This is a genomic window from Maritimimonas rapanae (assembly GCF_057837205.1).
Map to the genome: position 1 here is coordinate 1,441,788 of NZ_JBYQFI010000001.1, position 57,671 is coordinate 1,499,458.

Here is a 57,671-nt window from a genome sequence, read left to right on the forward strand (position 1 = left end):
CGATGGTCTTTGTCTCCAGGGATACGTCTCATAGCCCCAATTGGCACACCATTCAAAATTAAAACACGTACATCTCCTTGATCTGCACCTTCGATATATTCTTGTAAAATCACATAATCTGAACCGCCTTCGCTCTTACTAATATAAAAATCTAACAAAGAATTAATATTACCCATTGCTGCCTTTTCTATAAGGATTACTCCAGAACCTCCAAAACCATTTAGTGGTTTTAAGATCATTTTATCTGAAGTGGATTCTTCAATCATTTTAATCAAATAATCTTTATTTTTCGAAACATGAGTAACAGGAATAATTTCATTATCAGGATCTTCAAAAACTGCTGTATAGACTTTATTATTTGCTTCTCGCATTCCCTGTACAGAATTTACTATAAAAACATCATCTTTTACAGAATCTAAAAAATTTAACATTAAAGGGTCTAACGGCGGCTCAGCTCTCATAAAAATTACATCAAATCCTGCCAAAGGCAACATTTCTTCTCTGATACTGGCATTTTTATGAAATGATTTTAATGTGTTCGGTACTTTATCCATTCTATTAATAATAGTAACGAAAGCACAGGTTACACTATTTCTTATTGTTAAATTTGCTGGAGCGCATAAAGCTACACCATGTCCTCTTTTTACACATTCATGAATCAATGCTAACGAGGTATCATTTTCCGGAGATTCTATACTCTCCCACGGATACATTAAAAAACAAATATTCATCTGGTTAATTTTATTTTACTGCTTCATAATTATCATCCCAATCCTTTACATGAGGTTCACCTAATTTATCAATAGATTTTGCCACAACCATAGATACTGTTGCATCGCCAGTAACATTCACCACTGTTCTACACATATCTAAAGGCCTATCTACTGCAAAAATTAAAGCTAAGCCAGCTTCAGGAATTCCAGCATAACCTAATACTCCTACTAGCATTACCATACCAGCTCCTGGCACTGCTGCGCTACCAATAGAGGCTAAGGTAGCAGTAGCAATAATACCTAATTGCGTTCCTAAAGTCAAATCCATGCCGAATGCTTGAGCAATAAATACAGCAGCAACAGCTTGATACAAACTAGTACCATCCATATTAATAGTAGCGCCAATTGGTAATACAAAACTTGATACTTCTTCTTCAACTCCTAAATGTTCTGTCACTCTCTCCATAGTTACTGGTAATGTAGCAGCACTCGAACTGGTTGAAAAGCCTAATAATTGAGCTGGTGATATTCCGTTCATGAAAAATTTAGGTGACTTTTTCGTGTAGGTAGTGACTATAATATTATAGATTACTATCATAACCAATAAACCTAAAACTACCGTAATGGCATACCATCCTAATGCTTTAAATAAATCGACACTTGGTGATTCTACCACTAAAGCGGCTAATAAGGCAAATACTCCATAAGGAGCTGCTAGCATTATTAAGTCAACCATTTTGAGAATGACTTCATTAAAACCATCAAAAAATTGCTTGACTACTTTTCCTTTCTCTTCAGGAATCAATATCAATCCTATACCAAAAAACACAGCAAAAAATATGACTTGCAACATATTTCGATTACTAGTTGATGCAGCAAAAATATTTTCGGGCACTAAGTCTTCTAGTGCTTGCAGTGGTCCACTTTCCTTCTGTTGTTTTGCCGTTTCTTTGTACTTAACTGTATTACCACTATAATTCTCCACCATTTCTATTCTAGTAGTTTCTGTAATAGAATTTCCTGGTTTTATTAAATTTACTAGAAGAAGCCCAGTAGAAACTGCAATAACCGTAGTAACCAAGTAAATTGCAATAGTGCGACCTCCCATTTTAGATAGCTTAGAAATATCGCGTAAGTCTGAAACTCCTTTTATTAAAGCAGCTAAAATGAGTGGTATTGCTATTAATTTTAATGAATTAATAAATATTTTACCAAATGGCTTTATCCAATCTTGTACTATTTCTCTTCCTCCGCTAAAGTTGGTCATAATAAGGCCAACCACAACGCCCAAGGCCATTCCTAAAAGTATTTGCCAATGCAGTGCTAGTTTTTTCATTTAAGTTAGTTTAATTAGAGTAGAAAGGTAAAAAATTAATCACAAAGAAAAAATTAACGTTTTAGTAATATTGACTAATAAAATTTGGCATCATTATTTCTATCTAATGTTTAACAATAAATCGTATATTGTAACTTTAATTTATTAATCACAAAACAAACAAAAATGGAAGGAATTTTAGATCTTCTAGGTAGTGACCTAGGAAAGACAATTATATCTGGTGTTGCTGGTTCTACTGGTCAAGACACTAATAAAACGAGTAGCGTTTTAACGATGGCACTGCCTGTTTTAATGAAAGCAATGCAACGCAATGCATCTAGCTCTCAAGGAGCTGAAGGCTTAATGGGTGCATTAAAGAATAAACATGATGGAAGCATCTTAGATAATTTAGGTGACCTTTTTAGAGGTGGTGTAGAACCAGAAGTAACAAATGATGGTAGTAAAATCTTAGGTCATATTTTAGGAAATAGACAAAGAGGTGTTGAACAAGTTATTGGCCAAAAAGCAGGTCTTGATGCTGGTTCAGTAGCGAATATCTTAAAAGTCGCTGCTCCAATACTAATGGGTGTTTTAGGTAAGCAGACGCGTCAACAAAATGTTAGACAACCTTCTGATCTTGGTGGTTTACTAGGCGGTTTGTTAGGCGGAAATTCAACGCAAAAACAACAAAGTTTCTTAGAAAAAATACTTGATGCTGATGGAGATGGTAGTGTAATAGATGATGTTGCAGGAATGGTTCTTGGTGGAGGAAGTCAAAAGAAAAGTAGTGGCTTAGGTGGTGTGCTAGAAGGATTGTTTGGAAAGAAATAACATAACAATTATATAAAGATAAAAAAGGTTGAGCTAAGCTCAACCTTTTTTATTTGTTTCTTTTTTAGGATGAAATCAAGTTGTACTTTTGTTGCTGAATTTTAGGTATGGAAAAACTAAAAGAGCGTTGGGGTATAGAAAATAATTGGGCTATAGTAGCTATACTATTAGTTTTTGCTATAAATGGATCTTTTGCTGCTTGGGTAGCTAAGCCAGTTACCGAATTCTTCGGTATTTCTAAAGAAGCATTTTCGCCTTGGATATATTATACCATTCGTTTTTTACTAATCTTTCCAATTTATCAGATAACCTTACCTATTGTAGGTTGGTTATTTGGGCAATTTAAATTCTTCTGGAATTTTGAAAAAAAATTCCTAACCCGATTAGGGTTAGGAATTTTATTTAAGAAATAATTTTTTAAACCTGAGCCTCTACTTCTACTATTGTTTCCTTTTTACTTTCGAAAACATAAGTATACAACCACATTAATGTAAACGTTGGTATTATATCTAAAAATGGCATTGCTTCTTCAATAAAAGTAATTGCAGCAGCAATTTTTCCTTTTCTACCTTCGTAAAGCTTTGTCATAAAGTAGGCAGAAAGTGGCGCCCAAACTATATCTAAAAACGGAAATGCAAAAGATGCATAACCAAAAGCATCTAGCACAAGACCAATGGCTAATTTTTTGTATTTGTTATCTGTCATAATTGTTTTTGATTAATATTAATTCTATTGCAATAAAAGTGCCATATTTATGACAAGTCAGAACTAATTAGTTTTAAGAACTCTGTACGTGTCTCCATATTCTTAAATGCACCCCTAAAAGCTGAAGTTGTAGTCACAGAATTTTGCTTTTGTACACCGCGCATCATCATGCACATATGCGATGCTTCTATTACTACCGCTACACCTTGAGGCTCTAACACATTGTTTATTGCATTTACAATTTGATCTGTTAATCGCTCTTGCACTTGTAGTCTCCTCGAATAAATATCAACTACACGCGGTATTTTACTCAACCCTACTATTCTACCATTCGGTATATAAGCTATATGTGCTTTACCAAAAAATGGCAATATATGATGTTCACATAAAGAATATAGTTCAATATCTTTCACAATTACCATTTCAGAATAGTCCTCATCAAACAAAGCAGATTTCAATATCTCTTCAGCATCCATTTCATAGCCAGATGTTAAATATTGCATAGCCTTAGATGCTCTTTCTGGTGTTTTTAATAATCCATCACGAGAAACATCCTCTCCAATACTATCTATAATAGATTCATATTTTTCTTTTATATCGTCGGTCACTTCTATATTATATTCTTCAAACTTTCTGTAAGGCATGTTTTTAATTTAAAAATTAAAGATATAAAAAAGAAGGTTTGCCAAAAAATGAATTTCGACAAACCTTCAAAACCAAAAATCAACCAAATTTTATTGCTTTTTGAGCTTAGCTTTATATTTCTTTACGAACTTTTCTAATTTAGGATTTATCACAGCGCGACAATATCCTTGATTCTTGTTATTATTATAATAATCTTGATGATAATTTTCTGCTACAGAATAATTGTTAATTGGAGTTATTTCTGTAACTATTTTATCATCAAATACATTTTCTTTTTCTAAATCGGCTATCATCTTCTCAGCTTCAGCTTTTTGCTCATCATTATGATAGAAAATAGCCGACCTATATTGTGTGCCTACATCGGCTCCTTGCCTATTTAATGTTGTTGGGTCGTGCGTATTAAAAAATACATCTAATAGCTCACGATAACTTATAATCTTAGGGTCATAACTCAATCTAATTACTTCAGCATGACCAGTATTACCAGTACAAACTTCTTTGTATGATGGGTTTTTTACCTTGCCTCCAGCATACCCAGATTCTACTTTATAAACTCCTTCTAACTGCTCGAAAATGGCTTCGGTACACCAAAAACATCCGTTACCAAAAGTTGCCAATTCTAATCCTTCTTTAGCGATATTATTCATTGATATTTTAGAATTTCTAGTTGTTTCTCTAGCCGATAAATTACACGATAAAAAGCCTAAAATAAAAATGAAAACAATACTTTTTTTTATCACTTATTTTCTCTTTTACTTATAAGACGGCAAATTGACTTTTTAATTACACAATTAAGAAAAGTTTAACATTAATTTCTCGGGATAAGCTTTCGCGGAAATTGGATCAAGCTTTCGGCTCCATTTTTACCTACTGCTGCTACACCAAATAAATAGTTATCAATAACTATATTTTTTAATGTGTAATCGGTTGTTTTACCTACAAATCTGCTGTATTGCCACTGAGGTGAAGTAGTATCTCGCCAATATACTTTGTAGCCTATTAAATTATCGTCATCCACCGCTTCCCATTTCAATCTAGTTGAAGGCTGAACTGCACCACCAATTTGTACATTTTTAGGCTCAGCTGGTGCTGATGCTAATGATGCTAATGTTAATGCATTAACGGTTGTTAATTTAGCTGCGTAATCAAAGTTTACAGATTCTATTACATCACCATATTTAATTCCGTTTTCTGTTCTTATATCTTGATGCTGCTCGTTATAGTTTTCATGTGTTTCCATAATACGAACGCCAGTAAAGCCTTCATCATTAAATGGTCTATGATGTCCTCCTCTACCAAAACGATCTAAACGATAGATCATAATAGCATCTAGATTTGTCATATAATCATCTGTTAATTTATCAATATACCTTGCCAATTGTCTTGAAGGGCCATCAATTTCACCGCCATAATAACGCATACCTCGCTTTTCTCTGTCAGACATTTCCATTGAAATAGCTTCAGAAAAAACCCTGAAGGTACTATTGTCAACCACGCCATCAATTCCTTTAATATTTCCTATCATATCGTTATTTAATACTCCAACAATATCCCAACCTTTTTCTTTAGCAACTTTAGCCATATGTTGACCTCCATACAAACCTTGTTCTTCACCAGACAATCCAACATAAATAATTGAAACAGGAAACTTATATTTACTCAAGACACGTGCAGCTTCAATAGTGCCTGCCATACCAGATGCGTTATCATTTGCTCCAGGCGAATCTGATGTATAATTATTAGGATCTGATACTCTAGAATCTATATCACCAGACATAATTACATATCGATTCGGGTATTTAGCACCTCGCTGAATAGCAAGTACATTAACAACCTCAACATCTTTTACTATTCTGCGATCATTCTTTGGTACTAGATTACGTTGATAACTAACTTCTAAGCAATTATTGCAAGCTTTTGAAATATTATCAAATTCAGATTTTATCCATCGGCGAGCAGCGCCAATTCCTCTAGTTTGAGAAATGGTATCAGACAAAGTATGACGTGTGCCAAAATTTGCTAATTTTCTAATATCCTTCTCAATACGTTCGGCAGAAGGTTCAGTAGCTATTTCTGATAATATCTTAGAAACATCACTTTGAGAAAAAGAAATAAGTGAAACAAGTAGTATTAAAACGGTTAGTATAAATCTCATTGTATAAAAGTTTAATTAGTTAACGTTCAGTAAAATTACTATTATTTAATAGAATAATTATCTTAGACGTGTTAAACAACAATTCATTATGAAAAAAGTTCTACTAATTGCTCTTTTAATTTCGATTACTGGTTTTGCGCAAGATGATGACCAACCCAAATTTTGGGATCATGTTCGATTTGGTGGTGGTTTTGGCTTAGCTTTCGGCTCTAATCAAACAACCATTGCTATTTCACCTAGTGCAATTTATGAGTTTAATGATCAATTTGCTGTAGGCCCAACTCTAAGTTATCTCTACAATAAAAACTTTGATTTGAAGTCAAATGTATTTGGAATTGGAGCTGTTACTCTATACAATCCTTTAGAATTTTTGCAATTATCAGCCGAATTTGAGCATCTTTTTGTTAACCAAAAACTAGTAGGTTTTGATGATATGAATATCGATATTCCTACTCTTTATTTAGGTATTGCTTATAGAACAGGATGGGCAGCTTTTGGTATTAGATATGATGTGCTATATGATGATGAAAAAAGTGTATTTGCTTCTGCCTGGTCACCTATTATTAGAGTATATTTTTAACAAATTACTTTATTGAAAGAAGTGAAGAAATCTTGAATTAATAGATTCTTCTTTTTCACTCAGAGTGACATTACTATTTGAAATGTAATTTCATGCCTTCATGTGAAGCTTTAAAGCCTAGTCTTTCATAAAACTTTAGTACTTCTGGGCGTTTTTTATCTGTAGTTAATTGAATAAGGTGAGCTCCTTCTTCTTTTGCTTTGTTTATTGCCCATTTAAATAGCTCTTCTCCTAATCCTTTTCCTCTTTGATCTTCTCTTACTCTAACTGCTTCTATCTGTGCACGTATGCCTCCTTGATAGGTTAAGTATTGAATAAAACTTAATTGTAACGTACCTGTAATTTCCTTTTTGTCGTTTTCAACTACAATTAATCTTTGATTACTATCCTTATTAATATTTTCAAAAGCTAAATGATATTTTTCTGGTAATGGTGTTTTATAATCTTCTCGAAGTTTTCCTAGTTTATCATTAGCTATCATAGCAACAATATGAGGAACATCTTTTTTAGTTGCTTCTCTAAAAATCATTTAATAAAGATTTTTCAGTTCTACTATTAGTTTTTCCATCATAATATCAGTAAAGTCTAAGTGTGTTGTTATACGAAGTTTGCCTTCACCCATACCTACAATTAAAATACCTTTATCCTTTAATTTCTGAACAAATTCTTGTTCGTCTATAGCATCTTTAATATTAAAAATAATAATGTTAGTTTCAACAGGTTCTACTTTTTTGATGTATGACTGAGCTTCTAAAACATTAGCAATCTGTTTTGCTTTTTTATGATCTTCGACTAAACGTTCTATATGATTGTCTAGAGCATAAATTCCAGCTGCAGCTAAGTAGCCCACTTGACGCATACCTCCTCCTAATCGTTTACGAATACGCAATGCTTCTTTAATATGATCTTTACTACCTAATAAAATAGAGCCTACTGGGCAACCTAATCCTTTTGATAAACAAATGGAGATAGTGTCAAATAACTCACCATATTGTTTTGGTGATTCATTTTTAGCTACCAATGCATTAAATAAACGGGCGCCATCTAGGTGATAACCTAAATCATTTGCATCACATACTTTTCTTATTTTTTTCAGTTCCTCAAAATCCCAACAAGCACCTCCACCCTTGTTGGTAGTGTTCTCAACTGTGACTAATGAGGTAAATGCTTCATAAATATGATCTTTATTTTTTACATGAGCTTCAACTTGAGCTGCATTAAACATACCTCTTTGACCATCAATCAAATTACATGCAACTCCAGAATTTGCTGCTGGTCCACCACTTTCATAATTATATACATGTGCCCATTTATCACAAATAAGTTCATCGCCAGGCTTTGTATGTAACTTAATGGCAGTTTGATTTGCCATCGTGCCAGAAGGAAAAAACAACGCAGATTCCATTCCAAACATTTGGGAAGCTTTTTCTTGTAAGGCATTAACAGTGGGGTCTGCACTAAATACATCATCACCTACTTCTGCTTGCATCATAGCATCTAGCATACCTTTAGTAGGTTTGGTTACAGTATCGCTTATTAAATTTATAATCATGTTTAATGAAAGTTATTCCATTCCTATAGGCGAACCATCAGGGATTTTAGGTGCTTCTGTTTTTTTATATTTTGTTGGGTTTTTTATAAAAGATTCTATATTCTTAACCATAGCCTCATCGTATATATTCTGTAGACCGATTGACTTTTTAGACCCCAAATAGTTTTTTATACTATTTAACTTATTCATAACAATGGCATTTACCTGCTTGTAAGAATTTTGATTAGCTGCTAAATAGAACAATTGATTTAACACTTCTTGATTTACAACATTCTGTAAATTTTGCAAGTACAAATCTTTATGATTCTTTTTAAAAGATGCCTTTACTGTTGCATCTATAACTTCATCTAAACCTAATTGACTATTATCTAAACTTTTATGCTGTACTAATCTTGAAGCTCTTTGTGGATGAAATAAAAGTTCAAGCGTTAATTGTGATGCAGTTTCAACAGCTCCATAAGCATCAAAACCAACTCCATTTTTACTTTTAAATGACTCTCTACTTCTACTATAACCTATCGCCCTTGGTGGAAATAAATCTAGTTTAGATTTTGGAATGGCAATCTCATTTGCATCAATGGTTTTTAACAATGTGCTTAAAGCTTTACGCTCTGTTGCTCCATCTACTCTTTTTACTGGCGTTTGATCACCTCCTTTTACGGCATAACTATAATCTAGGCCTCCAATTAATTTTACTACCGCTTCTGTTTGATATCTATGGAAGAAATATAAAGGCACAAAAACATCTTCTAATACTGAATAAGGCTCGTCTATTTTGATATTATTAATTGAAAATTTTTCAATTGCTGCTTTACGTATATTTAAAACATTATTTAATTCTTCAGTAATATCGGAACCATTATCCCATAAATGTGCATGAGCATTAGCACCTCCTCTAGGGCGTGCGTCTTGATCAGAAATATAGCGTAATCCACTAGCAAAAGCATCATCTAATATCTTTTGCAAGCCAGTATCTTCATTATCTACAAAATCTTGATATGAATAAGCTACGGTTACTTTATCCCATTCACCGATACCAACAGCATAAGCATCCGAAAAGTCAATCTTACCGTCTTTTATTGAGAATTTAGGATGCGGATAATCCATTACTGATGCTCTATTATTAGTACTAGCTGCAAAATTATGTGCAAAACCTATTGTATGACCAACTTCGTGTGCAGACAACTGGCGAATTCTAGCTAAAGCCATTTCTAAAGCGAATTTATCATCAGTTGAACCATTGGCATACGGAGCTTGTAATGCTTGTGCAATCATAAAATCTTGACGGATTCGTAATGAGCCTAAGCTTACATGTCCTTTAATGATCTCACCTGTTCTGGGATCTGAAATACTACCACCATAACTCCATCCTCTAGTTGAACGATGTACCCACTGTATCATATTATATCTTAAGTCTAATGGGTCAGCTCCAGGAGGTAACATCTTCACCTGAAAAGCATCTTTGTAACCAGCAGCTTCAAAAGCCTGATTCCACCAGCGAGCACCATCTAACAAAGCAGATCGTACCGGCTCTGGTGTGCCCGTATCTAAATAGTAAATAATAGGTTTTTTGGCTTCGCTAACTGCAGCAGATGGGTCTTTTTTCTCTAATCTATGACGATAGATAAAACGTTTGGTAATTGATTCGTTTACAGGTGTAGCGTAATCTAAATAAGACATTGGGTAACTACCCGAACGTGCATCATATACTCTAGGTTTATAATTATCATCAGGTAACTCAACAAAAGAATGATGTTGATGTGAAGTTACTGCCGTAGCGTCTGGTGTAACGCTACGAATATTATATCCTTTTGGTTTCCCTGTAAAGGTTAACATCACATCAAATTCTACATTTTTTGGGAAAGCCTTCGTACGATCTAAATTAAACGCACTTCTCGTTTTATCGAGCTTATAGCTGCCTTGCTTATTATTTTCTAAACGATTGGTAACACCATGCGCGTCTCGCATTAAAAAATCTGTGGCATCAACTAAATACTTTCCTTTATGTTGCTGATCTATTTTAAACCCCCACAACACAGATTTGGCAAAAGCCTCTTCTATAGAGCGTCTTTCTTCATTATTATCTGTTAAAGCTCTATAACGTTGGTTAGGTTGAATAAGTAGTAATTTATTCCCTGCTTTTTGAAATTTCACTACTACTCCATCTCCTAATTGCCCTCTATCTAAACCGATATCATTAGAACCTAATCCTTCTGACAGTGAATGCACATATAAAAATTCGGCATCAACTTTATCAACTACCAGAAAAATTTTATCAGAGCTTTCATCATAATAAAAGTTAAAATAGCCTTTGTAGTTGGTTATATTCTTATCATTATCAAAGAATTGGGCAAAAGAAAAATTAAAAGATAAAAAAAGTAAAATGGTAAAAGTTAGTTGTTTCATTGTAGAAAATTTATCGTAAAACTTGATAGCAAAAATGCCTTGCTATTTAGCAATGCTAATGTAATGAGAAATCTATAAACTTAATAGTTAGCAAGTTTTTTGTTGCGCACTAAAAGTTTATTTTTGCTGACAACTATGATTACACAAGAACAGATAAAAGATATTAATGAGCGAGTTGAAAAGCTAAAAGGATATCTAAATATAGATCAGAAGCTTATTGAGATTTCTAATGAAGAGGAAAAATCTGCTGATCCTAACTTTTGGAATGACCCTAAGGAAGCTGAAAAATTGATGCGTTCGCTTCGGTTTAAGAAAAAATGGGTTGAAGATTACAACACTGCGAAGACAGATGGAGAAGAATTATCAATATTATATGATTTCTATAAGGGTGGTGAAGCTACTGAAGAAGAGATCATGGAAGTATATCATAAAACCAGTTCTTTTTTAGAAGAAATGGAGTTTAAAAATATGCTTTCTGAAGAAGGTGATGATCTAAATGCTGTGCTACAAATTACTGCTGGTGCTGGAGGTACAGAAAGCTGTGATTGGGCATCTATGCTAATGCGCATGTATATGATGTGGGGAGAAAAGCATGGAATGAAGATTAAAGAATTAAACTACCAAGAAGGTGATGTAGCTGGCATAAAAACTGTGTCTTTACAGTTTGATGGTGACTATGCATTTGGATGGTTAAAAGGCGAAAACGGCGTGCATAGATTAGTACGTATTTCACCCTTTGATAGTAATGCAAAACGACATACATCTTTTGCTTCGGTATATGTATATCCAGTTGCTGACGACACAATCGAAATAGATATAAATCCTGCTGATATTGAGATTACTACAGCACGTTCTAGCGGTGCTGGCGGGCAAAATGTAAATAAAGTTGAAACAAAGGTACAACTAACGCATAAACCAACTGGAATTCAGATTTCGTGTTCTAATTCACGTTCACAGCACGATAATAGAGCTACTGCTTTGCAGATGTTAAAGTCGCAACTCTATCAAATTGAATTAGAAAAGCGTCAGGAAGCCAGAGCTGATATTGAAGCTAATAAAATGAAAAACGAATGGGGAAGCCAGATTCGTAACTATGTGATGCACCCTTATAAATTGGTTAAAGATGTGCGTACCGCAGAAGAAACTGGTAATGTAGACGCGGTTATGGATGGCGATATAGATGCGTTTTTAAAAGCTTTTTTAATGGTAAATGGGCAGAAAAATTAATTAGAATGGAATTCATAACGAATTACTGGTCACAATTAACAGTTCTAATTGGATTATTAGGCTATATTTTAAAGACCATTTTAGATTATAGATTAAAAGATAAAGAGCAAAAAAGAAAATTTTTTTATGAATTAAAAGCAAACAAAATAATTGATCTTTACTCAAAAATTGTTGAAGTCCAAATGATTATTGAAGAAGAGTTGGAGGTGTAGGACAAGATTTTGAGAAGAATATTTACAAAAAAAGAATAGCATTAGATAAATACTATTGGGAAAGTCGTTTCTATTTCAAAAAAGACACTCAGGAAACTTTTGAGTATTTTCTAAAGTGCTTGCCTTTCTTTGAAAATGAAGAAATGCTGAAAGAAGATCCAGAAATTGAAACTAGATTTAATTACTTTGTAAATTTATTACTTAAAGATTTTAAAAAAGAGATTCTTTAAAGCATGCCAAAAATCAACACAATCATATATGACCTAGGTGGTGTTCTTATTGATTGGAATCCAAAATATGTTTATCGTCAAGTTTTTAATGGTGATGAAACTAAAGTAAATTGGTTTTTAAACAACATATGCACACTTGCATGGAATGAAGAGCATGATGCGGGCCGACTAATTGAAGATGGCAATAAAGTATTGATAGAGCAATATCCTGAACATGAAGCTCTAATTAGAACCTATTATGAACGTTGGCATGAAATGCTAGGCGGTCCTATAAAAGAAGGTGTTGAACTATTTAAAAAATTAAAAGAAAGGAATAACTATAACCTATATGCTTTAACCAATTGGAGTGCAGAAACATTTCCTCTTGCTTTAGAGCGTTATGAATTTTTACAATGGTTTAAAGGTATTGTAGTATCAGGTACAGAAAAAACCAGAAAACCTTTTAAAGATATTTATGAGATCATTTTAGATCGTTATAACTTAACTGCCGCAAATTGTGTTTTTATAGATGATAATTTGAAAAATGTAGAGGCAGCCAGAGCACTTGGTATATACGCAATTCAATTTAAGAACAGTCAGCAACTAACGAATGAACTGAATCATTTGGAGGTTTATTTTTAGAGATTTCTCACATTCGTTCGAAATGACACTCGCATTTAATTTGTCATTTCGAAATGAGAAACAAAGTTTTGATTGAGAAATCTAAATAACTTGATCATTTAAAACTCCCATTTAGGGTTAAAGTCTTAATTAACTTATCCTTTTTCTCCCTTCTCCATTTTTTAATTTCCTTTTCTCTAAGAATAGCTTGATTTGCATCTTCAAAGCCTTCATAATAAATTAAGTAGTAGCAATTATATTTGCCGGCAAATGATTTCCTAAGGTTTTTACTATCAAAGTAATGTTGAGATAATCGTTTTTGAATATCGTTAGTTACACCAATATAAAGTGTGGTTTTATTCTCATTTGTTGTGATATAAACGAAGTAACAATGAAGCATATACTAATGTAAAGATTTCTCGTTATGTACTTCGCACATTCTATCTAAATGACTAAGGATATCAGAATGTCATTTCGAAATGAGAAACGAAGTTTCGATTGAGAAATCTATTCTCAGCCTTAGACTTCTCGCATTCACTCAAACTAACAGTATTAATTTTTCATTTCTTTGTCATTCCGCGCTAGATGCGGAATCCATTATAATTAGATTCTGAATCAAGTTCAGGATGACAAAATCATAATCTATTTTTCAGAATTTTCTAACTCACTTTTAAGAATTCCATATTTAATTTTTAATTTTCTCACCACACCCCAAGCTCTTGCCTTTTTTATATCCTTGCCCATATAAATATCTATTTGGTTTTGCTTACGACGGTGCATCTTGTCTTTTACCAAATAAATACTTTCTAATCCTTCAATTTTGACCGGAGTATTATGTTTTAATCCTAATCGTATCAAATCACGTGAAACTGCTATACATTTCATTCCGGGTTTTAAGGTGTCACCCCAAGCCGCAATGCTTGGATTACCAGAAGTTTGTGCCGGAGTTGAGTTATATGCGGTCGCTTTAACTTCTAGTTCTTTCCAGACATATGGATCTTCCTTTTTACAAGAAAAGAGAAGGATTAACACTAAAAAAATGGAAGTTCTCATTAGTTCAAATCTACCAATTTAAACTTAAATCTATCGTTTGTTGTTTTTTGGGCTAGTCTATTAATAGCGTCATCTGTTAATTGAAATACTCTCGGATAACCCCCAGTAACACCACAATCACGCATCAAAACAATTAATGTACCCGAAGGAGTTAATTGTACCGTACCGGGAAACACAGCAGAAGTTAATATAGAATCAATAGTATTTTGTAATACTTCGTTGAGCTTGTAACCCATTCTACTATTATCTTTTGAAATGCTAAATTCTGTAGCTTCTAGAAAATTCTTTTGGGCTTCATTTAATAGTTCATATTCTGGCCCTTTATAAACCTCTATAGACTTGGTTTCAAAATGTGCTTTATTAATCTTAATTGAAGCAAATGATTGACTATCAATATTTTTAACTTCATTATATAAAATTTCATCATCTTTTTTTAAAAGATATTTTTTAGTGATTTCCTTAAAAAAACTTCTACTACCCAACACATTCTTATTTAAAAATCCTCCTTTTACAGCCAAATATGCTCTTACACCATAATTGGGGTTTCTAAACTTTATAATACTATCTGCTTCTACTTTAACAGGATGGTTACATAAGATTGGATTACCATTTAAATTACAATTTAAATCGGCACCAGTAACACAAATAATGGTATCTTTTAAGAATTGAAATGAACTAGCTCCATAAGTAATTTCTAAAACAGCATCATTCTTATCATTACCTAACATAAGATTAGCAATCTTTGCTGAATAATGATCCATTACACCAGAAATAGATACACCACTATCAGCATAACCAATTCTTCCTAAATCTTGAATTGAACAATACACACCCTGTTTTAGTACTTTAAGCATTTAACGCCTCACTTTCTATTTTATAACGCTTATAGGCTACCATATTAGCAATTTCTTGATGTTCATTCTTTGTAACAGGGAAAAACTGAATTCTATCACCAGCTTTTGCAAAACAAGGTTGTTCATTTTTTCGATCGAAAAATTCAATAGGTGAATTTCCAATAATATTCCAACCGCCAGAACTTTGCTGAGGGTAAATTCCTGTTTGTTCTCCACCAATACCAACTGCACCTTTTTCAACCAATAATCTAGGATTACTTTTTCTAGAAAAATGTAGCCTTTTATCTAGCCCTCCGAGGTATAAAAAACCAGGCAAAAAACCGATAAAAAAAACCGTGTAATTTTGGTTACAGTGTCGAGTAATTATTTTTCTTTTAGCGAGCTTTTTTTTTGTTGAAATCTCACCCAAGTCGATACCGAAAATTTCATCATAACAAACAGGTATTTTCCACAATTTAGATTTTATATTTTTTTGTGTATATTGCTCATCATATAACCTTTTTAGAGGTAAAATCTTATTATAAATATTATCTATAGTGATATCGTAAATAATTGTTAACGAGTTATATGTGTTAATTATTTCAACTATTTCTTTAATGTTATTTTTTAAAATGTGATTTTTAAAATTTAGGATGTCCTGAAGAATATTTTCATCAATTTTTGGTGGCCACTCTATTAAAATTGCACGATTCCCGAAGGGTTTATATGTAAGTTTGAATTGGCTCAAATTATATGATTTTCACACCTCTTTTTTTGAGTTCTTTTGATGCGTATTTTAGCAACTCTATTGCACTCGGATTATCACCATGAAAACAAAAAGTTTCGGCCACTAATTTCACTTCTACTCCATCGATCGTTTTTACTTTATTTCTGATAATCATTTTTAACAAATGATCTACTAGTTTTTCCTTATCTATAATAATAGCATTTTCTAATTTTCGAGACACCAAAGTTAAATCTGTATTATAATTTCTGTCAGCAAAAGCCTCAACTATAATTTTAATTCCTGCTTTTTCTGCTATTTTTTGAATTACAGATTTATAAGGAACATATAAAAAGGCAGCTTTAGCAGTATTTTTTACTGCTCTTATAACAACCTCTGCATGTGTGGAGTTAATTGCAATAAGATTGTATAAAGCTCCATGTGGCTTTACATGATTTAACTGGATTCTCCTCTCCTTACACACATCAACCACTAGCTGAATTTGCTCTTCTAAACTTTGTTGCAGTTCATTTAAAGGCATCTCTAATCGCAATCTACCAAAGTTAGCTTTATCAGGAAATGATGGGTGTGCGCCAATTTTCACATCATGCTCTATTGCTAAATCAACTACTTTACGAACAGTCCTTTTGCTACCTGCATGTCCTCCACAGGCTATTGAACAAGAAGAAATATAGGGCATAAGTTCAGCTTCATTATTTAAGCCCTCGCCCACATCGCAATTAATATCTATAATCTGCATTAGAACAAATTGAATACTTTAAAGATACTTTTTAATCCTAAAAAAATGGCAATGCCTAAAATGATAAAACCAACAATATTTTGTCTTAAATTGTTTTTATGCTTTCCTAAAACAGATTCTTTATTCATGACCCATAATAAGAATCCTGCAATAACTGGCAATAAAATACCATTAGCTACTTGTGCAAATTTGATGACCTCTATAGATTTAAATCCTGTAGAAGAAAATAAAACTCCTAGAATTAAGATTGTCATCCATACTGCTCGAAACTTTTTAGATTTTAAATTTGAAGTCCAACCTAAACATCCATTTGCTACATAAGCAGCTGCTAAAGGCGCTGTAATTGCACTGGTAATACCAGCAGCAAATAATCCTATTGCTAAAAAGTACTTAGCAAAGCTTCCAAATAAAGGCTCTAATCCTTTAGCTAGATCAGCAGCATTAGTTACTTCTGTAGCTTGTATAGCTGTAGCTGAGATAATTATTGACATGGAAACTATCCCGCCAAGGATAATAGCTACAATAGTATCTTTACGCGCAAAATGTAAATCTTCTTCTGTTTTCCATTTCTCTTTTACCAAGGATGCATGCAGAAATAAATTGTAAGGAACTACTGTAGTACCAATTAGCGCTATAATGGTTAAAATACTCTCTTGAGGAAAAGACGGAACAAATAACCCTTTAAGAATTTCAGACACATCTGGCTTCGTTAAAACGGCTGTAATCAAAAAAGCTATACTCATTAAAATTACTAAAAAAACCATCGTTTTTTCGAGCAACTTATAATTACCTATATAAAGTAAGATAAAGGCGATTATACCTATTAGAATACTGATATAATTTATTGAAAACACACCTAACTCTAATATATTATGCCCAAAAATAGTTTCGAGTCCGAGTACACCACCACTTATGTTACCTGCCTCATAAGCTGCATTACCAATAACAATAGCTGAAAGAATTAGTAAAATTGAAAAGCCTTTTAAAAGTGGGTGCTTAATTTCTGATCTGATGATTTCTGAAAGTCCTTTTTGGGAAATGATACCTAACCTTGCAGACATTTCTTGAAGTACTATGGTTGCAATAATTGATAATACCATTGCCCAAAGCAATGCATAACCAAAGTTTACTCCTGCTAACGTACAAACAGTAACTGTGCCAGGACCAATAAATGCTGCAGCAACTAAAGGCCCAGGGCCAATATTTTTAAGGAATTTAAACACAGATTAAAGATACATTAATCTTCACTTCTCGCAACTATTTCAAAACCATACAAAGAAGGTTTTACGAAGTTGTGTTTATCTTTTACTTTTTTTAACTCTAATTTTTCTGAAATTCTAATCAAATAATTTGAAAGCTTGTCTAAAATAGGGTGCTGATCATTAGTGTTTATTTCAATTGTATCACCATTTCGCAATTCAATAATATAGTTATATCTAGGAGTATCTCTAGGGCGTGATGTTTGTTTCCACTTTTCATCAATTGCTAATAGTTGACTTCTATTTAAAATCTTATGGAGTTCAACTCTTTTGTCTCGCTCAAGTTGCCCTTTAAAATTTCCTGTAAATTCTTTAGTGTAAATTCTTCCTTGATAAAACACTTCTCCACCGCGATTAATTTCTAAAGAAAAGGATGGACATGTACCGAAACATGTCGAACCATGGAAGGTGATTTTTTTGTAATCTACATAATCATATTGATTCTCTCTATTATAAAAAGCAAAGCTTTTTCGTTTAAAAAATGGTGAATAATCTAACTTATAATGAATTTCTTGATCTAACTCTAATTTATCATCGATCGGAAAAATAACAAGCTTCTTTTTATCGACATGCTTAATTTTAAATTCCAATTTTTCTTCTTTAAGATCTCCACCACCAACTCTGTATAATTCTTTTAAAGTAAGTTTTTTCTTACCAAAATCGTAATACAATTTGTGTTTCTTGTTAGCTATATTATATATAAGTGTATCTTGTTCAAATCTAAAATAATCCAAATCTTTATTAATCCATTCTATACCAGTAATAAGTACCGAATCTTTTTTTGAAGTCTGACCAAAAACTACTGTAATTAGTAGCAAAGCCAATATATTAATAATCGGTTTCATAAGGAGAGTTATTTGTAAGGGGCAACTAATTTAAGAAATTATAATCAAAAAAGTGTTAAATGTTGATTTGTAAGTTATTAACCTAGCCAGCCTTCGCGATCTAAACTGCGATACTGAATTGCTTCAGAAATATGGTTAGATTCAATATTCTTAGAATTATCTAGATCGGCAATAGTTCTAGCTACTTTTAAAATTCGATCATAAGCTCTAGCTGAAAGATTTAATCGCTCCATTGCAGTTTTAAGTAGTTCTTTAGATTCTACATTTAACTCACAGTACTTTCTAATCTGCTTCACAGACATTTGAGCATTGTAATGTGTATTCTCATTATCTAAAAATCGTTGTGTCTGAATTTCTCTGGCTTTTGTTACTCTTTCTCTTATAGCTTTACTAGATTCACCTTTTTTCTTTTCAGATAATTTTTCAAAAGGAACAGGCTGAACTTCTATATGGATATCAATTCGATCTAATAAAGGACCAGATATTTTACTTAAATAACGTTGCATTTCAGCAGGACTAGAAGTAACATGCCCTTCAGTATCATTAAAATAACCGCTGGGGCTAGGATTCATACTAGCAACTAACATAAACGAAGATGGATAAGTAACTGTAAATTTAGCTCGTGAAATAGTTACTTCGCGGTCTTCTAATGGCTGTCGCATTACTTCTAAGACGGTTCGTTTAAACTCTGGTAGTTCATCTAAAAATAAAACTCCATTATGTGATAAAGATATTTCGCCAGGTTGAGGGTATGCTCCACCACCTACCAATGCAACATCAGAAATTGTATGATGCGGACTACGAAAAGGTCGCTGACTCATCAGTCCCGAATTTTCTTTAATTCTACCAACAACTGAATGAATTTTGGTAGTTTCTAGAGCTTCACTTAATGTCATAGGTGGTAAAATACTCGGCAACCGCTTTGCTAACATGGTTTTACCCGAACCAGGAGGCCCTATTAAAATGATGTTATGACCTCCAGCAGCAGCAATTTCCATACAGCGTTTGATGGATTCTTGCCCTTTAACATCAGAGAAATCAAATTCTGGATTTTCTAAGCTTTCATAAAACTCTTTTCTGGTATCTACTATTGTAGGTTTTAACTCAGAATTTCCTTCAAAAAAATCAATTACTTCCTTTATATTATCAACTCCATAAACATCCAGATCATTTACTATCGCTGCTTCTTTAGCATTTTGTTGCGGAAGAATAAATCCTTTAAAACCTTCTTCTCTAGCTTTTATAGCAATAGGTAAAGCTCCTTTTATTGGTTGCAAACTTCCATCTAACGAAAGTTCACCCATAATCAAATAATCATCAATACCCTTCCCTTTTATTTGTGAAGAAGCTTGCAATATACCAATAGCGATTCCTAAATCATATGCTGAGCCTTCTTTACGTAAATCTGCTGGCGCCATATTTATGGTAATTTTTTTGCCAGGAATCTTATAGCCATTATTCTGAAGTGCAGCTGCAATTCTATAATTACTTTCTTTAATAGCATTATCTGGTAGCCCAACTAAATGGTAGCCTATTCCTTTATCAACATTTACCTCTACTGTAATAGTTGTTGCTTCAACTCCAAATACAGCACTACCATAAACTTTTACAAGCATTTTTTTGATTTTGGTTAAAAATAATAAAATTCAATTTATAGTTTTTAGCTGAATTTTTAATTCCTAAATTTGTGAACCTAGTTAAATTTTATGACGCAAATTTCTACCGAATTTGAAACCAATCTCGCTTTCGCGGAAAAATTAGATGCACAAGATCCCCTTAAAGGATATCGAAATCAATTTCACATACCAAAAGATGCAAATGGAAACGATTGGCTCTATTTTACTGGAAACTCTTTAGGGTTACAACCTAAGATCACTCAACAATATATTCAGCAAGAGTTAGATGACTGGGCTAATTTTGGCGTTGAGGGTCATTTTGAAGCTAAAAATCCTTGGATGCCATATCATGAGTTCTTAACAGAAAGCATGGCAAAAATTGTAGGCGCCAAGCCAATAGAGGTTGTTGTTATGAACACCTTAACAACCAACCTACATCTATTAATGGTTTCATTTTACCAACCAACAAAAAGCAAATACAAAATCGTTATTGAAAGTGACGCTTTCCCATCTGATAGGTATGCTGTAGAGTCGCAATTAAAATTTCATGGTTTTGATCCAAAAGAAGCATTAGTTGAATGGAAACCGAGGACTAATGAAGAATTACTACATCTAGAAGATTTAGAAACTATTTTAGAAGAACAAGGTGATCAGATCGCATTATTACTAATTGGAGGTGTAAATTATTATACTGGACAATATTTTGATCTAAAAAAAATAGCTGAATTGGGCCATGCTAAAGATTGTATAGTAGGTATCGATCTTGCTCACGGAGCAGGAAATATTCAACCTGAATTACATGAAAGTGGAGTAGACTTCGCAGCTTGGTGTACTTATAAATATTTAAACTCAGGACCTGGTAGTTTGGCTGGGTTATTTGTACACGAAAAACATGCTCACAATAAAGAATTACCTCGATTTTCTGGCTGGTGGAATCACAATGCTGAGACACGCTTTAATATGCGTCAACCTTTTGACGTTATGCCTGGTGCCGAGGGTTGGCAATTAAGCAATCCACCAATTTTATCTATGGCAGCAATTAGAGCATCCTTAGATTTATTTAATGAAGTAGGTATGGATGTTTTGCGGGAAAAATCATTGAAATTAACAGGATATTTTGAATTCTTAATCAATCAAATTGATACTGATAGAATTAAAATAATTACACCTACTAATCCAGAAGAGCGAGGTTGTCAGTTATCTATTCAGGTAAAAGATGCTGATAAATCATTACATCAAAAGTTAACAGAAGCCTATATAATTACTGATTGGCGTGAGCCTGATGTGATTCGTTGTGCTCCCGTACCTTTTTATAATTCATTTGCAGATATATACCAAATGGTTGAGCAATTAAAATCTATGCTTTAATGTATATACCTAAGTATTACCATAATGAAAACTTAGCTGAAGTAAAAGACTTCATACAACAAAATAGCTTCGGAATTCTTGTTAGTAATAATAATGGTAAATCGTTAGCAACACATATTCCTTTAGAACTTACAGTAGATAAATCTGGTAAAGATATTCTTCAAGGCCACGTTTCTAAAGGAAATCCTCATTGGAAACATTTTAAAGACAATACAGAAGTTTTATGCATCTTTAATGGTCCTCATAGTTATGTCTCATCTTCTTGGTATGATTTTGAAGAAGTGCCTACATGGAATTATATAGCAGTGCATGTATACGGAACAATTAAAATCATTGAAGGTAAAGCGCTTTATGATTCTTTAAAATACCTTATGGAAAAATATGAGAAATCCTCTAAAAACCCTGTTAAAACAGAAAACCTCTCTAAAAAAACAATGAATCAAATTCGAGGCATTGTTGGTTTCGAAATTAAAATAACCGATATTCAAGCGGCGTATAAATTATCGCAAACCCATAATGATGAAAATCATTCAACTATTATTTCAGAACTTGAAACAAAAGAAAATGCAGGTTCAATAGCAATTGCAGATGAAATGAAAAAACAACGATCTTAATAATGAGTTTAAAAAACGAAAAGATATTAATAATAGGTGCTGGTTTATGCGGATCACTACTCGCTTTACGTTTGGCGCAACGCGGTTATGATGTAGACGTTTATGAAAGCCGTCCAGATTTAAGAACTACAGATATTTCTGCCGGGCGTTCCATTAATTTAGCTTTATCAGATAGAGGTTTTAAAGCATTACGATTAGCAGGAGTTGAAGAGAAAGCACGTGAAATTTGTATTCCTATGATCGGGAGATTAATTCATGATATAGAAGGAAATACATTTCCATCAAATTATTCAGGAAGAAAAGGAGAATATATAAACTCTATTTCAAGAGGTGATCTCAATGGTATGCTTTTAACCGAAGCCGATAAATTCGATAACCTAACTATTCATTTTAATTCTGAATGTACATCGGTTGATTTAGACACCAACACTGCTTTCTTTAAAAATCATAAAACCAAACAAGGCTTTAACATTACTGCTGACGTCATATTTGGCACCGATGGTGCGGGATCTGAACTTCGTAAAAGTTATTATTTAGAGCGAAAATTCTTATTTAGCTATTCTCAGAATTTCTTAACACATGGTTATAAAGAATTAGAAATTCCTGCCTCAGAAGACGGTAAGCATTTAATAAGCAAAGATTATTTACATATTTGGCCTAGAGGTGATTATATGTTAATTGCACTTGCAAACCTTGACGGGAGTTTTACAGTGACTCTCTTTTTAGGGCACGATGAAGGTGAGTATAATTTTAAAGATCTATCCTCTGAAGAAAAAATAAAAGACTTTTTTGAAAAGCAATTTCCAGATGCACTGTCATTGATACCTAATATTGCTCAAGAATTTGCCAATAACCCTACCGGAGCTTTGGGTACTGTTAAATGTTCACCATGGTATTATAAAGGGCAAACATTATTAATGGGTGATGCTGCACATGCGGTTGTTCCTTTTTACGGACAAGGAATGAATGCTTCTTTCGAAGATGTAACTGTTTTAGACAGTTTTATCGAAAAATATGAAGATGATTGGGAAACTATTTTTAAAGAATACCAAAAGGCTCGAAAAGCAGATGCAGATGCTATTGGAGATTTGGCTCAAGAGAATTATTATGAGATGAGAGATCATGTTGCGAATCCTATATTTAAGGAAAAGCGTAAATTAGAAATGATTTTAGAAGAAAATTTTCCTGAAGAATATTTCTCGAAATATTCGATGGTAACTTTTAATGAAGATATTGGTTATCATAAAGCTATGACTAAAGGTAGAGCTCAAGATAAAGCCATATTAAATATGATTGCTGATGACGAAATTGATCTGAGCGATGATCTAAATATATTATTAAAGAAAGTGCAAGAAGAAACAAACGAGCTATTAGAAGAGGATAAAATTGCAGGATTAAAATAACAATGTCATTACGAGGAAGTCAGTCTGAGCTTGTCGAAGACTAACGACAAAGTAATCTCTAAAAAAAACAGATTGCCACAACAAATTAAAAATTTGCTTCGCAATGACGAAATAACAAATTATGAATGATAAAGTAACACCTAGAGGAGCCTACCCACATACCAAACGAGTTGGTGATTTTATATTTGTTTCGGGTACCAGTTCTCGAAGAGCTGATAATACCATTGCGGGAGTATACATTATTGACGAAATGGGTACAAAACGACTAAACATCGAAGTACAAACACGAGAAGTATTGCAAAATATTGAAAAGAATCTTGCAAAAGAAGGTGCTTCATTAAAAGATGTGGTAGATGTAACCTCCTTCTTAGTGAATATGAATGATTTTGCAGGCTATAATAAAGCCTATGCTGAGTTTTTTGATGCTAAAACTGGACCAACAAGAACAACGGTTGCTGTGCACCAATTACCACACCCAGATTTGGTTGTAGAAATTAAAGTAATGGCTTATAAAAAAGCATGAAAATTCAAAACTATATAAACGGTCAATATGTAAATCCAGTTTCAGATGAATGGATTGACAATTATTGTCCGGCCGATGGTGAAATCTATGGGCAAATACCTAACTCATCTAAAGATGATGTAGAGGTAGCCTATATTGCTGCAAAAACTGCTTTCCCTAGTTGGTCTAATACATCTTTAGATGAGCGTAGTAGAATTATGCTTAAAATCTCTGAACTGATCGAAAAAAATCTTGATAGATTAGTCGAAGCAGAAAGCAAAGACAATGGCAAACCTATTTGGTTAGCTAAAGCTGTAGATATACCAAGAGCATCAAGTAATTTTAGATTCTTTGCCAATGCTATTACACAGTTTGCTAGTGAAAGTCATGAAAGTGTTGGGCACGATGCTATAAATTATACACTTCGTCAACCTATTGGTGTTGTAGGCTGTATTTCACCATGGAACCTCCCACTCTATCTCTTTACCTGGAAGATAGCACCAGCAATTGCAGCAGGTAATTGTGTAGTTGCAAAACCAAGTGAGGTGACGCCTATGACAGCTTATTTATTAGGTGAAATTTGCACTGAAGCTGGTTTACCTAACGGTGTTCTGAATATTGTACATGGTTTAGGTGGTTCTACTGGGCAAGCTATTGTTGCACACCCTGATATTAAGGCTATTTCGTTTACAGGCGGAACGGCTACTGGAGCTCATATTGCTAAAGTAGCAGCACCAATGTTCAAAAAATTATCGTTAGAATTGGGTGGTAAAAATCCTAATATCGTTTTTGCCGATTGTGATTATGGAGACATGTTGATAAACACTATAAGATCTTCATTTGGTAATCAAGGGCAAATTTGCTTGTGCGGAAGTAGAATTTTTGTTGAAGAATCTATCTATGAGCAATTCAAAAAAGATTTTGTAGATGTAGTTTCCAAAAATAAAGTTGGTCATCCTGCCGCACCTGATACAAAATTTGGTGCCTTGGTTTCTAAATCGCATTTAGAAAAGGTATTGAATTATGTTGAAATTGCTAAGAAAGAAGGTGGAAAAGTATTATATGGCGGAAATCAATTAACCATAAAAGATTATGAAAATGGTTACTATATGGAACCAACCATTATTGAAATTGATACAGATGAATGTCGTATCAATCAAGAAGAAATTTTTGGCCCAGTTGTAACTGTTATGCCTTTTAAAACTGAAGAAGAAGTATTAGCTATGGCAAATAAAGTAAACTATGGTTTGTCTGCTACTTTATGGACTAGCGATTTAAAGCGTACTATGCGAATGACAAAGCAATTGCAAGTTGGTATTGTATGGGTAAACACTTGGTTAATGCGTGATTTGCGTACACCTTTTGGTGGTGTAAAAGATTCTGGTGTGGGTCGTGAAGGTGGTTTTGAAGCCTTACGTTTCTTTACGGAACCAAAAAATGTGTGCATAAAATACGATTGAATTCATGATAGAAGTTAGCGATTCTATTTACTTTTCTTCTAATACAGAAGATATGGATTTAAATGCAATTTTCTCCTTTGTTAAAAATTCTTATTGGGGTAATTTCCGTACTTTAGAAGAGCAAAAAATAGCCTTAGAAAATTCTATGAATTTTGGTCTATTTCATAATGGTAAACAAATAGCTTACAGTAGGGTTATGACAGATAAAATATTTTTTGCTTACCTGTTAGATGTTTATGTTATTGAAGAATTTCAAGGAAAAGGCTTAGGAAAGTTATTAATGGAAAAAATATTAAATTTTCCATCATTAAAAAATGTCGATAAGTGGATGTTAGCAACAAAAGATGCGCATGGTCTTTATCGACAATTTGGATTTGAAGAAGTTAAAGATCCTTCAAAATTAATGGATAAAATGAGTGAACGTGCTAAAAATATATATGAATAAATGAACCTAGACTTAACTAAAAAAAATGCCTTGGTATGCGGTAGCACACAAGGCATAGGTAAAGCGTCTGCAATTGCATTGGCAGACTTAGGAGCTAATGTTACCCTTGTTGCTCGTAACGAAGAAAAGTTAAAAGCTGTATTAGCAGAATTACCAAACAAATACCAAGATCATAATTATGTGGTTGCTGATTTTACCAATCCAGAAGAGGTTGGCCAAAAAGTAGCAGAGCAACTACAAAGGTTAGGTACATATCATATTTTAGTAAATAACACTGGTGGGCCAGCAGGCGGACCTGTGTTTTCTGCCGATGTTGATGCTTTTGAAAAAGCATTTACGCAACATCTAAAATGTAATCACGTACTAGCTCAAACAGTTGTGCCAAGTATGAAAGAAGCTGATTACGGTAGAATTATTAATATTATATCTACGTCAGTAAAACAGCCTCTAGATGGATTAGGTGTTTCTAATACCATACGTGGCGCTGTAGCTAATTGGAGTAAAACCTTAGCGAATGAATTAGGTGAATTTGGTATTACAGTGAATAATGTTTTGCCTGGAGCTACTTCAACAGAACGTTTAAGCGAAATCATTAAAAATAAGGCTGAAAAAACAGGCAAGTCTGTAGATGATATTTCGAGAGCCATGAAGAATGGAATTCCTGCAAAACGCTTTGCGCAACCTGGTGAAATTGCCAATGCCGTAGCCTTTTTAGCAAGTGAAGCTGCTAGTTATATTAACGGAATTAACGTTCCTGTTGATGGTGGTAGAACAAAATCTTTGTAAATTTATAGCATAACCCGCGTGAGGGATTGAAGCGATATCCTTTTTATTTGTCATTCTGAACCTAGTGAAGAATCTCAAAAACAAATAAAAAGATAGAACGGAAAGTCCGACCTTATTTTGTTAATGGAGATATTTCGACTCCGCTCAATATGACAAAATAAGTGAACGCCCAAAATAAAATAGTATGAGCAAGTTATATCCTCCCATAAATTTTAAAGCTTGGATCGAAGAAAATCGTCATCTACTAAAGCCACCTGTAGGAAATAAAGTAGTTTGGAAAGATGGTGACTTTATTGTGATGGTTGTTGGTGGGCCTAATAGCCGCAAAGATTATCACTATAATGAAACACCAGAATTTTTCTATCAGGTTGAAGGTGATATTACACTAAAAGTAATCGATAAGGGTACACCAAAAGACATTCTTATTAAAGAAGGTGAAATTTTCTTATTGCCACCTAAAGTACCACATTCACCGCAACGAGGTGCAAATACTGTTGGGTTGGTAATTGAATATCCACGGGAAAAAGATGTACAAGATGCTTTATTATGGTTCTGCGAAAATTGTACTACCAAATTATACGAAGAAGATTTTACGCTAGATAATATTGAAACTGATATGCCTAAGATCTTTGATAAATATTATGGTGACATGGAAAAACGCTCTTGCCCTAATTGTAATGCTGTAATGGAGCCTCCGAAAAAAGTGCAATTAGAGCATGATTGAAGCTTCTAGAGAAAGTTTTTATAAACAAGGTTTTATGCAGACCCTTGGTGCTAGATTGGTATCTATAGAAAAAGGTTTAGTAAAACTTGAATGTGATTTTAATGAAAAATTAACGCAACAACATGGTTATTTTCATGCTGGTGTATTGACAAGTTTAGCCGATGTAGCTTGTGGTTATGCTGCACATTCTATGATGCCTGAAGGAGCAAATGTATTGAGTGTAGAGTTTAAAACTAATTTTATTCGCGCAGCAAAGGCAGATAAAATAGTAGCCATTGGTAGAGTTGTAAAAAGTGGTAAAACATTGACTTTTTGTGAAGCTACAGTAACTGATGGTGGTGAAGAAACTATTTTTGCAACGATGCAAGCCACTATGATTTGTATTAAAAAAGAGTAATTGCCATTCCGCACTTGATGCGGAATCCAGAAATAATAAAAATAGATTCCCGTATATGCGGGAATGACAGAATATGAGTAAAAGAAAATTAAGAATTAACGGTCATTCGCACTTATTACCTTATCCTGAGCAAATTCCTGCTTATATGAAGGATAAAGGTATTTTTTGGGTAGATAATGATCGAAAATTTATGTTACAGAAAGATTGGAGTCGCCCAGTAACAGACTCAAGTTTCTTTTTAAATGAAAAGCTCGAATGGATGGATCATTTTAAGATCGATCATGCTGTAGTATTGAATTTATCGCAGTTATATGGTAATGGACTTCGCTTAGAAGAAATGAAGCAAGCATTACGTTTTCAAAATGATTTCAATGCTAAAGTTCAACATGATCATCCAAATAAATTCACCTGTGGTTTTGTGGTACATCCGGGTTTTGTACGTGGTGCCTGTTGGGAAATTGAACGTTGTGTCGAAGTTCTAGATATGCGCTTATTGTGCTTACCAACGCATTATATGGATACCATCGGTACTTGGCGTTGTATTTTTGATGAAGAGAATGAGCCTATTTTTGAAATGGCAAATAAATATAATCTAGCAATAGAAATACATCCCTATGATGGTGAAAAATTTATAAAACTGCAAAATACTTCATGGCGTTTCCATTTGATATGGATGTTAGCACAATGTGCTGATGCTTACCATTTTTTAACCTTAAATGGGTATTATGAAAAGTATCCAAATATGCGTATTTGTTTTGCTCATGGTGGGCAACTAGCTCAGATGAATTTAGGTCGAAGAATACAAGGGTTTGATGGTCGACCAGATCTATTTGAAGGAAAAAGTCACCCAAGAAAAGCTGTTGGACATAAAAATATATTCTTCGATACGTTAGTACACGATACTGGTTCTTTAGACCTATTGGTTAAAAATCAAGGTTCAGATCAAGTTTTAATAGGGTTAGATGATCCATATCCACTAGGTGAAATGGAAAGTGAAAAACAATCTTCATATCCAGGTAAAATATTAGACTTAGCTATAGATCGAAGCATTATTACTGAAACTCAAAAAGAACAAATGTGGGAAGACAATGTGCTACAATGGTTGTTTGGTGATGATAAGAAAAAGAAACAGGAGTTGGTTGATAAAATTATTTCCTAATAATTATGAGATTCAGTCATACCATAGCTGGATTCTTTTTTAACTATATTGGAGGCACTATAAGGTGGTTATTTGGCAGCATATGGAGAAGTTTGTTTAATAAACCCAAGTTTAGGTACAAAGAATATATTTATGGCCCAAAAAATCCAGATTATCATGACGAAATGGGGCACGAATTAAATAATGTAATAATTGCAATTGTTTCTCTAGGGATTATGTTTTCTATAATATTTTAGAAAAAAAAGTCACCGATGCAAATATATCGGTGACTTAGTATAACAAATTTAATTTCTAAAGTGTTCCTCTATTCGCTTGTTCTCGCTCTATCGCTTCAAACAAAGCTTTAAAATTACCAACACCAAAAGACTGAGCTCCTTTACGTTGAATAATTTCAAAGAACATTGTAGGTCTATCTACTACAGGCTTAGTAAAAAGTTGTAATAAATAACCTTCTTCATCTCTATCAATTAAGATTCCATGCTCTTTTAATACCTCAACATCCTCATCGATTTTACCAACACGTTCTAATAAATCATCATAATAGGTTTCGGGTACATATAAAAATTCTACACCTCTATCACGCATAGCTGAAACTGTTTTTACAATATCATTGGTAGCTACGGCTATATGCTGTACTCCTGCTCCATTATAAAAATCTAGATATTCTTCTATTTGTGATTTCTTTTTACCCTTCGCTGGTTCGTTAATTGGGAATTTAATTCTACCATTACCATTACTCATCACCTTACTCATTAAAGCAGTGTAATCTGTGGATATATCGTCATCCGTAAATGAAATAATTTGTGCAAAGCCCATAATTTTAGCATAAAATTCACACCATTCTTGCATTTTGCCCCAACCAACATTACCAACCATATGGTCTATAAACTTTAATCCCACAGGTTCAGGGTTATAATGTGATTCCCATTTTTTATAACCTGGTAAAAAGATGCCACTGTAGTTTTTACGTTCTACAAAAATGTGCACAGTTTCGCCATATGTATAAATACCTGAACGAATTACATAACCATGTTCGTCTTCTTCTTTAGTAGGTTGCATAAAAGGTTTTGCGCCTCTTTTAGTTGTTTCTTCAAATGATTTTGTGGCATCGTCTACCCAAAGTGCAACTACCTTTACACCGTCACCGTGTTCTTCAATATGCCTATTAATTTCACCTCCTTTTTCTAATGGTGTTGTTAGTACTAATCGAATCTTATCTTGTTTTAGAACATATGAAACTCTATCCTTTAATCCGGTTTCTAATCCGGCAAATGCCTCAGATTGAAATCCGAATGCCGTTTTATAGAAATGTGCCGATTGTTTTGCGTTACCTACATACAATTCTACATAGTCTGTTCCGTTTAACGGAAGAAAATCTTCCGCTTCATCAAATATTTTTTTAATACCATACTCGGTATTTTGTAAATCTGTTAAATCTTTTATTCCTGCCATATCTTTTTAATTTAGAATGTCATGTTGAGCGCAGTCGAAACATCTCATGTTTAGATTTCACTTTGCTCAGAATGACATTTTTTTATGGATTCCTGCCTTCGCAGGAATGACAATTTTATAGTTTTTTTAATGATTTTCATCTAACCACGATAAGTGGTAATCCCCTGTGTCAATTTTTATCGCATCTTCTGTAACCATTAAAGGTTTAAAGGTATCTACCATTACCGCTAATTCTTCTGTTTCTGTTTGACCAATACTACGTTCCATAGCTCCTGGATGTGGACCATGAGGGATACCCGCAGGATGTAATGTGATTTGACCAATATCAATATTATTTCTACTCATAAAATCACCATCAACATAATACAACACCTCATCAGAATCTATATTACTATGATTATAAGGTGCCGGTATTGCTTTTGGATGATAATCATACAACCTTGGCACAAAAGAACAAATTACAAACGCATTTGTTTCAAATGTTTGATGTACTGGTGGTGGTTGATGTACTCTACCTGTAATAGGTTCAAAATCGTGAATTGAAAATTTATACGGATAATTATAACCATCCCAACCAACAACGCTAAAAGGATGATAGGCATATACATATTCATGTATCATATCTTCTTTTTTAACCTTTAAGATAAAATCTCCTTTATCTGAATAGGTTTCCAATTCACTTGGCGGATGCATGTCTCGTTCACAAAAAGGTGAATGTTCTAAATGCTGGCCAAACCAATTGCGATAACGCTTTGGTGTATAAATAGGATGTTTAGATTCTACAATAAACAATCGATTATCTTCGGTATCGAAATCTATTTGATAGATCATTCCACGAGGAATTACCAAATAATCACCATATTTAAAATCAATATTACCTAAGAAAGTGCGAAGTTTCCCTGTTCCTTTATGAATAAAGATTACTTCATCAGAATCTGTATTCTTATAAAAATAATCTCTTAATGATTTTTTTGGAGCAGCTAAAATGATCTGGCAATCGTTATTGACTAAAATTGCTTTTCTACTATCTAAAAAGTCGTTTATTGGTGGCACTTTAAATCCGCTAAGACTTAAAGCTTTCATATTTTTTTCAACAGCAATCTTTGGTGCAACACTATACGATTTCAACACTTCTTTAACTTGTGTTGGTCTATGTGTATGATATAGTAATGACGACATTCCGTCAAAACCAATAGTACCAAATAATTCTTCGTAATAATGATTCCCTTCTGGGCTTTTAAAAATAGTGTGCCTCTTTTGGGGTATAGTACCTAATTTATGATATCTAGGCATGTTATTTTATTTTAATGTTATGAATATTAAAGTTTACTAATCGAATAGTAACCTTCATTCAGGATTTCTTTTGATCAAGAATTTAAGAAGTAATAATAATTCTTTGAAAGACGTATTCATCTTTAGTAACATTAATTACCCAAAGATAAACAATAATTTTTAAGATTCTGGAGCTAATTCTACCTCTAGACCATCTAATTTTGGAGTGATTGGAATCTGGCACCCTAAGCGGCTATTATCTTCTACAAAAAAAGCTTCTGCAAGCATTAAATCTTCGTCGGGAGACATTTCAGGTAATTCATGGTCAGATTTTACATAACATTGGCAGGATGCACACATAGCCATACCACCACAAACCCCGATAGTACCTTCTGGTGCTAACTCATAAGAACGAACGACTTCCATTAAATTCATAGCCATATCGGTAGGTGCTAGAATTTCGTGCAATACTCCTTCTCTATCTGTTATTTTTATGGTTATGTCTTGATCCACTATTCAATCTTTTTAACTACAGCTTTAGGTGCTTCTTTTTTAGTTCCATCAAAACCTTCTACACCTCCAACAGTAGTATACTTCATTACATATTTCTTATCAGGATGTATTCTTTTATAAGCACTCTGACACATTAAGGTTGCTTCATGGAAACCACAAAGAATTAATTTCAATTTACCAGGATACGTATTTACATCACCTATAGCATATATACCTTCTATATTTGTCTGATAATCTAATGCATTATTCACTTTAATAGCATTCTTCTCTATTTCTAAACCCCAATCTGCTATTGGACCTAACTTTGGGGATAAACCAAACAACGGAATAAAGTGATCTGTATCTAATACAAAAGGATCTTCATCTGTTTTATGTATTTCAACTCCCTCAACGCTGTTCTTACCCTTAATCGCTTTAACTTCAGCTGGAGTAATTAATTTAATTTTACCAGCATCTTTTAACTCCTGTACTTTATCTACACTATCTAAGGCGCCTCTAAATTCATTGCGCCTATGCACTAGTGTCACTGACTTAGCTACATCCGTTAAGAAAATTGACCAATCTAATGCAGAGTCACCACCACCAGCAATTACTACTCGCTTATCACGATAAAACTCTGGCTCACGAATCATATATTCAACTCCTTTATCTTCAAAATTAGAAATATTAGGAATTGGTGGTTTTCTTGGTTCAAAACTTCCTAAACCACCTGCAATTGCAACTACTTGAGCCTGATGCTTGGTCCCTTTATTAGTGATTACAATAAATGTACCATCCTCTTGCTTTTCAATAGTATCGGCACGTTCTCCAAGCGTAAAACCTGGTTCAAATTGTTTACATTGCTCTAGTAATTTATCGGTAAGATCGCCTGCTAGAATTTCTGGGTATGCTGGGATATCATAAATAGGTTTCTTAGGGTATATCTCTGAGCATTGTCCACCAGCTTGAGGTAGTGCGTCTATTAAATGACATCTTAGCTTTAATAAGCCTGCTTCAAAAACTGTAAAAAGCCCAGTTGGGCCTGCTCCAATAATTAATATGTCGGTTTTAATCATTTAAATAAAATACTACCCAAAAATATCTCGATAGTTCTTTTTAAAATATGATAAAAGTCAGCTGCTTTTATTCTATACTAATTACTTCTTGAATTTGAGGCGCATATTTTTTAATGGTAGCCTCTACACCATTTTTTAAGGTCATTTGATTGACCGAACAACTAATACAAGCTCCTTCTAACTGTACCTTAACCACATCATTATCAACAGAAACTAAGGAAATATTACCGCCATCTGCTTGCAAAAAAGGTCTAATTTCTGTTAAAGCTTTTTCAATATTCTGCTCTAATTCTTTTGCTCCCATTTTCTAATTTTTTACGGCACTACAACCTGCCATTGTTGTTATTTTAACAACTTCGGTTGGTGGTAGATCTTTATTTCTTTGAACCAACTGAGTTATCATATTTTTTGTAATATCTGTAAATGCATCTTCTAAAGGCGTATTTGTTTGTAATGCTACCGGATGACCAACATCACCTGCTTCGCGAATACTTTGTACTAAAGGAATTTCTCCTAAAAAAGTAGTATCCATATCTTCGGCTAAATTCTTAACTCCGTCTTTTCCAAAGATATAATATTTATTATTCGGCAATTCTTCTGGTGTAAAATAACTCATGTTCTCTATCAATCCTAAAACTGGAACCTGAATACTTTCTTGCTCAAACATTGCCACACCTTTTTTAGCATCTGCCAGTGCAATATTCTGCGGAGTGCTTACAATAACCGAACCAGTAATTGGCACGGCTTGTACTATAGATAAATGTATATCACCAGTACCCGGAGGTAGATCTATTAACATAAAGTCTAATTCTCCCCAGTCTGCATCAAAGATCATTTGATTCAATGCTTTTGAAGCCATAGCTCCGCGCCAAATAACAGCTTGGTTGGGCTGTGTAAAAAAGCCTAAAGACAATAATTTTACACCGTAATTTTCAATAGGTTTCATTTTTGAACGCCCATCTACCGTAACTGCTTTAGGTTTTTCATCAGCTACATCATACATAATCGGCATTGAAGGTCCATAAACGTCAGCATCTAAAATACCTACTTTAAAGCCCATTTTTGCTAAGGTAATCCCTAAATTTGCGGTAATGGTAGATTTACCAACGCCTCCTTTACCAGATGCAACAGCTATAATATTCTTTACCCCATCAATCTTTTTACCACGAATTAAGTTTTGAACTGGTTTTTTAGGTGCATTTACCTTTACGTTTACTTTTACCTCAGCTTTTTGATATACATGCTGATGAATAGCTTTCATAATTTCTACCTCTACCTTCTTCTTAGCTTGTAATGTTGGGTTTGAAATTATTATATCTACAATAACTTCATTACCAAAAGTAACTACATTACTTACCGCTTTACTTTCTACTAAACTTTTACCTTCACCAGGAGCAGTAATAGTATCTAAAGCTTTATATATTTCTTGTTTGTCTAACTTCACAGTTTATATTCATTCTAAATTACAAAGATAGCCTTTCTAGTTTACACTAAAAAAGAAATGAATAGCAATAATTTATGGCAAAATAGATAGTGGTTATTTGTAAATTTTTAAAAAATTAGGAAATAATTATAAAAACTAATTTAATATAAAGGTTTCTGTCATTTCCCAATTTGCTCGAACATCTAATTCTGTAGGGAAATACACTACTTTTTCTGGTTGAATTTTTAACAGGAAGTTGCCGGTATCCCATTTATCATTTTTATTATCATCGTAAATGAGTCTTATTTTATATTTGGCAGGTTGAAGGTTTATAAATTCAAATTCTTGAGCACTCTCGGCATATACTTCTTCAACTATTTCATCTTTAGATTTTAATAATTGAACTATAATTGGGTAACGATCTACATTTTGCAGACTAAGATAAACACTTCCATAATCTGAAGGTTTCTTGGTAGAAAAATTAAAGCTGAGCGTATCATTCTCGCTGCCATAAAAGTCAGTAATTGCTTTCGGTAACAATTGTAATTTGTACTTGTCGTCTTGCTTTTTTTCGAAATTCAGCAAAACTTCATTAGACAATTTTTTAAATTCTAAATTATAAGCTACTTCAGTCGAATCTTTCGCAGTAAAAGAAATTTTTGTTGAATCTATACTTTCTAGTGGAATATTACTTAGCAATTTTAAAGTATCTCTAAGTAGTAATGTACCTCTTGCATTCGTTGTAATTTGCAATGAATCTACTTTTTTAGAACGTCTTCTTACAATAACAGTATCTTTATAAATTCCGTTTGCTACTTCTAAATACAAAGAATCTAATGCAGTATTCTTGTACCAAAAATTAAGAGAATCTTTTCCTTTTTCAGGAACAATAACAGATTTAAAATCAGCTTGATTTGATAAGTCATTTATTCTAATATCTTCAATCAATCCTTCATAACCAAAAAGTAATCTATTTGTACTTTCTTCGCTAGGACGATTCAACCTATAAGGAAGAATTTCTTTAAACAAAAGAACTTGGTGACCAACTGAATCTTGAGGAATTATAATTTCTTTTTCGAGAAAGCCAATTTTATCTTGTTTAGGATTAAAAATATAGTCTTTACTAGCATCTTTTAATGCTATTAATTTGTATTTACCAGCTTTCATATTAGAAATTTCCCAAAGAGTAGAGTCTAAGGTATTGCCTACATACAGCGGTTTTTCTTTATAAATTATAGAATCATTATATGTATCGTTTAATTCGTAAAGCAATACTGAAATATCCCTGTCGGCTTCCTCATTAAAAGCATCTTTAATTGTTCCAGAAACTTTTAGAGAATCTATATAATCTCCTGTTGAAAATACATATTTAAAGTTTCGTAAAGCATTCTCTTCGGTATTATCAACAACGCTTTGTCCAAAATTAAAAGTATATGTGGTGTTTTCTTTTAAGGTATCTAAAATCTGAATTTTAATATACTTACTTGGAGTGCCCAAAGGGGTAATAATTGGCTGATACTTCATCGGCGGTGAAATAACCAATTGTTTATTTAAATCTTTTAACTTGATATACTCATCGAAATAAATTCGTATTTCATCTTCTTTAAAGTTTGTTGTTTCAAAATTAGGCCGTGCGGTTACCATAACTGGTGCAATTGAGTCTTTAGGCCCACCTGTTGGGCGTCCTCTTTTAGCACAGTTAGAAGTAGCTAATACTACTAAAAATAGAATTACAAATACTCTAAAAATCATTTCACAATATTTAGGGCAAATTAACAACTATTTTTTACGATGTAAAAGCCATAGCTGCAATGCTAATTGTTATACCTTTAGACTTCTGCAATTCAATAACGCAAGCTTCTATGGTTGCACCAGTTGTAATGATATCATCCACTAATAAAACATTCTTGTCTTCAAATATTTTGGTATCAGCTAGATAAAATTTTTCTCTTACATTTTTCCAACGGTCTAATCGTTGCTTTTTCGATTGCGTTTCTGAAGTAGAAATAGATTGCAAAATATCTTCTTTAAATTGAGCATTTATACTTTTTGCAATTTCTTGACCAAATTTTGTTACTTGATTGTATCCTCTAGTTTTTAATTTTCTTTTATATAACGGAACTGGTATCACATAATCAATTTTTGGTAATCTTTTGCATTCTTGTAATTCATTCCCTTGCCATTGTCCAAATAATTCTCCTAATTCTTCTCTTCCATTATACTTGATTTGATGAATAAGATTCTGAACTGCACTCTTTTGCTTATAATAAAACAATGCTGTGCCAAATTCGATAAGAATTCTTCCGTAAAAAGCTTTTTCAACAACATTATTTTTAATATCCGAAATTTCTGCAATTGGTAAATCGAACCTACATTTTAAACAAATTAATAATTCATTTTTAACTAACTGTTCCTCACAGCATTTACATATTTCTGGAAAGAATAAGTTTAGTATATCTTTAAAAAAACGCATCTTTGCTTAACTTTTTGAGAAAGTTAATTGTTTTATCTAAACATAAAAAATTTGCAAACCAAAAGAGCCTTTTTTAAGGAAGCTGTTAAGAATTTAAGATCATCTGGTACTATTGTGCCTAGTTCGCGCTTTTTAACAAAAAGGATGTTAGAGGATATTGACTTTTCTAAGACAATAACTGTTGTAGAGTTTGGACCAGGTAATGGTTCTTTAACAAAAGAATTGTTAATAAGTCTATCAAAAGACAGCAAGTTAATTAGTTTCGAAATTAATGATCAATTCCATAGCTATTTATCTAAAATTGATGACAAACGCTTTATTCTTTTAAAGAAATCTGCAGAAAATATACTTACTGAAATTGAAGCTTTAGATATAGAAAAGGTAGATTATATTATCTCTAGCTTACCTTTAACCAACATCCCTAAAAAAGTATCTAAATCGATATTGAAAAACTCACATAACTCTTTAAAAAACAATGGTTTATTTATTCAGTATCAATATTCTTTAACCTATTATAAAAAACTAAAAAAGGTTTTTAAAAATAATGTAGACTTAGAATTTGAAGTACGAAATATTCCTCCTGCATTTATCTATAAATGTAAAAAATAATTCAACATTTCTACTTGCAATTAATCTTTAGAATCTCTTTAGAATTCATTTTTAATTTTGCCACTGTCTAAAGGTGTAACAGCCCTACAAAATATTTGTTATTAACGAATTAAAAAAACTAGAGTTTTAATATACCATTTTGCATAATTTTACGTTAAAAGCAACATAGTTATTTTCAACTCAAAATTAAATCTTTAAACCATGGAAGAAAACAAATCTTCAAACAACAAAAAAATCCTTATTGGTATTTTACTTGCATTATTAGTTGGGCTTGGTGCCTATACTTTAAGAAGTAATAGTAAGCATGAGGAAGCTGAGCAATTCTTAAAAGAAGAAAAAGAGCAAATTTTAGGAAACTTAACTGCTATGGAAGAAAAGTATGATAATGCCATAGCCCAAAACACAACTATTTCTGAAGAGTTGAAAGTTGAAAGAGAAAAAATAGTTGCATTTAGAGATTCAGTTAAGAATTTAAAAAGTACTAACTGGAGATTAATTAGACGTTACAGATCTAAAATTGCTGATCTAGAATCTACTAACGAAAGATTAGTTAACCTTACAGATTCATTAAAATTAGCAAACAACTTATTGGTTGTTGAAAAAGATAGTATCACTGGTAAGTTAATTGAACAGACTAGTTATAATGATACATTAATTGCTCAAAACTTAGATTTAGCTAAGAAAGTTGAGATAGGTGGTGTGTTAAGAGTAAATTCTGTAGGTGCTACTGCTATGCGTTTAAGAAGTAATGGTAAGTATACTGAAACTAACAAAGCTCCTAAAGCAACAGCTGTAAGAGTTTCTTTTAGATTAGAAAAGAATGAAATTGCTACTCCTGGTGAAAAAGAAGCAACTGTTATTATCAATACACCAAGTGGTAAAATTATTAGTCAAAAAGGTACTTTTACATTAAGTACTGGTGAAGAAGTTGGTTATACAGACCAAACTACTGTTGACTACGAAAATGCTGCTAAAGATGTGGTATTATTTGTAGAAAATATTTCTCAAAAATTCGATAAAGGATTGTATCCTATTAAAGTATATGTAGATGGCGTTTTAGTTGGTGCTACTACTTTAGAACTTAAAGATGCATTCTTAGGTTTATAGAAAATTTAAAACCGAAAATAAAACCTTAAAAGGGAAGCGTAATTGCTTCCCTTTTTTATTTGTAATAATCTGAATTTAGCTATTTTTGCGCCATGGCAAAACAAGATGATCAATTCAAAAAAGTAATTTCTCATGCTAAAGAGTATGGGTATATTTTTCAGAGTAGCGAGATTTATGATGGGCTAAGTGCTGTGTATGATTATGCTCAAAATGGTGCTGAGTTAAAGAAGAATATTCGTGATTACTGGTGGAAAGCTATGGTGCATATGAACGAGAATATTGTTGGTATTGATTCTGCCATTTTTATGCATCCAACAATTTGGAAAGCTTCAGGGCACGTAGATGCCTTTAATGATCCTTTAATTGATAATAAAGACTCTAAAAAGCGTTACCGTGCTGATGTTTTAATTGAAGACTATTGTGCTAAAATTGAAGCTAAAATTGATAAAGAAGTTACTAAAGCTAGTAAACGATTTGGTGATTCTTTTGATAAAGAGCAATTCTTAAGTACAAATCCTCGAGTAGTAGGATATCAAGAGAAGATAAAAACTACACTTTCGCGAATGGCAAAATCTTTAGAAAATGAAGACCTAGCCGATGTAAAAGCATTAATAGAAGAACTAGAAATTGCTGATCCTTTAACAGGAAGCAAGAATTGGACCGATGTAAAGCAATTCAATTTAATGTTTGGTACAAAACTTGGGGCTTCTGCAGAGAATGCTACAGATTTATATTTACGCCCAGAAACAGCACAAGGTATTTTTGTCAACTTTTTAAATGTTCAAAAAACGAGTAGACAAAAAATTCCATTTGGTATTGCCCAAACTGGTAAAGCATTTAGAAATGAGATCGTTGCACGTCAGTTTATATTTAGAATGCGCGAGTTTGAACAAATGGAAATGCAATTCTTTATAAAACCTGGTACACAAGCCAAATGGTATGAGTATTGGAAAGAAGCACGTTTAAAATGGCATCTATCTTTAGGATTAGGCAAAGAAAATTATCGCTTCCATGATCATGAAAAATTAGCACATTATGCAGATGCTGCAGCCGATATAGAATTTAAGTTTCCGTTCGGATTTAAAGAATTAGAAGGGATACATTCTAGAACTGACTTCGATCTTAAGCAACACGAAGAATATTCTGGTAAAAAATTACAATATTTTGATCCAGAAGAGAATAAAAGCTATGTGCCTTATGTATTAGAAACATCTATTGGTTTAGATAGAATGTTTTTAGCAGTATTTTCAAATTCTTTACAGGAAGAAGAATTGGAGAACGGTACTACTAGAACTGTTTTAAAATTACCAGCTGTACTTGCTCCTACTAAAGCAGCTGTGCTTCCTTTAGTTAAAAAAGATGGATTACCAGAAATTGCCCGTAAAATTATTGATAATCTTAAATGGGATTTTAATGTGATCTATGATGAAAAAGATGCTGTAGGACGTCGTTATAGAAGACAAGATGCTGCTGGTACACCTTTTTGTATTACAGTAGATCACGATACTCTAGATGATAATTCTGTAACCATACGCCATAGAGATACTATGGAACAACAAAGAGTAAAAATAGAAGACTTAAAAAACATTATTAAACAAGAAGTAGATATACGTTCTTGGTTAATGAAGATGTAATATTATCTATTCGACAAACCATTAACTATTTACTCTTTTAGTTCTTCATTGAGTTACTTAAATCTTTATGTGTTTTAAGATATATCTTTGCTAAAAACCGGGAAGTATTATTTTATTTCTTCACTAACATTTTTATCATTGTATATATACGTTGTCTTGTTTTTCGAGAATGTAATTCATTTTTTGGTATTTGATTTAAGAAAAAAACTTAACAACAATGTAAATGCCACTCCCGTTATTAGGTTTCCAATAAACGAAAACATGCTTTGCGTAGTTGTACTATAATATACTCTCTTTTCCTCAAGTTTATCATTGAGCTTATCAACTGGTACACCTATACTCTCCATTTTTACTTGCAAGGCTTCAATGGTCTCATTAACATAGGTCGGGTAAAGTAATTCGTAAAAAGCTATTGTAAATACAATACTAAATATTGCAGTCGTTAGACTTACAGTTACTCCTTGAAAAACAGCTTCTTTAAAAGACAGTTGTTGCCCCAAGGCACCTTTTCTTTTCTTAATAGTGAAGTATATTCCAATAAGCAAAAATAAGTAAAGCATCAGAAAAAGAATTGTCCCTCCAGTCATTTCTGTTTCTAATACTATAGCTTCGGGACCAAGTAATTTAAACTCAATAAGTGAAAGCATTAGTACAGTCCCTGCAAGTGCGATAACGAATCCGTAAATAATAGGTGTCATTAATTTTGTCATTTCTTTAGTGTTTTAAGTTTCTACAAATTTCAATGACTTCTGAGGTAACACCAATTTTTAAGGGTTGGAAAAAAGGGTGGGTTTATTTTTCTCCAACCTTTTCTAATGCTTGTTCAAAGTAAAATCTTAATTCTTTTCGATTTTTAAGTCCAGTCTTTTTATAAATATTATTGATATGACTTTTTATGGTTGAAATATCAACAAAGAGCTCGTCTGCGATTTCTTGGTTTTTTTTGCCCAAAATGATAAGTTTAAGAACTTGATGTTCCCGGTCAGTAAGCTGATTTTGATAAGCCTCTTCTATTCTATCCAAATTTTTTGTAGAGCCTAAAGACATTCCGAACCAACAAACTAAAAGAATAAAAGGTACTAAAAATAACGAGTTTATATTGTCGATTTCCACTATTCCATAGCTGTTAGAATAGTGGAGTACATTAAAAACTAACACCCCAATTGTTACAAGTGCAATTAAGGAAATCAATATTTTATTATGTTTAATAATGCCTATCATTTTATTTATCTCAGATGATAAGCGAAGTTAGCCGAAAATACGTTAAGAATCAAGACAAATAAAAACCCTAAGCTCTAGACTTAGGGTTTATTAATTTATATAAATAGAAGTTTTAAAATCTATATCCTAAAGAAATACCTCCTCTACCTACTACTTCTATATCGCTATTACCTAATAAATCTCTACCTATGCCTAAATAGATCTCAGCAACAAAACCTCTTTTTGTAACAAACTTACCACCAGCAGAAATACCCAATGCAAAATCTGTATACTTATTAATTTCCACTTGACCAACAGTCGAATTTATTATTATATCTAACTCATCTTCGCCAGAATGTAACATACCAAAAGCTTCTACAAAAAAACCTTTTGCATATTTTCTACTAAAAAAATGACGGTAATATGGTGTAAATGAAAATGTTCTATACTCTTCTAAATCTAAATCATCATCTTGATCTACATTAAAAAGTAAGCTGGCACCTATAGATGATTCTTCATTTAAAATGCGCTCGTAAGTAAAATCTACAAACTTAAAAATTATCAGATTTGTCATATTCACTTTTAACTCATTGTTCGACATATTTTCATATGCCTGCTTTTGTTCATCTTGCTCTTGCGAAAATGCTGTGTAAGAAATAAATAATACTATAACAATTAAAATTGCTTTTCTCATAGGGTTGAAATTTTGAGTTTTACATGGCTAAGATGCAACAAGTATTATGCCGTTGCTTTAAAATTCAATCAAATTTTTGCAATAATAAGCTAAGTTGTGGAATATCAAAGAGAAAAAAATTCTAAATCAATTTTAAATGGAAAGTTTTCTTTCTTCGTATACTTCACCTAAATTATAAATTCTAAAAAGATGCTCTTAATTGTATAGTTCCTGTATGAATTGCTTTAGAAGTAGGTGATTTTCTACCTAAATAACTTAAATTAATATCTAAATACGATGTGATTTTCTTCTGAAAATTTAAACCCCAAGTATAATTGGTACCTGACTGTAATCCTTCTAACATCTGGAATGCCACTGGTGAATTTTGGTTTCCATTAAAATCATTAAAAAATACATTAGCATTTGCGTTTAAAGACAGTTTTTGTTTATTAGCTAAAAACAAATTAGCGCCGATATTTTGGCTTTTTAAGGCTTCCATATCACCAAATTGATTCTGTTTATCTTTAAAATTATAAAAGACTTCGAAACGAGAATTCTTGCTATACACGTAGGATATTTTAGGGTTTAATGTATAGTTCTCTAATAAGAAGTTTCTATTAGCAAAACTATTAGAAGTACTTTCATTTTCAGTTCTAATTCCTTTAATGTCTAAGAGCCAAAACTTGCCAATTTTATGAATAAATTGTAGCTGATGAGATCTTAAGATATTTTCTTGCGTTCCGAATGAAAAAGCTGTTTTATTACGTGTATCTAAATAAGTATAAATAGTGGAGTAATACTGCTTACCTCTATTAAAATACAAACTGTTCTTTAAATTCATTATTAATGATAAAGAATTATCAATATCAAAAGGATTTAAATTAAATGAACTACCATTTCTCTCCTTTTTGCTATCAATTAGCACAAAAGACTGATTAACAAAATGTGATAAGAACTTTTTAAAGCCTTTTTCACTTCTCCATTGCGCTCCATTTAGTGTTAATGCCTGGCTAAATTTATTTTGATGTGTCTTAATAAATTGTGTGGTTGGCAATGCAACACGTACATAAATTGCTTCATCGAGAAATTGAGCAATTTCAAATTCATCTAATTCTTGAATTGCGTTATCGTTGTAGTCTATCCATCTATAAAAACCTTGTCCTGGCTCAACTTCTACATAATTAAATTCTTGTTGTGGTAAAGTACCTGAGTTAGTTTCGTAAACGGTATTTAAAGAAATACCATTATTAAATAATTGTTGGCGGTATATAAGACGAGAATTTAAAGTTTCTTCGTCAGCTGCATTAACATTATCTACAGTTCTATAACTGGCAAAAACATTAAGATCTGCATTTTTAGATTGAATTAATTTAGAACGCAAAAAATAAGTGTTCGTCTTATTAATACGCTGCCATCTGTCTACTCTAACACTATCTGTAGTTCTGTAATTATAACCGAACTCAGCATGTACTTTAGCTGTGTCTCCAACTCCTGCGAAAGCTTCGTATTCGACAAACTTATGATTAAAAACAGAAGGAATATTAGTAATCGAAGTTCTTCTATCATTATCTTCTGTATTAAACTTTGCCCCTACCCAACTCTTTTTAAGATGTTGTTTTATAGATGAATACCACCTTAAAAATTGTGTTTCAGTTATATTATTATCATTGCTTAAGAAGCTACCTTTTGCATCTACTTGTGTTTTGTTAAGGTTTAGATTACTTGAAAAATTATGTTTTGTACCATTAAAATTTTCGCTAAAGCGGAGGTTTTCAAATGTATAGTTTACAAATCCTATTGAATCTTTTTGATAAGACAAACCACCAGTAATAAATTGTTGATTACCAAGCGGATTTATTAAATCCCAATCACGATTAAATTCAATAGTTCTGAATCGTTCTATAGTCCTAAAATCTTGATTAATAAACTCTGCAGTTGCATTTGTTATTAGTTTCCAAGGTTTATTAATAAGTAATTGGTTCCATTGTAATTTGCCTGCAAAACCAGTATTATCACTGTCATCTATAGAAGAAAACAAATTTTTATCATTATTGCTGTAAGCAAGTTCAGTAATGATTTGAGTTTTCTCTGAAGGATTATATTCCGCATTAAGCGTTGCAATCTGTAACTTATCTGGTGCAATTAATTGTACAACAGGCTCATAATCACCTTGTAAAACCCCATTTATTGGTGCAATATATTCATAAATTCGACCTGTAGCTACTGTGCTTTGAATTCGATAATTTCCTTGGCTTGCTCCCACAAAACTAAAACGAACACTAAACAACTCATCGTTTTCATTGTTTGAAAACACTAAGATTTCAACACCGTTGTCGAGTTCTTTTTTATACAGAATAGTATTTTCAGAGAATGCTTGTGGAATAGCAGAAGGTACGACCATTTGAGAGAGATCATCACCCGCATCTGCTAAAATCTGACGCTGAATATCTGTAAGTTCCTGTTGATTGGTTTGATTTTTAGCATCATTCTCATTGTAAAAATTAAATCCTAGCTTGAATTTATCAGACTCATATTGAGCACCATTATATGTAACAAAACGTGTATAATTGCGATCAGCAAATTGATATTCAACAATAATTCGCATGTTAGCATTTATAGGAAAAGTGGGGTTAAAAGTAAGCTCGGCAGTATTATAATTAATTATATAATCATAATTTTCACCTCTACGTAATGGTGTGCCATTAACATATACCGTTTCACTCCCAGAAATTAGTAGTAATAATTGTTCAGAATTGTTGCCTGTTATTCTATATGGCCCCTGATTTGCTTCTTGCGCTACTATAGAGTTACGCGCAAATTGCCCTCTTACAATGGCTCCTGAACCATGGATTGTGGTTTTACTATCATTTTGATTTAATGTAGCATTTACCTCTATACCTGCCACTTTTTTATTAAACCTAAGAAAATTACTTGTGGTATTTTGTAAATTAACATCACCTGCTTTTACAGACCAATTATTGCTAAATAATTCAATAAATACACGATCGAACTCATTCAACCGTTGCGTATAACCACCTTCTTGTAGAGGAATATTAGTATCAGTTATAGAAGCTCTTAACTGAACTTTATCTGATAAATATCCTGAAATCTGTAGATCTAGATTAGAATTTAAAACAGCATCTTGATTATTACCAATAGTAAATCCTCTAGAAATACTTCCACTTGTATTTAATCCATCAAAAGGTTTAAATAGATTATTCTTCTTTTTAGGTTTTGCACTATATAATCTAGAAGTATTTGTTCGTTTCGGTACAATAATACTTTTGTCAAAAACACTATATGTTTTCGTTAAAAATTCTGGCAATGCATAATACTCAATCGTAATTTTGGGATACTTATTATGGTTTAATATAAGTACAGCTTTTGTAAAATCGATTGAATAATTGGTGCTATCAATCAACACCTTATTACTATTAAAAACTTTAAAGTTATAAGGATTGATACTCACAGAATCAACCTTAATAGTATCATTTACAACTTGTATTGTTTTTACTCTATAGTTTTTAGAGGTATTTTGTGCAAGAGAAGAAAATCCTAGCAATAGAAAAAAAAGACAAATAACTTTCTTCATCAAAATACACAATGTTTTGAAAGTAAAAATAAATTAAAAATTACGTTGAGTAGTGTTCTAGTTCAAAAAGAAAGTTTAGAATAACGATTGTTGAGAAGGTGGATTTTCATGTTCTAATAACCAACGTTTACGCCAAAGACCACCAGCATAGCCTGTTAAAGAGCCATCACTACCAATAATTCGATGACAAGGTACCACTATCCATAGCGGGTTTTTAGCATTAGCATTAGCAACAGCCCTAATGGCTTTTACATCTCCCATTTTTTCAGCTTGCTTCATATAAGATCGCTTTTCGCCATAAGGTATTTGTTGTAATTCATTCCATACACTCTTCTGAAAATCTGTACCCTGAGGATTTAATTTTAAACTAAAAGACGTTCGTTCTTTTTTAAAATATTCATCCAATTGTCTAACACATTCTTGTAAAGGTTCTGGTATTACATCTGTAGTTTCTTGCTCGCCATCTAATACAGAAATTGATGAAATTCCATCTTCATCACCAATAATTCTGGCAATACCAATTGGTGTTTTATAATATGTTACACTATCAAAATCGAAAAACATCTTTAGAATTTTGTGTAGTAATTTCAGCTATTTCTTGAGGAGTTAAATTATAAATATCTACCAATTTATCCAAAACATTAACAATATAACTACTTTCATTTCGCTTTCCGCGGAAAGGTGCAGGTGCTAAATAAGGCGAATCTGTTTCTAAAACAATATTTTCTAGAGGAATTTCATTCAGAAATTTATCGATTCCACCATTTTTAAATGTAACTACTCCACCTATCCCTAATTTCATATTAAAAGATAATGCTCTATGGGCTTGTTCTAAGGTTCCTGTAAAACAGTGAAAAATGCCATGCAATTTTTCATCCTTTTCACCTTCTAGAACTTCAAATATTTCATCGAAAGATTCACGACAATGAATTACTATTGGCAAATCTTTTTCTTTAGCCCAACCTATTTGAGTTTTAAAAGCATCTTGCTGTTGTTTTAAAAAAGATTTATCCCAATACAGATCGATCCCAATTTCTCCTACAGCATAAAAATTTCGTTTATCAAACCATTCTCTAACAAAGTTCAGTTCATCTTTGTAGTTTTCTTTAACAGATGTTGGATGCAGGCCCATCATTAAAAAAACATTTTCTGGATAATTCTTTTCAAGATCGAACATAGCATCTGAATAGGTAGAATCAATTGCTGGAATAAAAAAACGAGAAATACCAGCATCAAAAGCTCTTTGCATCATTTCTGCTCTATCATTATCAAATTGCTCTGAATATAGATGGGTATGCGTATCTGTTAAAATCATAGGCTGTCAAAGATAACTATCTAAATAGATTTTAAAAAGGCTTAGTTATATTTGCATTTCAAAAATGAAAATAGATGAAAATTTATCATAATAGTAGATGTAGTAAAAGTCGCGAAGGTCTTTGCATACTAGAAGAGTCTAATCAAGATTTCGAAATTGTAAATTATTTAGAAATTCCTCCTTCTGTAAATGAATTAAAAGAAATATTAAAAATGCTAGGCCTAAAACCTATTCAATTAATTCGTAAGAATGAAAAAATTTGGAAAGAAAATTTTAAAGGAAAAGAACTGACCGACGATGAAATTCTAAAAGCTATGAGTAATAATCCGAAATTAATTGAAAGACCTATAGTTATTAAAGGTGGTAAAGCTGTTTTAGGAAGACCACCTGAAAATATTAAAGAATTATTATAAAAAACTAGTGGTTTTTAGGTATCAAACTCACCAAAAACCACTATTTTTTTATCCAATGATTAGTGATACTTTTGTTTTTTATACGCCAAATTGTATGAAAAAGTACTTCCTGCTTATTGCTTTTCTTTTTCTTGTAAAGTTTTCATCTTTTGGTCAAAGTACTACGGCTAAAGAGATAATTATTTCAGGTAAGGTAATAGACACAGAAACTAATGAGCCTATTGAGTACGCAACTATAACCATCCATTCTAAGAATGATAGCATTATAGCTGGTACATCTACTAATAAAAATGGAAGGTTTAAACTTAACACAAAGACTGGAAATTATACATTGAAAATTCAATTCTTATCTTTTGAAACTTATAAATTGTCTAAAAATTTTATTGATAATTTTAGTCTTGGCGTAGTAAGTCTTGTACCGGATAATACTCTCAAAGAAGTTGAAATTGTTGCAGAAAAAAGATTATTAAAAACAAAATTCAATAAAAAAATATACAATGCATCTGCAGATATTGCAAATATTGGTGGTAATGCTATAGATGTTTTAAACAATACGCCATCAGTTAGAGTAGATGATGATGGAAATATTTTAGCTAGAAGTGGTAGCGCAACAATACTTGTAGATGGTAAACCTCAATTTGGTTTAGACAATAACTCAGACATATTAAAAGCAATTCCATCAAGTAGTATTGATAGAGTTGAAATTATTACTAGGTCTGCTAAATACAGCGCTGAAGGCAGTGGTGGTGCAATTCTAAATATTATTACCAAAAAAAGACAGGGAATAGGTTTGAATGGTTCTCTAGAAGTCCATACAGGCATCCCCGATAATCATGGTTTTTCAACATTTATTAATGAGGATACGGATAATATGAATCTCTACTCTACAATTAGTTTTAATAATCAAGATCGTAACAAGTTTACAAACATTTACCAACCAACTTTGAGTTTTGATGAAAATAGAATTGATAAAGAAAAACGTAATAGTTTATTGTTTAATCTAGGTAGTGATTTTTACTTAAATGACAAAAACATACTTTCTGCCTCTTTTTTGATTAATGCCAACAATAAAAATTTTAGATCTAACCTTAATGAATCTGATTTTACAAGAAAAGTAAACGACGACGATGATAGCTCAAGAATTGAAGCTTCTATTGGTTACAAAATAGAATTTAATGAAAAAGGTCATAATCTTTCTGTTGACTTTAAGTACGAAAATACAGACTCTGATAATAAGGCTACTATAAATGAAGTAGCAACAATTGGGAATACAGTTTTTCAAAAATCTGATAAAGATCAAAAGTTAGATAATTTTTTAGCGCAATTAGATTATTCATTACCATTTAATGAAAATCAAAATTTAGAGTTAGGTTATAAAGGAACATTTCGCTTTTATGAAAACGACTTTAATGTCTCTCAATTTGATAATGTCATCAATGATTTTGTAACCATTGGTAATCTTGATGACATCATTAATTATGATGAAAAAGTTCATGCTTTTTACGGTATGTATAATGCAACCCATAACAAATTTTCATATTCGATAGGGTTAAGAACCGAAATTTCTGATGTGATTATTGGACAACTAAATTCTGGGGTTCAGTTAACAAAAAATTATACAGATTTATTTCCTTCTGCTACTATTGGCTATGAATTAAATGATAACACTTACTTATCAATAAACTATTCTAGGTCTATAGACCGACCAACTGTTGCTCAGATTAATCCATTTATTAGATATACAGACGAACGCTTTCAAACAGTAGGTAATCAAAATCTGAATCCTTTTTATTCTGATTATTTTGAAGTTCTATTTGATAAAAGCTTTGATAAATTAACATTAACTTCATCATTTTTCTTAAATAACTCGTATGATCATTTTTTATCGGTTATTGAAAATACTGGTCAACAAACATCAGATGGGCAGGATATTTTTAGAAGAATTCCTATAAATAGTGGTGATAAAAATATTTTAGGTATCGACTTAGACCTTACCTATCGATTTTCTAAAAACTTTAGGTTAAATGCGTATGCAAGCCCGTATAGACAAAAAACAACCAATGCAATTGACCCGGCTTATAATTTAACAAACACAACTTGGTATGCTAGTGGTACTGCTTTTGTTACATTTAATAACGGACTAAAAATTAATGCCCAACATGTTTATCAATCACCAATAAAAAATGGTTTAACAGAATTGAGAACTATTAATTTTTCAAATCTAACGGTTAGTAAAGATTTATTTAAAAAGAAAGCTTCATTAACATTCAGAATCAATGATATTTTTAGTTCAAAAAAGTTTAAATATGAGTCTTTAGAAGCTAATACTCTAACTTTAAGAGATGTTCGTTATGAAAATCAGTATCAGTTAACTTTTACTTATAGATTCAACCAAAAAAGAAGAAGTTCTAAAGACAGAAGTAGGGAAATTAGTAAAGATGACTTAGAAGACAAACAAGATAAAAAATTATAAGCAACAAAAAAGGATGGAAAAAACCATCCTTTTTTTTTATATAAACATTAATCTAAAACCTAATTATTCTTCTTTTTAGCTTCGCGCTTTAATTTAAATTCTTCTCTTAAATAACCTATAATCCAATAAGGAATTACAAATGTTAATAAAAATATCATCATCCAAAAACCCATTGTAAAAACGGTAAGAAAAATTAAAAAACCTACAAAATGTTGAAATTCCATAATAAAACTAGAAGCATTTAAATTTAGGTCAAAAATAAAATATATTTTTTACTTTGTATATATATTTTCTTATTTTTTAATTCAACTTATTAATAGTTTTAAACCTTTTTAAAGTTTAGTAGTCTAATAAACTAAAAATGAATTAGAAATGGCGTTTTATAAAAAACTCTTTTTGATAGCTATTCTATCTGTTATATCTATTCCGTTTTCTGTTTCTCAAGAAAATGAAGATTATGACATTCAGTTAAATTCGCTTTCACTCACTCAAGAACAAAAGAGAATTTTAAAAGAGCAATTATTGCTTAAGAGACAAATAAGAGAAAGTATTAAGAATAATCTTTCTGTTGAACAGAAAAGAATTTTAGCTAATAAGAACTTGTCGCAAGCTGACAGGACTAAGATGTTGAGAAAATCTCTATCTACTAAGCAGCTTTCTGATCTCAAAACCAATAGAAATTTATTAAAAATTAAACGTAAGCAGTTTAGAAAAACAATTTCTAGAAAGCAGATGGTTAGATTACAACATTTTATAAGTGACAAAAAAATACGAGATAGAAGAAGATTGGTGCGTAGATTAAGACATTTAATTAGACAAAATTTAGATCAATAAGAACTTTTTACCTACACCTAAATCTATATGAAAAAGTTTTTTTTAATTCTAACCCTTACTACTATTGTATTAAACACCTATGCCCAAACTCAAGAGGAATTAGATGCTGAAGTAGATGCTATTATAGATGAATTAATAGCAGATGAAACAAATATCTTGGACTATATAGATGAATTAAGTAAGCAGCATTTAATTTATATGTCTTTAGAATATAATAATAAAACTTATTTTCTAGGTAGAGATTTAAATATAGATCAGTTTAGCCTTTCTCCCCAAATTTTATATCAACATCATAGTGGTATTTACGCAGGTCTATCTGGTGCCATTTATAATAAATTTAATCCAAAATGGGATTTAACTACTGCATCTCTTGGTTATACAAATGATTTTGGAAAGAATGATAATTTTAGTTGCGACTTAAGCTATAGCAGATATATTTTTACAGATTCTGAGTCTAGAGATTTTGAAAATAGCCTCGATGCCACCTTTAGTATTGAAACTAATGATCAATTATTGGGTGTATCAGCTGGAGTATCGTATTTTTTTGGAGATGAACAGGGTGTTCAAAATAATTTTGAAATTTATAGCGCCATTGATCTATTTAAAATAAGCAAAAAACATCAAGTATCTATAAATCCTCAATTGTCTTTTAGTTTAGGAAATGAAAATATAGACACCTCTAGAATTGATGATTTAGTGTCAGATCTACCGATAATTGATAGAATAGTAAATGAATTTGAAACTTATGCTCTTAGAAATACACAATTATCAATCCCTGTAAATATAGCATTGAATGATTTTCAGTTCGAAATTGGGTATAATTTTAATTTTCCCAATGCGCTTGTGTTTGAAAGAAATTTAGAAAATTCTTCATTTTTAAATATCGGTTTGAGCTATATTTTCAGCTTTAAATAGTCAGAATCCTTTTAACACTTTTTTAACGAAAACTAAATTAAACCAAAGTAATTTCGATCGGTCAAAGTGTTATTAATTTTCTCGACAAAATAATTCTAATGAAAAACAATTTAATTCTGATAATAGCATTGTTATGTTCTTATCAAATAGTTTTATCACAAAGACCTCAAAATCGAAATTTCGAGCCAAAAAAAGTTGAAATAACCGGTAAAGTAATTGACAAAGAAACCAAACAACCTCTCGAATATGCCACAATAGTACTTACTTCTGTAAGAAGCAAAAAAGTAACTGGAGGTTTAACAGACAAAGATGGAAACTTTATAATTGAAGCAAATCAAGGGATGTATGATATTTCTGTAGAATTTATCTCCTTTAAAAGCTATAAACTTGCTAAACAACGAATTTTAAAAAATACCAATCTAGGTACTATCATCTTGGAAGTAGATAGTGAAGCTCTAGACGAGGTTGAAGTTATTGCTGAAAAAACAACGGTAGAAATTAGGCTTGATAAAAAGATATATAATGTTGGTAAAGACTTAACCGTACGTGGTGGTACTGCTAGCGATGTATTGGATAACGTACCTTCTGTTTCTGTAGATGTTGAGGGTAATGTCGCTTTACGTGGGAATGATAATGTTCGTATTCTTATCGACGGAAAACCATCAGGACTTGTAGGTTTAAGCTCAACAGATGCTTTACGCCAATTACCTGCAGACGCTATTGAAAAAGTTGAAGTAATTACATCACCTTCTGCAAGATATGATGCAGAAGGAACAGCAGGAATTTTAAATATCATATTAAGAAGAAGCAAATTACAAGGATTAAATGGTGCAATTACAAGTAACATTGGGTATCCAAAATCAGCAGGTGTTTCAGGTAATTTAAATTACAGAACAGGCGATATAAACATTTTTACTACATCTGGCTATCGCTATAGAGAAGTACCAGGTAATTCGTTTACTTCTACAAACTTTAGAAATAATAACTCTTTTATCGAGGAAGATAGAAGTTTTGATAGGGTTAGGAAAGGTTTAAATGCCAATGTAGGTGTAGAATGGTATATCAATAAAACATCCTCATTAACAGGTTCAGTTTTATTCCGCGAAAGCGATAATGAAAGTAATACTACAAACCTGATTTTTCAGAGAGATGAAAATGGTGCAGAAACTAATTCAATACGTTTAGACCCAGAACTAGAAGATGATAAAACTGTACAATATTCTCTCAACTATGATAAAAAATTTAAAACTGATGGGCACAGCTTTACAGCAGATTTTCAATACGAAGAAAGTGCTGAAGAAGAAAATTCGTTAATAAATCAGGATGGAACTGATGTCGAAAAAGTACGTACAGACGAAAAACAAGATCGTATTTTATTACAAACGGATTACGTATTACCTATTGGTGAAAAAACGCAGTTAGAATTTGGTTATCGTGGTAATTTTAACAGATTAGACACTGATTATAGGGTAGATAGTATCATAAATAATTTACCTGTTCTAAATGCAAATCTCTCAAATAGGCTGCTCTTTAATGAATATACCAATGCTCTTTATTCTCAGTACGGAACTAAATTCAACAAATTTTCGGTGCTTTTTGGTTTACGTTTAGAGTCTACAAGAATTACTATTGACCAAGTTACATCAAATGACAGACAGGTAAAAGAGTACGCATACTTCTTCCCTACTGTAAATTTGGGTTATGAATTGTCAGAAAAAGAAAGTTTAACTTTTGGTTATAATCGTAGAATAAGAAGACCTCGGTCTAGATTTATAAACCCTTTTCCATCTAGATCAAGTGCAACAAGTATTTTTCAAGGCAATCCTAATCTTGACCCTTTTCTTTCTGATGCTATAGATTTAGGGTATTTAAATAGATTTGGTAAAGTGACGCTTAATACTTCTATTTATTATCAACACTCAAGTGATGTATTCTCTTTTGTATCTGAACCAACTGGTGAAACTGTTGAGTTTAATGGACAAGATGTTCCAGTGATACGAAGGACACCTTTAAATTTAGACACCAATGATAGATATGGTTTTGAATTCAATCTAACTTATAGCCCAAATAGAAAGTGGAGAACTAATGCGAGCTTTAACTTATTTCATTCAATTACCAAAGGACAAAATTCTTTAGGTGAAAGTCTAGATGCAGAAAATACAAGTTGGTTTGCACGTGTAAGTAATAAATTAACACTACCTGGTAAAGTTGACTGGCAAACTACAGCTGTATATAGAGGACCAAGTGAAACTGCCCAAAGCAAAAATCAAGGTGTATTCTCTATGAACATGGCATTAAGCAAAGATCTTTTTAAAGAAAAGGCATCAATTGCATTTAATGTGAGTGATCTTTTTAATACCAGAAAACGTATCTCAGAAATTGATGCACCTACTTTCTTTGGAGAAAGTGAATTTCAATGGAGAGAACGTAGTTTTAATCTATCTTTTACATATCGCTTCAATCAAAAGAAAAAACGTCAAAGATCTTCACGTCAAGATTTTGATGAAGGTGGAGAAGAGTTTGGTAGTTAATTCAAAAAAATTAAGTTAATCTTAAGAGAACTTTGTTTGTATAAACTTTAATAGTTCTTATTTTTGCACCCTTGTTTTGAGAAATGAAAAAAGGCGCTAGAGTTCAAAAAAAGTCAAGGTTTAAACTACTACACCAGTATTATTCATATACTGGTTTTTATAGTTTTATAGGCAATAGTTTAAAAAAAGCTATTTTACCTATAGCGGTTATCATTGTAATTATAGTTCTATTCAATGCTTATATTTATAACATTAATGATGGGCTTCAGAAAATTACCGAAATCTATTCAGCAAATGGTATTCTAACTATTTTCTTTTTATCTGAATCTTTCTTAGGACTAATACCACCTGAAATCTTTATTGCATGGTCTAAAAAAACAGATAGCCCTGTTTTATCATTAGCTGTTTTAGCAACACTTTCATATATAGGCGGCATAATATCTTACTATATTGGTAAAGCTATTCTAAAAATAAAATCTGTTAAAGATTATCTTGAAAATAAAATGGCGAAGCATTTAAAGAATACTAAAAGATGGGGTGGCTTTTTAATCCTTAGCGGAGCTTTATTACCCATACCATTTTCTATTACTTGTATAGCTGCTGGCATGATTAAATATCCTCTAAAAGGTGTTATTACTTTTGGATTGTTTCGCTTTGTTCGCTTTGCAGTTTACGCCATAGCAATTTTTCAAATCGTTCAGTAAAATCAACAATCTTTCGCTAGCTATTTTGTAACTTTGTTGTCTACAAAATCAATTCTTTCAGATGGACTACAGAATAGAAAAAGATACTATGGGCGAGGTAAAAGTACCTGCCGATAAATACTGGGGTGCCCAAACCGAAAGATCACGTAATAACTTTAGAATTGGTGCTCCTGCATCAATGCCTTTAGAAGTTGTGTATGGTTTTGCTTATCTCAAAAAAGCAGCAGCATATACAAATTGTGAGTTAGGTATTTTAGCTGAAAATAAACGCGATCTTATTGGTCAGGTTTGTGATGAAATCCTTAACGGGAAACATGATGATCAATTTCCTTTAGTTATTTGGCAAACAGGTTCTGGTACGCAAAGCAATATGAATGTGAATGAGGTTATAGCTAATCGTGCTCACGAAATTGCAGGTAAAAAAATTGGTGAAGGCGAAAAGACTATACAACCCAATGATGATGTAAATAAATCGCAATCATCAAATGACACGTTCCCTACCGGGATGCATATTGCATGTTATAAGATGATTGCAGAGACCACTATTCCTGGGGTTCAAAAGCTAAGAGATACTCTAGATAAAAAAGCAAAAGATTTTAAAGATGTAGTAAAAATTGGTCGTACACATTTAATGGATGCTACTCCATTAACAGTTGGTCAAGAATTCTCTGGTTATGTATCTCAATTAGACCATGGCCTTAAGGCCTTAAAAAACACATTAGCACATTTATCTGAATTAGCCCTAGGCGGAACTGCTGTTGGAACAGGATTAAATACTCCTAAAGGATATGATGTTTTAGTGGCTAAACATATTGCTGAATTTACTGGTCTGCCCTTTGTGACAGCTGAAAATAAATTTGAAGCATTAGCTGCACATGATGCCATTGTAGAATCTCATGGGGCATTAAAGCAATTAGCTGTTTCTTTAAATAAGATAGCCAATGATATTAGAATGATGGCTTCTGGGCCACGTTCAGGTATAGGTGAATTGATTATTCCAGCTAATGAGCCAGGTTCTTCTATTATGCCTGGTAAAGTAAACCCTACTCAGGCTGAAGCCTTAACTATGGTTTGTGCACAAGTAATGGGAAATGATGTTGCTGTAACTGTTGGTGGAACTCAAGGTCATTATGAGTTAAATGTATTTAAACCTATGATGGCAGCTAATCTACTGCAATCTGCAAGATTAATAGGTGATGCTTGTGTGTCTTTTAATAATAATTGTGCTACTGGTATTGAACCAAATCATTCAAAGATTAAAGAATTATTAAACAATTCTTTAATGTTGGTTACCGCTTTAAATACAAAAATTGGGTATTATAAAGCCGCTGAAATTGCTAATACTGCACATCAAAATGGAACTACTTTAAAAGAAGAAGCTATTCGATTAGGTTATGTATCTGCCGAAGAATATGATGAGTGGGTAAAGCCAGAAGACATGACAGGAAGTCTTAAATAATTTTTATTATGACTAGTAATGAAGAATTTATGAGTGAAGCTGTAAAAGCTGCTCTAAAAGGAATGCAAAATAATGAAGGTGGTCCTTTCGGTTGTATTGTAGTAAAAGATGGTGAAATTATTGGTCGTGGTAATAACAAGGTTACTTCAACTAATGACCCTACTGCACATGCTGAAGTAACAGCGATAAGAGATGCTTGTGAAAATTTAGGGGCTTTTCAGTTAGACGATTGCATTATATATACTTCATGTGAACCATGCCCCATGTGTTTAGGCGCTATTTATTGGGCAAGACCTAAAAAAGTATATTATGGTAGTAATCAACAAGACGCTGCTGATATAGGCTTTGATGATGAATTTATCTATAAAGAAATCCCCTTACCTTACGAAAAACGCAGTATTCCTTTTGAGCAATGTGCACGAGACATCGCATTAGAGCCTTTTAAAAAATGGTCAGAAAAAGAAGATAAAATAGAATATTAATATTCTAAATCTAAATTTCCTTGCGCTCTAACAGTTTCTAAATAATCTAGATATTTTTTATATTCTTTTAACTTAGAAACAGTATACTTATCTTTCTTGTAAGGACTAAAATGTTTTTTTCTTCTTTTCTTTTTTTTAGAACGTAGATCTTCGTTCTCAGGGTCGAAATTATTTTCCATGTTTAGCGAGTTTAATTACTAGAATAACGAATCTAGAATTAGTTTTAGTATATAATTATACTCATTGAAAAATAGTTTCTTAAGATTGTTAAAACAAAAAACCAGTAACATTATTAGTTACTGGTTTTAATATTTTATAAGAAGATGTTACTATTTTACAATTTCTAATAGTTCAACTTCAAATATTAGAGCATCAAATGGTCTCACTTTTCCACCTTGATGAGGAAAAGCTCCATAAGCCAAT

At 32.2% G+C, this 57,671-nt stretch carries 62 protein-coding genes (2 of these 62 cut by a window edge); 28 read left to right on the forward strand and 34 right to left on the reverse strand.

Annotated features, from left to right (window positions below):
- Together gshB and AC3IF2_RS06845 are read right to left on the reverse strand one after the other, a co-directional pair.
- On the reverse strand, positions 1-731 hold the 5' portion of the coding sequence (gene gshB / locus AC3IF2_RS06840; protein WP_489166323.1) for a glutathione synthase. 304 nt of this gene lie to the left of the window's left edge; 731 of the gene's 1,035 nt are visible here — the first part of the coding sequence; its start codon is at positions 729-731; its stop codon lies beyond the left edge, outside the window.
- A gap of 10 nt (positions 732-741) precedes the next feature.
- Positions 742-2,049, reverse strand: coding sequence for a dicarboxylate/amino acid:cation symporter (locus AC3IF2_RS06845; RefSeq protein ID WP_489166324.1), 1,308 nt, complete (start codon positions 2,047-2,049; stop codon positions 742-744).
- 165 nt (positions 2,050-2,214) lie between these two features.
- On the opposite strand from AC3IF2_RS06845, the gene AC3IF2_RS06850 reads away from it, so the two are divergent.
- Together AC3IF2_RS06850 and AC3IF2_RS06855 are read left to right on the forward strand one after the other, a co-directional pair.
- Positions 2,215-2,859 (forward strand): DUF937 domain-containing protein, encoded by a 645-nt coding sequence (locus AC3IF2_RS06850; protein ID WP_489166325.1) that lies wholly within the window; start codon positions 2,215-2,217, stop codon positions 2,857-2,859.
- Between the two features lie 107 nt (positions 2,860-2,966).
- The gene (locus AC3IF2_RS06855) at positions 2,967-3,272 is read left to right on the forward strand and encodes a DUF6787 family protein (RefSeq protein ID WP_489166326.1); all 306 of its coding nucleotides are present in this window, start codon (positions 2,967-2,969) and stop codon (positions 3,270-3,272) included.
- A 4-nt stretch (positions 3,273-3,276) separates the two neighbouring features.
- Here the strand turns inward: AC3IF2_RS06855 and AC3IF2_RS06860 are convergent, their stop codons facing one another.
- From AC3IF2_RS06860 to AC3IF2_RS06875, 4 genes are all read right to left on the reverse strand, one after another.
- Entirely contained in the window at positions 3,277-3,564 is a 288-nt protein-coding gene (locus AC3IF2_RS06860) for a hypothetical protein (RefSeq protein ID WP_489166327.1), read from the reverse strand.
- Between the two features lie 47 nt (positions 3,565-3,611).
- Complete coding sequence (folE, locus tag AC3IF2_RS06865) at positions 3,612-4,208, reverse strand: GTP cyclohydrolase I FolE (protein WP_489166328.1); 597 nt, start codon at positions 4,206-4,208, stop codon at positions 3,612-3,614.
- A 90-nt stretch (positions 4,209-4,298) separates the two neighbouring features.
- Complete coding sequence (msrA, locus tag AC3IF2_RS06870) at positions 4,299-4,856, reverse strand: peptide-methionine (S)-S-oxide reductase MsrA (protein WP_489166329.1); 558 nt, start codon at positions 4,854-4,856, stop codon at positions 4,299-4,301.
- 161 nt (positions 4,857-5,017) lie between these two features.
- Positions 5,018-6,364, reverse strand: a complete 1,347-nt coding sequence (locus tag AC3IF2_RS06875; protein ID WP_489166330.1) for a M28 family metallopeptidase — start codon at positions 6,362-6,364, stop codon at positions 5,018-5,020.
- Between the two features lie 88 nt (positions 6,365-6,452).
- Here AC3IF2_RS06875 and AC3IF2_RS06880 point away from each other — a divergent pair, with 88 nt between their 5' ends.
- Positions 6,453-6,944, forward strand: a complete 492-nt coding sequence (locus AC3IF2_RS06880; RefSeq protein ID WP_489166331.1) for an alpha-ketoglutarate decarboxylase — start codon at positions 6,453-6,455, stop codon at positions 6,942-6,944.
- Positions 6,945-7,017: 73 nt separating this feature from the next.
- On the opposite strand, the gene AC3IF2_RS06885 is transcribed toward AC3IF2_RS06880, so the two are convergent.
- From AC3IF2_RS06885 to AC3IF2_RS06895, 3 genes are read right to left on the reverse strand one after another with little or no spacing between them, the layout of a single operon-like run.
- Positions 7,018-7,473, reverse strand: a complete 456-nt coding sequence (locus AC3IF2_RS06885; RefSeq protein ID WP_489166332.1) for a GNAT family N-acetyltransferase — start codon at positions 7,471-7,473, stop codon at positions 7,018-7,020.
- Complete coding sequence (locus AC3IF2_RS06890; protein WP_489166333.1) at positions 7,474-8,496, reverse strand: threonine aldolase family protein; 1,023 nt, start codon at positions 8,494-8,496, stop codon at positions 7,474-7,476.
- Positions 8,497-8,508: 12 nt separating this feature from the next.
- Positions 8,509-10,902: a zinc-dependent metalloprotease gene (locus tag AC3IF2_RS06895; protein WP_489166334.1), complete on the reverse strand. Its 2,394-nt coding sequence runs from the start codon at positions 10,900-10,902 to the stop codon at positions 8,509-8,511.
- Positions 10,903-11,037: 135 nt separating this feature from the next.
- Here AC3IF2_RS06895 and prfB point away from each other — a divergent pair, with 135 nt between their 5' ends.
- The 3 genes from prfB to AC3IF2_RS06910 all read left to right on the forward strand — a co-directional run bounded on the left by prfB (position 11,038) and on the right by AC3IF2_RS06910 (position 13,192).
- Entirely contained in the window at positions 11,038-12,129 is a 1,092-nt protein-coding gene (gene prfB, locus AC3IF2_RS06900) for a peptide chain release factor 2 (protein ID WP_489166335.1), read from the forward strand.
- A 5-nt stretch (positions 12,130-12,134) separates the two neighbouring features.
- The gene (locus tag AC3IF2_RS06905; RefSeq protein ID WP_489166336.1) at positions 12,135-12,341 is read left to right on the forward strand and encodes a hypothetical protein; all 207 of its coding nucleotides are present in this window, start codon (positions 12,135-12,137) and stop codon (positions 12,339-12,341) included.
- Positions 12,342-12,574: 233 nt separating this feature from the next.
- A complete protein-coding gene (locus tag AC3IF2_RS06910; protein ID WP_489166337.1) occupies positions 12,575-13,192 on the forward strand; it encodes an HAD family hydrolase in 618 nt (205 codons plus the stop codon).
- A gap of 94 nt (positions 13,193-13,286) precedes the next feature.
- Here the strand turns inward: AC3IF2_RS06910 and AC3IF2_RS06915 are convergent, their stop codons facing one another.
- From AC3IF2_RS06915 to AC3IF2_RS06950, 8 genes are all read right to left on the reverse strand, one after another.
- Positions 13,287-13,571 carry a GIY-YIG nuclease family protein gene (locus tag AC3IF2_RS06915; protein WP_489166338.1) on the reverse strand — a complete coding sequence of 95 codons (285 nt, stop codon included), beginning with the start codon at positions 13,569-13,571 and terminating at the stop codon, positions 13,287-13,289.
- Between the two features lie 242 nt (positions 13,572-13,813).
- The gene (locus AC3IF2_RS06920) at positions 13,814-14,224 is read right to left on the reverse strand and encodes a 3D domain-containing protein (protein ID WP_489166339.1); all 411 of its coding nucleotides are present in this window, start codon (positions 14,222-14,224) and stop codon (positions 13,814-13,816) included.
- On the reverse strand, positions 14,224-15,078 hold the full coding sequence (locus tag AC3IF2_RS06925; RefSeq protein WP_489166340.1) for a 5-oxoprolinase subunit C family protein: 855 nt from the start codon (positions 15,076-15,078) through the stop codon (positions 14,224-14,226). The genes AC3IF2_RS06920 and AC3IF2_RS06925 overlap by 1 nt, the downstream gene beginning before the upstream one ends.
- The gene (gene pxpB, locus AC3IF2_RS06930) at positions 15,071-15,805 is read right to left on the reverse strand and encodes a 5-oxoprolinase subunit PxpB (protein WP_489166341.1); all 735 of its coding nucleotides are present in this window, start codon (positions 15,803-15,805) and stop codon (positions 15,071-15,073) included. The genes AC3IF2_RS06925 and pxpB overlap by 8 nt, the downstream gene beginning before the upstream one ends.
- Position 15,806: 1 nt before the next feature.
- Positions 15,807-16,541 (reverse strand): 5-oxoprolinase subunit PxpA, encoded by a 735-nt coding sequence (pxpA, locus tag AC3IF2_RS06935; RefSeq protein ID WP_489166342.1) that lies wholly within the window; start codon positions 16,539-16,541, stop codon positions 15,807-15,809.
- On the reverse strand, positions 16,541-17,764 hold the full coding sequence (locus AC3IF2_RS06940; RefSeq protein ID WP_489166343.1) for an Nramp family divalent metal transporter: 1,224 nt from the start codon (positions 17,762-17,764) through the stop codon (positions 16,541-16,543). Before AC3IF2_RS06940 ends, pxpA begins: the two co-directional genes overlap by 1 nt.
- A 14-nt stretch (positions 17,765-17,778) precedes the next feature.
- Positions 17,779-18,645, reverse strand: a complete 867-nt coding sequence (locus AC3IF2_RS06945) for a DUF6438 domain-containing protein (protein ID WP_489166344.1) — start codon at positions 18,643-18,645, stop codon at positions 17,779-17,781.
- 77 nt (positions 18,646-18,722) lie between these two features.
- Positions 18,723-20,261, reverse strand: a complete 1,539-nt coding sequence (locus AC3IF2_RS06950) for a YifB family Mg chelatase-like AAA ATPase (protein WP_489166345.1) — start codon at positions 20,259-20,261, stop codon at positions 18,723-18,725.
- A gap of 90 nt (positions 20,262-20,351) precedes the next feature.
- On the opposite strand from AC3IF2_RS06950, the gene kynU reads away from it, so the two are divergent.
- The 11 genes from kynU to AC3IF2_RS07005 all read left to right on the forward strand — a co-directional run bounded on the left by kynU (position 20,352) and on the right by AC3IF2_RS07005 (position 29,355).
- Positions 20,352-21,629, forward strand: coding sequence for a kynureninase (gene kynU / locus AC3IF2_RS06955; protein ID WP_489166346.1), 1,278 nt, complete (start codon positions 20,352-20,354; stop codon positions 21,627-21,629).
- Positions 21,629-22,243 (forward strand): FMN-binding negative transcriptional regulator, encoded by a 615-nt coding sequence (locus AC3IF2_RS06960; RefSeq protein ID WP_489166347.1) that lies wholly within the window; start codon positions 21,629-21,631, stop codon positions 22,241-22,243. The genes kynU and AC3IF2_RS06960 overlap by 1 nt, the downstream gene beginning before the upstream one ends.
- Before the next feature lie 2 nt (positions 22,244-22,245).
- Entirely contained in the window at positions 22,246-23,646 is a 1,401-nt protein-coding gene (locus AC3IF2_RS06965; RefSeq protein ID WP_489166348.1) for an FAD-dependent oxidoreductase, read from the forward strand.
- A 121-nt stretch (positions 23,647-23,767) separates the two neighbouring features.
- A complete protein-coding gene (locus AC3IF2_RS06970) occupies positions 23,768-24,169 on the forward strand; it encodes a RidA family protein (protein ID WP_489166349.1) in 402 nt (133 codons plus the stop codon).
- On the forward strand, positions 24,166-25,608 hold the full coding sequence (locus AC3IF2_RS06975) for an aldehyde dehydrogenase (RefSeq protein WP_489166350.1): 1,443 nt from the start codon (positions 24,166-24,168) through the stop codon (positions 25,606-25,608). Before AC3IF2_RS06970 ends, AC3IF2_RS06975 begins: the two co-directional genes overlap by 4 nt.
- A 4-nt stretch (positions 25,609-25,612) precedes the next feature.
- Complete coding sequence (locus AC3IF2_RS06980; protein WP_489166351.1) at positions 25,613-26,053, forward strand: GNAT family N-acetyltransferase; 441 nt, start codon at positions 25,613-25,615, stop codon at positions 26,051-26,053.
- On the forward strand, positions 26,054-26,839 hold the full coding sequence (locus AC3IF2_RS06985) for an SDR family oxidoreductase (RefSeq protein ID WP_489166352.1): 786 nt from the start codon (positions 26,054-26,056) through the stop codon (positions 26,837-26,839).
- A 184-nt stretch (positions 26,840-27,023) separates the two neighbouring features.
- The gene (locus AC3IF2_RS06990) at positions 27,024-27,563 is read left to right on the forward strand and encodes a 3-hydroxyanthranilate 3,4-dioxygenase (protein WP_489166353.1); all 540 of its coding nucleotides are present in this window, start codon (positions 27,024-27,026) and stop codon (positions 27,561-27,563) included.
- Complete coding sequence (locus AC3IF2_RS06995; protein WP_489166354.1) at positions 27,556-27,960, forward strand: PaaI family thioesterase; 405 nt, start codon at positions 27,556-27,558, stop codon at positions 27,958-27,960. The genes AC3IF2_RS06990 and AC3IF2_RS06995 overlap by 8 nt, the downstream gene beginning before the upstream one ends.
- A gap of 73 nt (positions 27,961-28,033) precedes the next feature.
- Positions 28,034-29,119: an amidohydrolase family protein gene (locus AC3IF2_RS07000; RefSeq protein ID WP_489166355.1), complete on the forward strand. Its 1,086-nt coding sequence runs from the start codon at positions 28,034-28,036 to the stop codon at positions 29,117-29,119.
- A gap of 5 nt (positions 29,120-29,124) precedes the next feature.
- The gene (locus AC3IF2_RS07005; RefSeq protein ID WP_489166356.1) at positions 29,125-29,355 is read left to right on the forward strand and encodes a hypothetical protein; all 231 of its coding nucleotides are present in this window, start codon (positions 29,125-29,127) and stop codon (positions 29,353-29,355) included.
- Positions 29,356-29,410: 55 nt separating this feature from the next.
- On the opposite strand, the gene hppD is transcribed toward AC3IF2_RS07005, so the two are convergent.
- The 8 genes from hppD to AC3IF2_RS07045 all read right to left on the reverse strand — a co-directional run bounded on the left by hppD (position 29,411) and on the right by AC3IF2_RS07045 (position 37,307).
- Positions 29,411-30,571 carry a 4-hydroxyphenylpyruvate dioxygenase gene (hppD, locus tag AC3IF2_RS07010; protein WP_489166357.1) on the reverse strand — a complete coding sequence of 387 codons (1,161 nt, stop codon included), beginning with the start codon at positions 30,569-30,571 and terminating at the stop codon, positions 29,411-29,413.
- Positions 30,572-30,697: 126 nt separating this feature from the next.
- Positions 30,698-31,864 carry a homogentisate 1,2-dioxygenase gene (locus AC3IF2_RS07015; RefSeq protein ID WP_489166358.1) on the reverse strand — a complete coding sequence of 389 codons (1,167 nt, stop codon included), beginning with the start codon at positions 31,862-31,864 and terminating at the stop codon, positions 30,698-30,700.
- A gap of 159 nt (positions 31,865-32,023) precedes the next feature.
- Positions 32,024-32,356 carry a 2Fe-2S iron-sulfur cluster-binding family protein gene (locus AC3IF2_RS07020; RefSeq protein ID WP_489166359.1) on the reverse strand — a complete coding sequence of 111 codons (333 nt, stop codon included), beginning with the start codon at positions 32,354-32,356 and terminating at the stop codon, positions 32,024-32,026.
- Entirely contained in the window at positions 32,356-33,411 is a 1,056-nt protein-coding gene (locus AC3IF2_RS07025) for an NAD(P)/FAD-dependent oxidoreductase (RefSeq protein ID WP_489166360.1), read from the reverse strand. Before AC3IF2_RS07025 ends, AC3IF2_RS07020 begins: the two co-directional genes overlap by 1 nt.
- Before the next feature lie 67 nt (positions 33,412-33,478).
- Positions 33,479-33,715, reverse strand: a complete 237-nt coding sequence (locus AC3IF2_RS07030) for a NifU family protein (protein WP_489166361.1) — start codon at positions 33,713-33,715, stop codon at positions 33,479-33,481.
- 3 nt (positions 33,716-33,718) lie between these two features.
- Positions 33,719-34,855, reverse strand: a complete 1,137-nt coding sequence (locus AC3IF2_RS07035) for an Mrp/NBP35 family ATP-binding protein (protein ID WP_489166362.1) — start codon at positions 34,853-34,855, stop codon at positions 33,719-33,721.
- Positions 34,856-34,990: 135 nt separating this feature from the next.
- Entirely contained in the window at positions 34,991-36,586 is a 1,596-nt protein-coding gene (locus AC3IF2_RS07040; RefSeq protein WP_489166363.1) for an Ig-like domain-containing domain, read from the reverse strand.
- Positions 36,587-36,620: 34 nt separating this feature from the next.
- Positions 36,621-37,307 (reverse strand): ComF family protein, encoded by a 687-nt coding sequence (locus tag AC3IF2_RS07045; protein ID WP_489166364.1) that lies wholly within the window; start codon positions 37,305-37,307, stop codon positions 36,621-36,623.
- Between the two features lie 51 nt (positions 37,308-37,358).
- Here AC3IF2_RS07045 and AC3IF2_RS07050 point away from each other — a divergent pair, with 51 nt between their 5' ends.
- From AC3IF2_RS07050 to AC3IF2_RS07060, 3 genes are all read left to right on the forward strand, one after another.
- The gene (locus tag AC3IF2_RS07050; protein WP_489166365.1) at positions 37,359-37,916 is read left to right on the forward strand and encodes a class I SAM-dependent methyltransferase; all 558 of its coding nucleotides are present in this window, start codon (positions 37,359-37,361) and stop codon (positions 37,914-37,916) included.
- A gap of 201 nt (positions 37,917-38,117) precedes the next feature.
- On the forward strand, positions 38,118-39,023 hold the full coding sequence (locus tag AC3IF2_RS07055; protein ID WP_489166366.1) for a hypothetical protein: 906 nt from the start codon (positions 38,118-38,120) through the stop codon (positions 39,021-39,023).
- 92 nt (positions 39,024-39,115) lie between these two features.
- A complete protein-coding gene (locus AC3IF2_RS07060; RefSeq protein ID WP_489166367.1) occupies positions 39,116-40,657 on the forward strand; it encodes a glycine--tRNA ligase in 1,542 nt (513 codons plus the stop codon).
- Between the two features lie 176 nt (positions 40,658-40,833).
- On the opposite strand, the gene AC3IF2_RS07065 is transcribed toward AC3IF2_RS07060, so the two are convergent.
- The 6 genes from AC3IF2_RS07065 to AC3IF2_RS07090 all read right to left on the reverse strand — a co-directional run bounded on the left by AC3IF2_RS07065 (position 40,834) and on the right by AC3IF2_RS07090 (position 47,437).
- A complete protein-coding gene (locus AC3IF2_RS07065; RefSeq protein WP_489166368.1) occupies positions 40,834-41,367 on the reverse strand; it encodes a DUF4199 domain-containing protein in 534 nt (177 codons plus the stop codon).
- 82 nt (positions 41,368-41,449) lie between these two features.
- Complete coding sequence (locus AC3IF2_RS07070; RefSeq protein ID WP_489166369.1) at positions 41,450-41,878, reverse strand: response regulator transcription factor; 429 nt, start codon at positions 41,876-41,878, stop codon at positions 41,450-41,452.
- Between the two features lie 112 nt (positions 41,879-41,990).
- A complete protein-coding gene (locus AC3IF2_RS07075; protein ID WP_489166370.1) occupies positions 41,991-42,551 on the reverse strand; it encodes a DUF3575 domain-containing protein in 561 nt (186 codons plus the stop codon).
- 181 nt (positions 42,552-42,732) lie between these two features.
- Complete coding sequence (locus tag AC3IF2_RS07080; RefSeq protein WP_489166371.1) at positions 42,733-46,122, reverse strand: DUF8818 domain-containing protein; 3,390 nt, start codon at positions 46,120-46,122, stop codon at positions 42,733-42,735.
- 75 nt (positions 46,123-46,197) lie between these two features.
- Positions 46,198-46,686, reverse strand: a complete 489-nt coding sequence (locus AC3IF2_RS07085) for a methylated-DNA--[protein]-cysteine S-methyltransferase (RefSeq protein WP_489166372.1) — start codon at positions 46,684-46,686, stop codon at positions 46,198-46,200.
- On the reverse strand, positions 46,670-47,437 hold the full coding sequence (locus tag AC3IF2_RS07090; RefSeq protein ID WP_489166373.1) for a TatD family hydrolase: 768 nt from the start codon (positions 47,435-47,437) through the stop codon (positions 46,670-46,672). The genes AC3IF2_RS07085 and AC3IF2_RS07090 overlap by 17 nt, the downstream gene beginning before the upstream one ends.
- A 74-nt stretch (positions 47,438-47,511) precedes the next feature.
- On the opposite strand from AC3IF2_RS07090, the gene arsC reads away from it, so the two are divergent.
- Together arsC and AC3IF2_RS07100 are read left to right on the forward strand one after the other, a co-directional pair.
- On the forward strand, positions 47,512-47,850 hold the full coding sequence (gene arsC, locus AC3IF2_RS07095) for an arsenate reductase (glutaredoxin) (protein ID WP_489166374.1): 339 nt from the start codon (positions 47,512-47,514) through the stop codon (positions 47,848-47,850).
- Positions 47,851-47,944: 94 nt separating this feature from the next.
- Positions 47,945-50,323 carry a TonB-dependent receptor gene (locus AC3IF2_RS07100; protein WP_489166375.1) on the forward strand — a complete coding sequence of 793 codons (2,379 nt, stop codon included), beginning with the start codon at positions 47,945-47,947 and terminating at the stop codon, positions 50,321-50,323.
- A gap of 59 nt (positions 50,324-50,382) precedes the next feature.
- Here AC3IF2_RS07100 and AC3IF2_RS07105 read toward each other — a convergent pair whose 3' ends face one another.
- Positions 50,383-50,547 carry a hypothetical protein gene (locus AC3IF2_RS07105; protein ID WP_489166377.1) on the reverse strand — a complete coding sequence of 55 codons (165 nt, stop codon included), beginning with the start codon at positions 50,545-50,547 and terminating at the stop codon, positions 50,383-50,385.
- A gap of 148 nt (positions 50,548-50,695) precedes the next feature.
- On the opposite strand from AC3IF2_RS07105, the gene AC3IF2_RS07110 reads away from it, so the two are divergent.
- The 6 genes from AC3IF2_RS07110 (at position 50,696) to AC3IF2_RS07135 (ending at position 57,248) form a co-directional block, all read left to right on the forward strand.
- Complete coding sequence (locus AC3IF2_RS07110) at positions 50,696-51,157, forward strand: hypothetical protein (RefSeq protein ID WP_489166378.1); 462 nt, start codon at positions 50,696-50,698, stop codon at positions 51,155-51,157.
- A gap of 27 nt (positions 51,158-51,184) precedes the next feature.
- The gene (locus tag AC3IF2_RS07115) at positions 51,185-52,072 is read left to right on the forward strand and encodes a hypothetical protein (RefSeq protein ID WP_489166379.1); all 888 of its coding nucleotides are present in this window, start codon (positions 51,185-51,187) and stop codon (positions 52,070-52,072) included.
- A 98-nt stretch (positions 52,073-52,170) separates the two neighbouring features.
- Entirely contained in the window at positions 52,171-54,603 is a 2,433-nt protein-coding gene (locus AC3IF2_RS07120) for a TonB-dependent receptor (protein ID WP_489166381.1), read from the forward strand.
- An 83-nt stretch (positions 54,604-54,686) separates the two neighbouring features.
- The gene (locus AC3IF2_RS07125) at positions 54,687-55,307 is read left to right on the forward strand and encodes a YqaA family protein (protein ID WP_489166382.1); all 621 of its coding nucleotides are present in this window, start codon (positions 54,687-54,689) and stop codon (positions 55,305-55,307) included.
- 61 nt (positions 55,308-55,368) lie between these two features.
- Positions 55,369-56,766, forward strand: coding sequence for a class II fumarate hydratase (gene fumC / locus AC3IF2_RS07130; protein ID WP_489166383.1), 1,398 nt, complete (start codon positions 55,369-55,371; stop codon positions 56,764-56,766).
- Between the two features lie 8 nt (positions 56,767-56,774).
- Positions 56,775-57,248 carry a nucleoside deaminase gene (locus AC3IF2_RS07135; RefSeq protein ID WP_489166385.1) on the forward strand — a complete coding sequence of 158 codons (474 nt, stop codon included), beginning with the start codon at positions 56,775-56,777 and terminating at the stop codon, positions 57,246-57,248.
- Here AC3IF2_RS07135 and AC3IF2_RS07140 read toward each other — a convergent pair.
- Both AC3IF2_RS07140 and bamJ read right to left on the reverse strand, forming a co-directional pair.
- A complete protein-coding gene (locus AC3IF2_RS07140) occupies positions 57,245-57,427 on the reverse strand; it encodes a hypothetical protein (RefSeq protein ID WP_489166387.1) in 183 nt (60 codons plus the stop codon). The two genes, AC3IF2_RS07135 and AC3IF2_RS07140, sit on opposite strands and share 4 nt — an antisense overlap.
- Positions 57,428-57,577: 150 nt before the next feature.
- On the reverse strand, positions 57,578-57,671 hold the final stretch of the coding sequence (bamJ, locus tag AC3IF2_RS07145; RefSeq protein WP_489166388.1) for a BamJ family beta-barrel-assembly machinery protein. It continues 635 nt past the right edge of the window; only the last 94 of its 729 coding nucleotides appear in the window; its start codon lies off the right edge, out of view — the gene reads right to left on this strand; it ends in the stop codon at positions 57,578-57,580.

What these genes read in the sequence shown, in the direction of transcription:
- AC3IF2_RS06845 (WP_489166324.1), bottom strand. Translation starts at nt 2,049, where the DNA reads ATGAAAAAACTAGCACTGCATTGGCAAATACTTTTAGGAATGGCCTTG.
- AC3IF2_RS06850 (WP_489166325.1), top strand. Translation starts at nt 2,215, where the DNA reads ATGGAAGGAATTTTAGATCTTCTAGGTAGTGACCTAGGAAAGACAATT.
- AC3IF2_RS06855 (WP_489166326.1), top strand. Translation starts at nt 2,967, where the DNA reads ATGGAAAAACTAAAAGAGCGTTGGGGTATAGAAAATAATTGGGCTATA.
- AC3IF2_RS06860 (WP_489166327.1), bottom strand. Translation starts at nt 3,564, where the DNA reads ATGACAGATAACAAATACAAAAAATTAGCCATTGGTCTTGTGCTAGAT.
- folE (WP_489166328.1), bottom strand. Translation starts at nt 4,208, where the DNA reads ATGCCTTACAGAAAGTTTGAAGAATATAATATAGAAGTGACCGACGAT.
- msrA (WP_489166329.1), bottom strand. Translation starts at nt 4,856, where the DNA reads ATGAATAATATCGCTAAAGAAGGATTAGAATTGGCAACTTTTGGTAAC.
- AC3IF2_RS06875 (WP_489166330.1), bottom strand. Translation starts at nt 6,364, where the DNA reads ATGAGATTTATACTAACCGTTTTAATACTACTTGTTTCACTTATTTCT.
- AC3IF2_RS06880 (WP_489166331.1), top strand. Translation starts at nt 6,453, where the DNA reads ATGAAAAAAGTTCTACTAATTGCTCTTTTAATTTCGATTACTGGTTTT.
- AC3IF2_RS06885 (WP_489166332.1), bottom strand. Translation starts at nt 7,473, where the DNA reads ATGATTTTTAGAGAAGCAACTAAAAAAGATGTTCCTCATATTGTTGCT.
- AC3IF2_RS06890 (WP_489166333.1), bottom strand. Translation starts at nt 8,496, where the DNA reads ATGATTATAAATTTAATAAGCGATACTGTAACCAAACCTACTAAAGGT.
- AC3IF2_RS06895 (WP_489166334.1), bottom strand. Translation starts at nt 10,902, where the DNA reads ATGAAACAACTAACTTTTACCATTTTACTTTTTTTATCTTTTAATTTT.
- prfB (WP_489166335.1), top strand. Translation starts at nt 11,038, where the DNA reads ATGATTACACAAGAACAGATAAAAGATATTAATGAGCGAGTTGAAAAG.
- AC3IF2_RS06905 (WP_489166336.1), top strand. Translation starts at nt 12,135, where the DNA reads ATGGAATTCATAACGAATTACTGGTCACAATTAACAGTTCTAATTGGA.
- AC3IF2_RS06910 (WP_489166337.1), top strand. Translation starts at nt 12,575, where the DNA reads ATGCCAAAAATCAACACAATCATATATGACCTAGGTGGTGTTCTTATT.
- AC3IF2_RS06915 (WP_489166338.1), bottom strand. Translation starts at nt 13,571, where the DNA reads ATGCTTCATTGTTACTTCGTTTATATCACAACAAATGAGAATAAAACC.
- AC3IF2_RS06920 (WP_489166339.1), bottom strand. Translation starts at nt 14,224, where the DNA reads ATGAGAACTTCCATTTTTTTAGTGTTAATCCTTCTCTTTTCTTGTAAA.
- AC3IF2_RS06925 (WP_489166340.1), bottom strand. Translation starts at nt 15,078, where the DNA reads ATGCTTAAAGTACTAAAACAGGGTGTGTATTGTTCAATTCAAGATTTA.
- pxpA (WP_489166342.1), bottom strand. Translation starts at nt 16,541, where the DNA reads ATGCAGATTATAGATATTAATTGCGATGTGGGCGAGGGCTTAAATAAT.
- AC3IF2_RS06945 (WP_489166344.1), bottom strand. Translation starts at nt 18,645, where the DNA reads ATGAAACCGATTATTAATATATTGGCTTTGCTACTAATTACAGTAGTT.
- AC3IF2_RS06950 (WP_489166345.1), bottom strand. Translation starts at nt 20,261, where the DNA reads ATGCTTGTAAAAGTTTATGGTAGTGCTGTATTTGGAGTTGAAGCAACA.
- kynU (WP_489166346.1), top strand. Translation starts at nt 20,352, where the DNA reads ATGACGCAAATTTCTACCGAATTTGAAACCAATCTCGCTTTCGCGGAA.
- AC3IF2_RS06960 (WP_489166347.1), top strand. Translation starts at nt 21,629, where the DNA reads ATGTATATACCTAAGTATTACCATAATGAAAACTTAGCTGAAGTAAAA.
- AC3IF2_RS06965 (WP_489166348.1), top strand. Translation starts at nt 22,246, where the DNA reads ATGAGTTTAAAAAACGAAAAGATATTAATAATAGGTGCTGGTTTATGC.
- AC3IF2_RS06970 (WP_489166349.1), top strand. Translation starts at nt 23,768, where the DNA reads ATGAATGATAAAGTAACACCTAGAGGAGCCTACCCACATACCAAACGA.
- AC3IF2_RS06975 (WP_489166350.1), top strand. Translation starts at nt 24,166, where the DNA reads ATGAAAATTCAAAACTATATAAACGGTCAATATGTAAATCCAGTTTCA.
- AC3IF2_RS06980 (WP_489166351.1), top strand. Translation starts at nt 25,613, where the DNA reads ATGATAGAAGTTAGCGATTCTATTTACTTTTCTTCTAATACAGAAGAT.
- AC3IF2_RS06985 (WP_489166352.1), top strand. Translation starts at nt 26,054, where the DNA reads ATGAACCTAGACTTAACTAAAAAAAATGCCTTGGTATGCGGTAGCACA.
- AC3IF2_RS06990 (WP_489166353.1), top strand. Translation starts at nt 27,024, where the DNA reads ATGAGCAAGTTATATCCTCCCATAAATTTTAAAGCTTGGATCGAAGAA.
- AC3IF2_RS06995 (WP_489166354.1), top strand. Translation starts at nt 27,556, where the DNA reads ATGATTGAAGCTTCTAGAGAAAGTTTTTATAAACAAGGTTTTATGCAG.
- AC3IF2_RS07000 (WP_489166355.1), top strand. Translation starts at nt 28,034, where the DNA reads ATGAGTAAAAGAAAATTAAGAATTAACGGTCATTCGCACTTATTACCT.
- AC3IF2_RS07005 (WP_489166356.1), top strand. Translation starts at nt 29,125, where the DNA reads ATGAGATTCAGTCATACCATAGCTGGATTCTTTTTTAACTATATTGGA.
- hppD (WP_489166357.1), bottom strand. Translation starts at nt 30,571, where the DNA reads ATGGCAGGAATAAAAGATTTAACAGATTTACAAAATACCGAGTATGGT.
- AC3IF2_RS07015 (WP_489166358.1), bottom strand. Translation starts at nt 31,864, where the DNA reads ATGCCTAGATATCATAAATTAGGTACTATACCCCAAAAGAGGCACACT.
- AC3IF2_RS07025 (WP_489166360.1), bottom strand. Translation starts at nt 33,411, where the DNA reads ATGATTAAAACCGACATATTAATTATTGGAGCAGGCCCAACTGGGCTT.
- AC3IF2_RS07030 (WP_489166361.1), bottom strand. Translation starts at nt 33,715, where the DNA reads ATGGGAGCAAAAGAATTAGAGCAGAATATTGAAAAAGCTTTAACAGAA.
- AC3IF2_RS07040 (WP_489166363.1), bottom strand. Translation starts at nt 36,586, where the DNA reads ATGATTTTTAGAGTATTTGTAATTCTATTTTTAGTAGTATTAGCTACT.
- AC3IF2_RS07045 (WP_489166364.1), bottom strand. Translation starts at nt 37,307, where the DNA reads ATGCGTTTTTTTAAAGATATACTAAACTTATTCTTTCCAGAAATATGT.
- AC3IF2_RS07055 (WP_489166366.1), top strand. Translation starts at nt 38,118, where the DNA reads ATGGAAGAAAACAAATCTTCAAACAACAAAAAAATCCTTATTGGTATT.
- AC3IF2_RS07060 (WP_489166367.1), top strand. Translation starts at nt 39,116, where the DNA reads ATGGCAAAACAAGATGATCAATTCAAAAAAGTAATTTCTCATGCTAAA.
- AC3IF2_RS07065 (WP_489166368.1), bottom strand. Translation starts at nt 41,367, where the DNA reads ATGACAAAATTAATGACACCTATTATTTACGGATTCGTTATCGCACTT.
- AC3IF2_RS07070 (WP_489166369.1), bottom strand. Translation starts at nt 41,878, where the DNA reads ATGATAGGCATTATTAAACATAATAAAATATTGATTTCCTTAATTGCA.
- AC3IF2_RS07075 (WP_489166370.1), bottom strand. Translation starts at nt 42,551, where the DNA reads ATGAGAAAAGCAATTTTAATTGTTATAGTATTATTTATTTCTTACACA.
- AC3IF2_RS07080 (WP_489166371.1), bottom strand. Translation starts at nt 46,122, where the DNA reads ATGAAGAAAGTTATTTGTCTTTTTTTTCTATTGCTAGGATTTTCTTCT.
- AC3IF2_RS07085 (WP_489166372.1), bottom strand. Translation starts at nt 46,686, where the DNA reads ATGTTTTTCGATTTTGATAGTGTAACATATTATAAAACACCAATTGGT.
- AC3IF2_RS07090 (WP_489166373.1), bottom strand. Translation starts at nt 47,437, where the DNA reads ATGATTTTAACAGATACGCATACCCATCTATATTCAGAGCAATTTGAT.
- arsC (WP_489166374.1), top strand. Translation starts at nt 47,512, where the DNA reads ATGAAAATTTATCATAATAGTAGATGTAGTAAAAGTCGCGAAGGTCTT.
- AC3IF2_RS07100 (WP_489166375.1), top strand. Translation starts at nt 47,945, where the DNA reads ATGAAAAAGTACTTCCTGCTTATTGCTTTTCTTTTTCTTGTAAAGTTT.
- AC3IF2_RS07105 (WP_489166377.1), bottom strand. Translation starts at nt 50,547, where the DNA reads ATGGAATTTCAACATTTTGTAGGTTTTTTAATTTTTCTTACCGTTTTT.
- AC3IF2_RS07110 (WP_489166378.1), top strand. Translation starts at nt 50,696, where the DNA reads ATGGCGTTTTATAAAAAACTCTTTTTGATAGCTATTCTATCTGTTATA.
- AC3IF2_RS07115 (WP_489166379.1), top strand. Translation starts at nt 51,185, where the DNA reads ATGAAAAAGTTTTTTTTAATTCTAACCCTTACTACTATTGTATTAAAC.
- AC3IF2_RS07120 (WP_489166381.1), top strand. Translation starts at nt 52,171, where the DNA reads ATGAAAAACAATTTAATTCTGATAATAGCATTGTTATGTTCTTATCAA.
- AC3IF2_RS07125 (WP_489166382.1), top strand. Translation starts at nt 54,687, where the DNA reads ATGAAAAAAGGCGCTAGAGTTCAAAAAAAGTCAAGGTTTAAACTACTA.
- fumC (WP_489166383.1), top strand. Translation starts at nt 55,369, where the DNA reads ATGGACTACAGAATAGAAAAAGATACTATGGGCGAGGTAAAAGTACCT.
- AC3IF2_RS07135 (WP_489166385.1), top strand. Translation starts at nt 56,775, where the DNA reads ATGACTAGTAATGAAGAATTTATGAGTGAAGCTGTAAAAGCTGCTCTA.
- AC3IF2_RS07140 (WP_489166387.1), bottom strand. Translation starts at nt 57,427, where the DNA reads ATGGAAAATAATTTCGACCCTGAGAACGAAGATCTACGTTCTAAAAAA.